Origin of the sequence: Ensifer sp. LC11 (genome assembly GCF_001695835.1) — a bacterium.
GTDB lineage: Bacteria > Pseudomonadota > Alphaproteobacteria > Rhizobiales > Rhizobiaceae > Ensifer.
Map to the genome: position 1 here is coordinate 1 of NZ_MBSO01000009.1, position 56027 is coordinate 56027.

General features: G+C 62.3%; 57 protein-coding genes and 1 riboswitch (1 of these 58 running past the window's edge). Of the genes, 35 read left to right on the forward strand and 22 right to left on the reverse strand.

Features of this window, described 5'->3' with window-relative positions; genetic code table 11:
- Positions 1–608 (forward strand): alpha/beta hydrolase (locus BBX50_RS06515; RefSeq protein WP_139108836.1); only part of this gene is annotated, 608 nt, incomplete at its 5' end.
- 73 nt (positions 609–681) lie between these two features.
- Complete coding sequence (locus tag BBX50_RS06520) at positions 682–1647, forward strand: MBL fold metallo-hydrolase (protein WP_065774510.1); 966 nt, start codon at positions 682–684, stop codon at positions 1645–1647.
- Between the two features lie 77 nt (positions 1648–1724).
- Here the strand turns inward: BBX50_RS06520 and BBX50_RS06525 are convergent, their stop codons facing one another.
- From BBX50_RS06525 to BBX50_RS06535, 3 genes are read right to left on the reverse strand one after another with little or no spacing between them, the layout of a single operon-like run.
- Entirely contained in the window at positions 1725–2837 is a 1113-nt protein-coding gene (locus BBX50_RS06525) for an NADH:flavin oxidoreductase (RefSeq protein WP_065774511.1), read from the reverse strand.
- 1 nt (position 2838) lies between these two features.
- Positions 2839–3261, reverse strand: coding sequence for a RidA family protein (locus BBX50_RS06530; RefSeq protein ID WP_065774512.1), 423 nt, complete (start codon positions 3259–3261; stop codon positions 2839–2841).
- A 1-nt stretch (position 3262) separates the two neighbouring features.
- Positions 3263–3655 (reverse strand): RidA family protein, encoded by a 393-nt coding sequence (locus tag BBX50_RS06535; RefSeq protein ID WP_065774513.1) that lies wholly within the window; start codon positions 3653–3655, stop codon positions 3263–3265.
- Between the two features lie 130 nt (positions 3656–3785).
- Here BBX50_RS06535 and BBX50_RS06540 point away from each other — a divergent pair, with 130 nt between their 5' ends.
- Positions 3786–4739, forward strand: a complete 954-nt coding sequence (locus BBX50_RS06540) for a LysR substrate-binding domain-containing protein (RefSeq protein WP_083213575.1) — start codon at positions 3786–3788, stop codon at positions 4737–4739.
- A gap of 210 nt (positions 4740–4949) precedes the next feature.
- Positions 4950–7556 (forward strand): SH3 domain-containing protein, encoded by a 2607-nt coding sequence (locus BBX50_RS06545; RefSeq protein ID WP_065774515.1) that lies wholly within the window; start codon positions 4950–4952, stop codon positions 7554–7556.
- Between the two features lie 278 nt (positions 7557–7834).
- Here the strand turns inward: BBX50_RS06545 and BBX50_RS06550 are convergent, their stop codons facing one another.
- A complete protein-coding gene (locus tag BBX50_RS06550; RefSeq protein WP_065774516.1) occupies positions 7835–8131 on the reverse strand; it encodes a hypothetical protein in 297 nt (98 codons plus the stop codon).
- Between the two features lie 565 nt (positions 8132–8696).
- Between BBX50_RS06550 and BBX50_RS06555 the strand changes: the two genes are divergently transcribed.
- Positions 8697–10472, forward strand: coding sequence for an SLC13 family permease (locus BBX50_RS06555; protein WP_065774517.1), 1776 nt, complete (start codon positions 8697–8699; stop codon positions 10470–10472).
- Between the two features lie 70 nt (positions 10473–10542).
- On the opposite strand, the gene BBX50_RS06560 is transcribed toward BBX50_RS06555, so the two are convergent.
- The 3 genes from BBX50_RS06560 to aspT all read right to left on the reverse strand — a co-directional run bounded on the left by BBX50_RS06560 (position 10543) and on the right by aspT (position 15853).
- Complete coding sequence (locus BBX50_RS06560) at positions 10543–12222, reverse strand: TrkA C-terminal domain-containing protein (protein ID WP_083213571.1); 1680 nt, start codon at positions 12220–12222, stop codon at positions 10543–10545.
- Between the two features lie 231 nt (positions 12223–12453).
- Entirely contained in the window at positions 12454–14106 is a 1653-nt protein-coding gene (locus BBX50_RS06565; protein ID WP_065774518.1) for a bifunctional aspartate transaminase/aspartate 4-decarboxylase, read from the reverse strand.
- A gap of 58 nt (positions 14107–14164) precedes the next feature.
- Positions 14165–15853 carry an aspartate-alanine antiporter gene (gene aspT / locus BBX50_RS06570; protein ID WP_244513105.1) on the reverse strand — a complete coding sequence of 563 codons (1689 nt, stop codon included), beginning with the start codon at positions 15851–15853 and terminating at the stop codon, positions 14165–14167.
- Positions 15854–16347: 494 nt separating this feature from the next.
- On the opposite strand from aspT, the gene BBX50_RS06575 reads away from it, so the two are divergent.
- The 9 genes from BBX50_RS06575 (at position 16348) to BBX50_RS06615 (ending at position 25847) form a co-directional block, all read left to right on the forward strand.
- A complete protein-coding gene (locus tag BBX50_RS06575) occupies positions 16348–16824 on the forward strand; it encodes a RidA family protein (protein ID WP_065774519.1) in 477 nt (158 codons plus the stop codon).
- Positions 16825–17042: 218 nt separating this feature from the next.
- A riboswitch (cobalamin riboswitch) is annotated at positions 17043–17259 on the forward strand.
- Between the two features lie 104 nt (positions 17260–17363).
- Positions 17364–17777 carry a DUF1636 domain-containing protein gene (locus BBX50_RS06580; RefSeq protein WP_065774520.1) on the forward strand — a complete coding sequence of 138 codons (414 nt, stop codon included), beginning with the start codon at positions 17364–17366 and terminating at the stop codon, positions 17775–17777.
- A gap of 22 nt (positions 17778–17799) precedes the next feature.
- Positions 17800–18591: an ABC transporter ATP-binding protein gene (locus BBX50_RS06585; RefSeq protein ID WP_065774521.1), complete on the forward strand. Its 792-nt coding sequence runs from the start codon at positions 17800–17802 to the stop codon at positions 18589–18591.
- Positions 18592–18601: 10 nt separating this feature from the next.
- The gene (locus BBX50_RS06590) at positions 18602–19555 is read left to right on the forward strand and encodes an ABC transporter substrate-binding protein (protein WP_065774522.1); all 954 of its coding nucleotides are present in this window, start codon (positions 18602–18604) and stop codon (positions 19553–19555) included.
- A gap of 3 nt (positions 19556–19558) precedes the next feature.
- Positions 19559–20626 carry an iron ABC transporter permease gene (locus tag BBX50_RS06595; RefSeq protein ID WP_083213570.1) on the forward strand — a complete coding sequence of 356 codons (1068 nt, stop codon included), beginning with the start codon at positions 19559–19561 and terminating at the stop codon, positions 20624–20626.
- A 107-nt stretch (positions 20627–20733) separates the two neighbouring features.
- Complete coding sequence (locus BBX50_RS06600) at positions 20734–21294, forward strand: DUF924 family protein (protein WP_065774523.1); 561 nt, start codon at positions 20734–20736, stop codon at positions 21292–21294.
- A gap of 201 nt (positions 21295–21495) precedes the next feature.
- The gene (locus tag BBX50_RS06605) at positions 21496–24204 is read left to right on the forward strand and encodes a mechanosensitive ion channel family protein (RefSeq protein ID WP_139108541.1); all 2709 of its coding nucleotides are present in this window, start codon (positions 21496–21498) and stop codon (positions 24202–24204) included.
- A 166-nt stretch (positions 24205–24370) separates the two neighbouring features.
- Positions 24371–24649: a hypothetical protein gene (locus tag BBX50_RS06610; protein ID WP_065774524.1), complete on the forward strand. Its 279-nt coding sequence runs from the start codon at positions 24371–24373 to the stop codon at positions 24647–24649.
- A 436-nt stretch (positions 24650–25085) separates the two neighbouring features.
- Positions 25086–25847 (forward strand): MBL fold metallo-hydrolase, encoded by a 762-nt coding sequence (locus BBX50_RS06615; protein ID WP_065774525.1) that lies wholly within the window; start codon positions 25086–25088, stop codon positions 25845–25847.
- A gap of 239 nt (positions 25848–26086) precedes the next feature.
- On the opposite strand, the gene BBX50_RS06620 is transcribed toward BBX50_RS06615, so the two are convergent.
- Positions 26087–26596 (reverse strand): nuclear transport factor 2 family protein, encoded by a 510-nt coding sequence (locus BBX50_RS06620; protein ID WP_244513106.1) that lies wholly within the window; start codon positions 26594–26596, stop codon positions 26087–26089.
- Here BBX50_RS06620 and BBX50_RS06625 point away from each other — a divergent pair.
- On the forward strand, positions 26595–27578 hold the full coding sequence (locus BBX50_RS06625) for a LysR family transcriptional regulator (RefSeq protein WP_083213568.1): 984 nt from the start codon (positions 26595–26597) through the stop codon (positions 27576–27578). The genes BBX50_RS06620 and BBX50_RS06625 overlap by 2 nt on opposite strands.
- Before the next feature lie 103 nt (positions 27579–27681).
- Positions 27682–27789 (forward strand): LysR family transcriptional regulator, encoded by a 108-nt coding sequence (locus BBX50_RS30710; protein WP_244513107.1) that lies wholly within the window; start codon positions 27682–27684, stop codon positions 27787–27789.
- Positions 27790–27798: 9 nt separating this feature from the next.
- On the opposite strand, the gene BBX50_RS06630 is transcribed toward BBX50_RS30710, so the two are convergent.
- Both BBX50_RS06630 and BBX50_RS06635 read right to left on the reverse strand, forming a co-directional pair.
- Complete coding sequence (locus BBX50_RS06630; RefSeq protein ID WP_065774526.1) at positions 27799–29208, reverse strand: adenylate/guanylate cyclase domain-containing protein; 1410 nt, start codon at positions 29206–29208, stop codon at positions 27799–27801.
- Positions 29209–29374: 166 nt separating this feature from the next.
- Positions 29375–29791 carry a nuclear transport factor 2 family protein gene (locus BBX50_RS06635; RefSeq protein WP_065774527.1) on the reverse strand — a complete coding sequence of 139 codons (417 nt, stop codon included), beginning with the start codon at positions 29789–29791 and terminating at the stop codon, positions 29375–29377.
- Positions 29792–30010: 219 nt separating this feature from the next.
- Here BBX50_RS06635 and BBX50_RS06640 point away from each other — a divergent pair, with 219 nt between their 5' ends.
- The 6 genes from BBX50_RS06640 (at position 30011) to BBX50_RS06665 (ending at position 36691) form a co-directional block, all read left to right on the forward strand.
- Positions 30011–30421 (forward strand): GFA family protein, encoded by a 411-nt coding sequence (locus BBX50_RS06640; protein ID WP_065774528.1) that lies wholly within the window; start codon positions 30011–30013, stop codon positions 30419–30421.
- Positions 30422–30754: 333 nt separating this feature from the next.
- Positions 30755–32176 carry a hypothetical protein gene (locus BBX50_RS06645; protein ID WP_065774529.1) on the forward strand — a complete coding sequence of 474 codons (1422 nt, stop codon included), beginning with the start codon at positions 30755–30757 and terminating at the stop codon, positions 32174–32176.
- Between the two features lie 159 nt (positions 32177–32335).
- On the forward strand, positions 32336–33409 hold the full coding sequence (locus BBX50_RS06650; protein ID WP_065774530.1) for a cyclic nucleotide-gated ion channel: 1074 nt from the start codon (positions 32336–32338) through the stop codon (positions 33407–33409).
- 177 nt (positions 33410–33586) lie between these two features.
- Positions 33587–34432, forward strand: a complete 846-nt coding sequence (locus BBX50_RS06655) for a response regulator (RefSeq protein WP_065774531.1) — start codon at positions 33587–33589, stop codon at positions 34430–34432.
- Positions 34433–34708: 276 nt separating this feature from the next.
- A complete protein-coding gene (locus BBX50_RS06660; protein ID WP_244513108.1) occupies positions 34709–36001 on the forward strand; it encodes a diguanylate cyclase in 1293 nt (430 codons plus the stop codon).
- 207 nt (positions 36002–36208) lie between these two features.
- Positions 36209–36691, forward strand: coding sequence for a VOC family protein (locus BBX50_RS06665; protein ID WP_065774532.1), 483 nt, complete (start codon positions 36209–36211; stop codon positions 36689–36691).
- Between the two features lie 57 nt (positions 36692–36748).
- On the opposite strand, the gene BBX50_RS06670 is transcribed toward BBX50_RS06665, so the two are convergent.
- The 3 genes from BBX50_RS06670 to BBX50_RS06680 form a co-directional block, all read right to left on the reverse strand.
- On the reverse strand, positions 36749–37348 hold the full coding sequence (locus tag BBX50_RS06670; protein WP_065774533.1) for a YdeI/OmpD-associated family protein: 600 nt from the start codon (positions 37346–37348) through the stop codon (positions 36749–36751).
- A gap of 108 nt (positions 37349–37456) precedes the next feature.
- A complete protein-coding gene (locus tag BBX50_RS06675) occupies positions 37457–38521 on the reverse strand; it encodes a phosphatase PAP2 family protein (RefSeq protein WP_161490852.1) in 1065 nt (354 codons plus the stop codon).
- A gap of 186 nt (positions 38522–38707) precedes the next feature.
- The gene (locus tag BBX50_RS06680; protein WP_065774535.1) at positions 38708–39712 is read right to left on the reverse strand and encodes a GlxA family transcriptional regulator; all 1005 of its coding nucleotides are present in this window, start codon (positions 39710–39712) and stop codon (positions 38708–38710) included.
- Between the two features lie 10 nt (positions 39713–39722).
- On the opposite strand from BBX50_RS06680, the gene BBX50_RS06685 reads away from it, so the two are divergent.
- Together BBX50_RS06685 and BBX50_RS06690 are read left to right on the forward strand one after the other, a co-directional pair.
- Positions 39723–39989, forward strand: coding sequence for a hypothetical protein (locus tag BBX50_RS06685; RefSeq protein WP_065774536.1), 267 nt, complete (start codon positions 39723–39725; stop codon positions 39987–39989).
- Positions 39990–40244: 255 nt separating this feature from the next.
- The gene (locus BBX50_RS06690) at positions 40245–40388 is read left to right on the forward strand and encodes a hypothetical protein (RefSeq protein ID WP_244513109.1); all 144 of its coding nucleotides are present in this window, start codon (positions 40245–40247) and stop codon (positions 40386–40388) included.
- 127 nt (positions 40389–40515) lie between these two features.
- On the opposite strand, the gene BBX50_RS06695 is transcribed toward BBX50_RS06690, so the two are convergent.
- Positions 40516–40719: a DUF1127 domain-containing protein gene (locus tag BBX50_RS06695; protein WP_065774538.1), complete on the reverse strand. Its 204-nt coding sequence runs from the start codon at positions 40717–40719 to the stop codon at positions 40516–40518.
- A 99-nt stretch (positions 40720–40818) separates the two neighbouring features.
- Positions 40819–41097: a hypothetical protein gene (locus BBX50_RS30220; RefSeq protein ID WP_065774539.1), complete on the reverse strand. Its 279-nt coding sequence runs from the start codon at positions 41095–41097 to the stop codon at positions 40819–40821.
- 112 nt (positions 41098–41209) lie between these two features.
- Between BBX50_RS30220 and BBX50_RS06705 the strand changes: the two genes are divergently transcribed.
- The 3 genes from BBX50_RS06705 to BBX50_RS06715 all read left to right on the forward strand — a co-directional run bounded on the left by BBX50_RS06705 (position 41210) and on the right by BBX50_RS06715 (position 43402).
- A complete protein-coding gene (locus tag BBX50_RS06705; protein WP_065774540.1) occupies positions 41210–42100 on the forward strand; it encodes a LysR substrate-binding domain-containing protein in 891 nt (296 codons plus the stop codon).
- A gap of 81 nt (positions 42101–42181) precedes the next feature.
- The gene (locus BBX50_RS06710) at positions 42182–42829 is read left to right on the forward strand and encodes a VIT1/CCC1 transporter family protein (RefSeq protein WP_065774541.1); all 648 of its coding nucleotides are present in this window, start codon (positions 42182–42184) and stop codon (positions 42827–42829) included.
- Positions 42830–43168: 339 nt separating this feature from the next.
- A complete protein-coding gene (locus tag BBX50_RS06715) occupies positions 43169–43402 on the forward strand; it encodes a hypothetical protein (RefSeq protein ID WP_065774542.1) in 234 nt (77 codons plus the stop codon).
- Positions 43403–43605: 203 nt separating this feature from the next.
- Here the strand turns inward: BBX50_RS06715 and BBX50_RS06720 are convergent, their stop codons facing one another.
- Positions 43606–45462 (reverse strand): ATP-binding protein, encoded by a 1857-nt coding sequence (locus BBX50_RS06720; RefSeq protein ID WP_065774543.1) that lies wholly within the window; start codon positions 45460–45462, stop codon positions 43606–43608.
- Between the two features lie 236 nt (positions 45463–45698).
- Positions 45699–46343: a GntR family transcriptional regulator gene (locus BBX50_RS06725; RefSeq protein ID WP_065774544.1), complete on the reverse strand. Its 645-nt coding sequence runs from the start codon at positions 46341–46343 to the stop codon at positions 45699–45701.
- A gap of 313 nt (positions 46344–46656) precedes the next feature.
- Here BBX50_RS06725 and BBX50_RS06730 point away from each other — a divergent pair, with 313 nt between their 5' ends.
- The 7 genes from BBX50_RS06730 to BBX50_RS06760 all read left to right on the forward strand — a co-directional run bounded on the left by BBX50_RS06730 (position 46657) and on the right by BBX50_RS06760 (position 52182).
- Positions 46657–48081 carry a M20 family metallopeptidase gene (locus BBX50_RS06730; RefSeq protein ID WP_065774545.1) on the forward strand — a complete coding sequence of 475 codons (1425 nt, stop codon included), beginning with the start codon at positions 46657–46659 and terminating at the stop codon, positions 48079–48081.
- Between the two features lie 33 nt (positions 48082–48114).
- Positions 48115–48834, forward strand: coding sequence for an ABC transporter permease subunit (locus tag BBX50_RS06735; protein ID WP_065774546.1), 720 nt, complete (start codon positions 48115–48117; stop codon positions 48832–48834).
- A complete protein-coding gene (locus BBX50_RS06740) occupies positions 48834–49556 on the forward strand; it encodes an ABC transporter permease subunit (RefSeq protein WP_065774547.1) in 723 nt (240 codons plus the stop codon). Before BBX50_RS06735 ends, BBX50_RS06740 begins: the two co-directional genes overlap by 1 nt.
- Positions 49553–50335: an ATP-binding cassette domain-containing protein gene (locus BBX50_RS06745; protein WP_065774548.1), complete on the forward strand. Its 783-nt coding sequence runs from the start codon at positions 49553–49555 to the stop codon at positions 50333–50335. Before BBX50_RS06740 ends, BBX50_RS06745 begins: the two co-directional genes overlap by 4 nt.
- 66 nt (positions 50336–50401) lie before the next feature.
- Positions 50402–51259 (forward strand): transporter substrate-binding domain-containing protein, encoded by an 858-nt coding sequence (locus BBX50_RS06750; RefSeq protein ID WP_065774549.1) that lies wholly within the window; start codon positions 50402–50404, stop codon positions 51257–51259.
- A gap of 110 nt (positions 51260–51369) precedes the next feature.
- Positions 51370–51681 carry a metalloregulator ArsR/SmtB family transcription factor gene (locus BBX50_RS06755; RefSeq protein ID WP_065774550.1) on the forward strand — a complete coding sequence of 104 codons (312 nt, stop codon included), beginning with the start codon at positions 51370–51372 and terminating at the stop codon, positions 51679–51681.
- Positions 51682–51714: 33 nt separating this feature from the next.
- Positions 51715–52182 carry an SRPBCC family protein gene (locus tag BBX50_RS06760; protein ID WP_065774551.1) on the forward strand — a complete coding sequence of 156 codons (468 nt, stop codon included), beginning with the start codon at positions 51715–51717 and terminating at the stop codon, positions 52180–52182.
- A gap of 31 nt (positions 52183–52213) precedes the next feature.
- Here the strand turns inward: BBX50_RS06760 and BBX50_RS06765 are convergent, their stop codons facing one another.
- Positions 52214–52897 (reverse strand): hypothetical protein, encoded by a 684-nt coding sequence (locus tag BBX50_RS06765; protein WP_065774552.1) that lies wholly within the window; start codon positions 52895–52897, stop codon positions 52214–52216.
- Between the two features lie 285 nt (positions 52898–53182).
- On the opposite strand from BBX50_RS06765, the gene BBX50_RS06770 reads away from it, so the two are divergent.
- On the forward strand, positions 53183–53668 hold the full coding sequence (locus BBX50_RS06770) for a BA14K family protein (RefSeq protein WP_065774646.1): 486 nt from the start codon (positions 53183–53185) through the stop codon (positions 53666–53668).
- 234 nt (positions 53669–53902) lie between these two features.
- Here BBX50_RS06770 and BBX50_RS06775 read toward each other — a convergent pair whose 3' ends face one another.
- The 4 genes from BBX50_RS06775 to BBX50_RS06790 form a co-directional block, all read right to left on the reverse strand.
- Complete coding sequence (locus BBX50_RS06775; protein ID WP_065774553.1) at positions 53903–54208, reverse strand: hypothetical protein; 306 nt, start codon at positions 54206–54208, stop codon at positions 53903–53905.
- Between the two features lie 289 nt (positions 54209–54497).
- Positions 54498–55049: a hypothetical protein gene (locus BBX50_RS06780; RefSeq protein ID WP_065774554.1), complete on the reverse strand. Its 552-nt coding sequence runs from the start codon at positions 55047–55049 to the stop codon at positions 54498–54500.
- Between the two features lie 114 nt (positions 55050–55163).
- Positions 55164–55445 carry a hypothetical protein gene (locus BBX50_RS06785; RefSeq protein WP_065774555.1) on the reverse strand — a complete coding sequence of 94 codons (282 nt, stop codon included), beginning with the start codon at positions 55443–55445 and terminating at the stop codon, positions 55164–55166.
- 515 nt (positions 55446–55960) lie between these two features.
- A protein-coding gene (locus BBX50_RS06790; RefSeq protein ID WP_065774556.1) for an ASKHA domain-containing protein crosses the window boundary here: on the reverse strand, positions 55961–56027 show its 3' portion. The gene runs 2006 nt beyond the window's last position; the window shows 67 of its 2073 coding nt (coding positions 2007–2073); the start codon falls outside the window, past its right edge — the gene reads right to left on this strand; its stop codon occupies positions 55961–55963.

The following is a 56027-nucleotide window of genomic DNA, read 5'->3' on the forward strand; positions in this document are numbered from 1 at the left end:
ATGCCGACGATCTGGCCGATCTCATCCATGCGCTCGATCTGAACGGCATCTTCCTTGCCGGCTTTTCCACCGGCGGCGGCGAGATCAGCCGCTATATCGGCCGCCATGGCACCGGCCGCATCGCCAAGGCCGGGCTGATCTCGGCGGTGCCGCCGTTGATGGTCAAGACCGACAGCAACCCCGGCGGCCTGCCGAAGGAGGTGTTCGACGGTCTGCAGGCGGCCAGCCTCAAGGATCGCTCGAAGCTCTACCGCGACATCGCCTCGGGTCCGTTCTTCGGCTTCAACCGGCCGGGTGCGGTCGCCTCGCAGGGCATGATCGACAGCTTCTGGCTGCAGGGCATGACGGGCGGTCACAAGAACACCTATGACTCGATCGTCGCCTTCTCCCAGACCGACTTCACCGAGGATCTGAAGAAGTTCGACGTGCCGACGCTGATCATCCATGGCGACGACGACCAGATCGTGCCGATCGACGCGGCGGCGCGCGCCGCGAAGACGCTGGTGCCGCATGCGGACCTCAAGGTCTATGCCGGCGCACCGCATGGCATCACCGACACCCACAAGGACCAGCTCAACGCCGACCTGCTGGCTTTCGCCAGAGCCTGATGCCTGCTCATGCCGGTGCCGCCGCAGGGGGCACCGGTGCACCCTTCAAACGCTTCAGCCAAGGACCAAAACCATGACCTCTTCCCGCATTTCCACCGGGACATCCGGCCCCGATCGTCGTGAATTCCTTGCTGGTTCCAGCGCGCTTGCTGCCTCCGCCCTCCTGCCGAAAGGTGCCTATGCCGCTGACCTCCATCGCTTTCGGCACGGCGGCTTCGATATTTCCGTCGTCAGCGATGGCTTCATCATGCTGCCGGTGAGCGTGGTGTTGCCGGACGCGACGCCGGAAGAACGTCCCCAGATCATGCGCCGTCTCGGCGGCACGCCCGAACACGCGCCGTTCCACACCAATATCCCTGTCATACGCACAGGCGGCGATCTGATCGTGGTCGACGACGGCTCGGGCAACCATTTCCAGGAAAGCGCCGGCAAACTTCACGCCAATCTCTTGGCGGCGGGCATCGACCCGAGCGAGGTGACGAAGGTGGTGCTGACACATGCCCATCCCGATCATGCCGGTGGTACCCTCGGCACCGATGGCAAGCTGACCTTTCCGAACGCGCAATATTTCGTCTCGGAGGCGGAATGGCAGTTCTGGACCGATCCGAACTTTGAAAAGATCATGCCGCAGGTGCTGCATGCTTTTGCCAAGGGGGCGCAGCGCGATCTTTTCGCGGTCAAGGACCGGCTGACCCTGGTCAAGCCTGGTGATGAGATCGTCAGCGGCATGGAGGTACTCGACACGCGGGGCCATACGCCCGGACACATCTCTCTCCAGCTTTCCGGCGGCGACGGGGCGGGACATGAGGGCCTGGTGATATCAGGCGATGCGGTGACCAGCAATGTCGTCTTCTTCGAGCATCCCGAATGGCATTTCGGTTTCGACACGGATGCGGAACTGGCCTTGAAGAACCGCAAGGCCCTGATCGACAGGGCGGCATCGGAGAGGCTGGCGCTGCTTGGTTATCACTGGGCCTATCCGGGGATCGGGCGGGCCGAGCGAAACGGAGCGGCTTACCGCTTCGTCGCGGCGCTGTGACCGCGACGGCCGGCTCCAACGAACGAGAGCGATGGAGTTGAAAGGCGCGCCTCCCGGGCGCGCCCTTTGGTCCTTTGTCAGAGAGCGAGTTCGCTGTCCTTGATGTCGCTGATCGGCGCAAGGAACGGCAGTTCGAACGGGCGCAAGCCGCTGCGTTCGGCGGCAAGCCGCGGCAAGTCGGGGTTGACGAGCGCGCCGCGGCCAAGCGCGATCATGTCCGCACCGGCTTCCACCACCTCCTCGGCCCGAGCGAGATCGTGCAGGCTACCGTTGGCGATGAGGAACAGGCGTGGCGCGTGCCGGCGGGCAAGGGCCACGAGCGAGGCGTCGCCGCCCGCGAAGGCGGGCTGCCAGGCTTCGAACTCGGTCACATGGACAAAATCCGCAGGACTTTCAGCCAGGGCCTCGAACACACGTGCAGCACCTTCTTCGCGCTCCGCCCATTTGTGCGTGAAGTCGTTGACCTTGCCTTGGGAGACGCGCAGACCCAGTGGAACGTCAGGGCCGATCGCCGCGCGCACCGCCTTCAGCACCTCGAGCGACAGGCCGAGGCGCTGGACGATATCGCCGCCCCAGCGATCGGCGCGCCGGTTGGAGACGTCGGTGAAGAACTGATCGAGCAGATAGCCGTTGGCGCCGTGGATCTCGATGCCGTCAAAGCCCGAGACCTCGATCGCAAAGCGCGCGGCATTAGCGAAACCCTCGATCGCCACGGCGATTTCGGTCTCGTTGATTTCCCGCGGCAGGGCATAGGGGCCTTCGCCGTGATAGCCGGTCAGCTGGCTGCCTTTCGGGCGGATGGCGGAAGGGCCCACCGTCTCCGCACGGTATGGGTTGCCTTGCGCGAGCGCGCCACCGTGCATCAGCTGCGCGAAGATGCGGCCGCCGGCGGAATGGACCGCGTCGGTGATCTGCCGCCAGGCCTCCGCTTGCCGCCGGTCCGTTAAGCCGGGTTGGTCTTTGTAGGTCTGGGAGTAGGCCTTGTCGGTGTAGATGCCTTCCGTGGCGATCAGGCTGAACCCACCGCGGGCGAAACGCTCGTAGTAGGCAAGCATGCGGTCGCCCGGCACGCCGTCCGCTGAAGCGCTGATGCGGGTCATCGGCGCCACCGACAGGCGGTTGGCAAAATCAAGCCCCTTGAGACTTGTGCCGGTGAACAGGTGAGAAGGGATTGTCAGTGGGGCGTTCATGTCAGCGGCCTCCGTCAAGCGCGATCGCTTCGATTTCGATCAGTGCATCCGGTGAATAGAGCGACGGGATTTCCACCATGCTCTCGGCCGGATAGGGGGCCGACAGCCATTTGCGCCGCAGGTCGACGAGCTTGCTCGCGTTCTCGATCGACCGCAGGAAGATGGTGGTCTTGACGACCTTGTCGAGACCGGAGCCGGCGGCCTTCAGTGCCCGCTCGAGATTGCGGAACGCCTGTTCGGCCTGACGGTCGAAATCGCCGATGCCGACGATTTCGCCGTCGTCGCCGATGGCCGCTTGCCCCGAGACGAACACGAAGCCGTTTGCCTTGATCGCCTGAGAGAGCAGAAAGGGAGCGTAGGGATCGGGTTCGGTGACAACCTGCGCCAGTGCCGGCGATGGCCGTCTGCTTGCGGACGCGTCCATATCAGCGGCCCCCGTCAAGCGCGATCGCTTCGATTTCGATCAGCGCGTCGGGCGAATAGAGCGAGGAAACCTCGATGATGCTGTCGGCCGGGTAGGGTGCGGAAAACCACTTGCGGCGCAGTTCGATGATCTTTCCAAAATTCTCCATCGAGCGCAGGAAGATCGTAACCTTGACGATGCTGTCGAGGCCGGATCCGGCGGCCTTGAGCGCCCGGTCGAGGTTGCGGAAGGCCTGTTCGGCCTGGCGGTCGAAGTCGCCTTTGCCGACGAGCTCGCCATCGTCGCCGATCGCGGCCTGGCCGGAGACAAAGACGAAGCCGTTGGCCTTGATCGCCTGGGAGAGCAGAAACGGCGCATAAGGGTCCGGCTTGGTGACGACCTGTTCGAGAGACATGGAATGTCCTTTCATGCTTGAGATTTTCTCAGCTTGGCGCTGTTGCCTTGGCTGTTGAACTCAATATGTTGCGGAGAACCCGCGCTGACAAAGAACGATTTCTCAGCCGATAGATGAATTGTACTCATGCATAGAGGGTGTGATGAGGAAGTTGCCGCCGCTCGGCGCACTCAGGGTTTTCGAGGCTGCGGCCCGCCGGCTGAGCTTCAAACTGGCGGCCGAGGAGCTGAATGTTTCGGCGACCGCGATCAGCCACCAGATCCGGCAGCTGGAGGAGATGCTCGAAGTCAAACTCTTCGAGCGCGGGACGCGCCAGGTAAGCCTGACTGCCGCCGGAATGGCGCTGTTTCCGGTGCTGCGCGATGGTCTCGACCGCTTCGAGCAGGCGATTGCCGATGTGCGCCGTCAACAGGTGGGCAAGGTCGCGCGTCTCACCTCAACCGTCGCCTTCGTGGCCAAGCGCCTTGCGCCGCTTGCCGGCTCGTTTCGCGAGGCCTATCCGGACTGGACGCTGAGGCTCGACGCCTCCAATCGGACGGTTGACCTGGAGGCGGATGCGGACGCGGCGATCCGTCTTGGTGGCGGACACTATCCGGGCCTCGTCACGGAGCCGCTGTTTGCGGATCGTTTCGCGCCGGTCTGCGCGCCGCGCCTGGCGCCGGCGCGTGTTGCCGATCTCAAGCACGTGACGCTCATCCATTACGATTGGGGAACGCTACGTCGCCACGATGCCCGCGCGCCGGTGTGGCGGCAATGGCTGGCGCGCGCCGGTGCTAAGGATGTTGAGGCGGGCGCGGGCTTATCCTTTACCGATGAGATCCACGCCGTGCAGGCGGTGGTGGCCGGGCAGGGGATCGGTCTGCTGAGCCTCACACTGGTTGCAGAGGAGCTTGCCTCCGGCATTCTCGTCCAACCTTTCGAACTGACGCTGGAGAGCGACCGCTACGATCTCGTCTACAGTCCGCGCATGGCCGAACGGCCGGCAACGAAGGTGCTGCGCGCCTGGGTGACGGAGCAGTTTTGTGGCCCCGACCGTCGCGACCGACACCGCGGCGCCGCCGCCAGCACGCCAATCGCCGATTAGAGACCAAAAACAAGCACTTCAAAGTGCGGCGGCGACCTTTGCGCATCTTGCAAGACGCGCTGTTCTCGCGATAACCGCCGAGACCGGTTGCTTATCGCGCGAGGGTGATGCGGGTTCCCGTTGAACGGCCGGCGGCTGGACGAACTCTTCGTCGCGGCGTAACCTGCCCGCGCTCCTCAAAGTAGAGCTGCATTCAATGAAGAGGCAGCCATGCGCAGAGTGATCTCCTATCTGACGATTGCGTCCTTTTTCTCCACGTCCGCCTTTGCCGATCCGGCCACCCTGACAGCAAATGTCAATTTCAGAACGGGTCCGGACACCGGGTTCGCCTCGTTGCGGGTCATTCCGCAAGGCGAGGAGGTCGACATCAAGGAGTGCGATACCGCCGCAACGTGGTGCGCCGTGACCTATTCGGGCGCAAATGGCTTTGTCGCCGGCAGATACCTGCAGCAGTCCGATGCAGCGACGCCTGCCTGGCCAAAGGTGTACACCTCGGATGCCGGGGCGACCTTGACGCTCTATCAGCCGCAGATTTCCGACTGGGCTGATTTCAAGCAGCTCGACGGCTTGATTGCGGCGGAGCTGAAGATGTCAGCCGACGCCAAGCCCGCCTATGGCATCATCGCCGTCACCGCCAAGACCGTGGCTGATGATGAAAGCGGCAACGTGACGCTGAGTGACGTGAAGGTCACGCGCGTTGATTTCTCGACGCTTGGACGCGAGGAACTGTCGGATCTCGCGCTCGAGGTTGGCAAGATCCTGCCGTCAGATCCGATCGTCGTCTCGCAGGAGCGGTTGACGGCAAGCCTGGCGGACTACAAACGGTTGGCCGACGTCCCTGACATCAAGGCTGACCCGCCGCCGATCTTCAAGAGCGAGACGCCGGCGATCCTTGTCCAGACCAATGGTGCGGCGGTCACCGCCCCGGTCAAGGGTGTGCAGGGTCTTTCCTTCGTCACCAACACGAACTGGGACCTTTTCAAGGTCGATGCGGACAACACCTACTATCTGCGCGACGAGAACAGCTGGCTGAAATCGACCACGCTCGAAAGCGGGTGGGTCGTGGCCGATACGCTTCCAGGCCCTTTGTCGAGCTTGCCCGACGAGGAAAGCTGGAAGGATGCGAAAGCGGCGGTACCGCCGACGGCCTTCGTCGACAATGTCGTGCCGAAGGTATTTTATTCGGACCAGCCCGCAGAGCTGATGATTTTCGACGGAAAACCGGTGCTCGAACCGATCAGGGGCACGGAGCTCGAATGGGCGTCGAACACGAAAAGCGGCGTGTTTTATCACAAGCCCGGCAAGACCTGGTACACGCTCCTGTCGGGGCGGTGGTTCTCGTCGGGCTCACTTGACGGCCCCTGGACCTTCGCCACCCCCAATCTGCCAGAGGATTTCCTGAAGCTGCCAAGCGACGCGCCCTATTCGGTCGCGCGTGCTTCCATACCCGGCACGTCGGAAAGTGCCGAGGCGCGGCTGCGGGCCAGCATCCCGCGAATGGCGCGGGTCGCGACCGATGGCTCCGTCAAGGTGGAACCGAGCTACAGCGGCGAACCGAAATTCGTGCCGATCGAAGGCACGTCGATGTTCTATGCGGTCAATTCGAATGAGCGGGTGATCAAGGTCGCTGACAAGTATTTCGTGCTCAAGGACGGGATCTGGTTCGTCGGCGATACGCCGACGGGACCCTTTGCCGTCGCGCGCGCTGTCGCGCAGGAGATCTATACAATTCCTCCGTCGTCGCCGGTCTACAACGTCACCTATGTCCGGGTCTATGACACCGAGGACGATGCCGTCTGGTACGGCTATACGCTCGGCTATCTCTACATGTACCTCGCCTGGGACACCGTGGTCTGGGGCTCAGGCTGGTATTACCCGCCCTATTGGGACTATGACGATGGCGGCGACTGGCCGCCCTATTATCCGCCGCCGATCAGCTATGGCGTCGGCGCGTTCTACAATCCCGCCTATGGGACCTTCGGGCGCTATGGCTATGCCTATGGCCCGAACCGGGGGCTTGTCGTCGGTGCCGGCTACAATCCGAAGACCGGTACCTATTTCCGCGGCGGTGCGGTGGCGGGGCCGGCTGGCGCGAGGGGCTTCGTCGCGGCGTACAATCCGAGCACGGGCAATGCGGCCGTTGCCCGGGGCGGGCAGGGCGTTTATGGTTCCTGGGGAAGTGTTTCCGTCAAACATGGCGGCGAATTCGCCAAGATCAGTGGCGGCTCTACCGGGACGGCCGGCGGGCTTCGCTGGAAGAACACCGGGGGCAATAGCGGCTTTGTCGTCGGCAGCAAGGGCGGCGATGTCTATGCCGGGCGAAACGGCGACGTCTATCGTCGTGAAAACGGGCAGTGGCAGAAGCATACGCCCGATGGATGGCAGCCTGTGCAGCGCCCCGAGGGGAAGAATCTGAGGACTGCCGCTGAGGGAGCGATAGCCAATCGTCCGCAGGCAACGCAGCGCAGGCAGGGTGACGCGGTCAACAGGCCGGCTGCGGGCCGCAGCCGGCAACAGGTTCGCGAGCGCGCGCCGGATTATCTCGCGATCGACCGGATTGGGCGCGAGTTCGGCAACCGGAATGAGTTGAGCCGCAGCTATGGCCGGCGTTTTCCGGACGCGGGCGGAGGCTTCCAGAACTTCGATCGTGGCGGCTATGGCGGCGGCTTCAGCGGCGGGGGGCATCGTGGCGGCGGAAGCTTCCACGGCGGTGGCGGCAATCGTGGCGGCGGCGGCTTCAGTGGCGGCGGTGGTCGCGGTGGTGGAGGAGGTTTTCGCGGCGGCGGCGGACGCGGCGGTGGCGGACGCGGGCGATAAAATGCCATTGCGAAACGGCGCTGAGGCAGGACGTGCAACCGCACCGATCGGCGGACGCAGAGCCAAGACGGCAATCAGCGGTTTGACCTGGCTCCTGACCGCGTCGGGCGCCAGATGGGGGCAGGACACGGCTGAAAACACATCGCCGGAGCTTTGGTTTGTTTCGGCCGTGGCTTCACATCCGGGCTGCCGATAGGATCATTTCACCCAAGGCGTGAACGGATCCAACGCTGCGCCATCATGCTGCGCCAAGGGGCTTCATGGAATGGCATGCGCTGTCAGTCGTCGAAGAAGAAGTCTGGCGCCCAGCGGCGGCTGGTCAGGCGCAGGGACCGGTCGGGCTCGATGATATAGGTCTCGTAGACCTTGCGGCCGTAGGAGTCGATGAACTGGTGCGGCACGATGCTGCCGACTGGCGCCTTTTTCAGCTTGGTGCGCGGCTGCCCGCCATAGGTGATGCTGCCGGGGATCGGCTCGAGGTTCGGCGAGTAGCCGTAGCTTAGGTGAGGGTCGGGGGTGGCCGTGCAACCGCTGAGAAGCAGAACGACGGAGAGGGCGGCAAGGGCGTGTTTCATGTCGGCGATCCTCGGCTGCGGTTACGCTTGCTCTTCGGCGCTGCAGCCGGATTTCCCCTCTTCGGGTCGGCTCGCAGAACGCGGTGCAACACTTTGATCTATTGTACAATTTCCTGATGCAAATCCAAGAGCGGGCGATTGTGTTGCCAGGCATTGTGGCTGCGGTCGCGAAAACCCGCTGGCAGGCCGACGGGCAAGGCCGTCCGTCGGCACGCTGGCAGGTGGCGACGTTGCAAATCTTCCATCCCCCTTTTCTCGAATATGGACTGCCGGCGGTATGGTCCAGATTGGCGCGCGCCTGTGGCTCCGGGCACCCATTTCGTCGTCGTACCCATTTTTGTCGCTTAGCCGAATTCCGATCGACGGAAAGATGCGCTACCTCTCTACGGCGACGCGCGTCTGTTTGGGCGCGCAAAGGTCGCTGTAGCGCTGTGAATTGCTGCATGTTCCCGTTGCCTGATCGGCGACGACCAAGGACCATGCAGTCGTGAACGTTCCGGCGGATCGCGCGTTGTGCTCTTGAGGCTCCGCGCCTTTCCGTTCCCTCGACTTGACCGGGTATCGCATGACCGCCGAACAGTCTCTCGCGTTTCTTGTTATCGGCGCCATGATGGCCTTCTTCATCTGGGGGCGATTTCGCTACGACGTGATCGCCTGTTCGGCGCTGATGCTGGCGGTGGCGGTCGGCATCGTGCCCTATGATCATGCCTTTGATGGTTTCAGCGACGATATCGTCATCATCGTCGGCAGTGCCTTGATCGTCAGCGCCGGTGTGGCGCGCTCCGGCATCGTCGATGCGGCGATCCAGCGGTTCCTGCCCAACATCTCCTCGGTTCGCGCGCAGCTGGCGCTCCTGGTCATCACCGTCACCGTGCTTTCCGCCTTCATCAAGAATATCGGCGCGCTGGCGATCATGCTGCCAGTCGCGTTCCAGTTTGCCCGGCGGTCCAATGTCCAGCCGTCGGTCTTCCTGATGCCAATGGCCTTCGGCTCGCTGATCGGCGGGCTGATGACGCAGGTCGGCACCTCGCCGAACATCGTCGTCTCGCGCGTGCGGCAGGAGCTCACCGGCGAGAGCTTCACCATGTTCGACTTCACGCCTGTTGGCGCGACCTTGGCGCTGGTCGGCTGCATCTTCCTGCTCTTTGCCTACAAGCTGGTGCCGCAACGCTCCAGCAGCCAAGTCTCGGTACATTCGGCGATCGAGATTACCGACTACACGTCCGAGGCCGTCGTGGCTGCCGGCTCTCCCGCGATCGGCAAGTCGCTCAGCACCCTGGTCAAGCTCGGCGATGGCGGTGCCGTCGTCATCGCCATTTTTCGCCGCGGCCTGCATCTGGCGCCGCTGCCCGACATCACGCTTGAAGCCGACGACATCCTGCTGCTTGAAGGCGGGCCGGGGGCGCTCGATCGCATTGTCTCGCAGGCCAGGCTCAAGATCGCCGGGGATCGCTCGCCGGGTAGCCGCGAGAAGGCCGCCGCCGAAATCGAGGCGGTGGAGGCGGTCGTCGGCAGCGGCTCACCGCTTGAGGGCATGTCGGCGCAGCGTCTGGCGCTCTTCAACACCCACAACATCAACCTGCTCGCCGTCAGCCGCCAGGGCGAAAGGCTGAAGCAGCGGCTGGGCAGCATAAGGCTCCGGGCCGGCGATATCATCGTTCTGCAAGGCGCCCGCCGCGAATTGACGTCCTTCCTGCAGGATTTCGGCTGCCTGCCGCTTGCCCAGCGCGAGATCCTGCTCGGCACCACGCGCAAGGCGCCGCTGCCGCTCATCGTTCTCGCCGTCGCCATGGGCTCGACGGCGGTCGGTCTCGTGCCGGTGCCGATCGCCTTCTTCGCGGCGGCCCTTGCCATGGTCGTCTTTCGCATCATTCCGCTGCGCGACGTCTATCGCTCCATCGACGGCCCGATCCTCGTCATGCTGGCGGCACTGATCCCGGTCAGCGATTCCCTGCGAACGACGGGAGGTACGGATGTCATCGCCCAATGGCTCGGCACGGTTGCCGCGGGCCTGCCGCCGGCCGGTGCGCTCACCATCATTCTGCTCGCGGCGATGGCGGTGACGCCGTTTCTCAACAATGCCGCGACCGTCCTGGTCATGGCGCCGATCGCCGCAAGCTTCGCCGGTGCGCTCGGCTACAAGCCGGAAGCCTTCCTGATGGCGGTCGCCATCGGGGCCGGCAGCGATTTCCTGACGCCGATCGGCCACCAGTGCAACACGCTGGTGATGGGGCCGGGCGGCTACCGCTTCAGCGACTATCCGCGCCTCGGCCTGCCGCTGTCGCTGGTGATCGTCATCGTCAGCATTCCGACGCTGATGCTGGTCTGGCCGTTGCATTAGTTGCTTGACGTAGCGGCAGTCCGCAGGGTGGCGCAACGTCTGCGCCGCGCCGACGGCGGTCACCGAATGTCTACCCAAGAACCGTGACGAGCACTGCGCCCCATAGCGCCAGCAGCACATTGCCGATGGCATAGCCCAGTCCGTAGCCAAGGGTCGGCACCTTGCTTCCAGCCGCTTCCTGCACGGCCGCCAGCGCCGGTGCCGAAGTGCCGGCGCCGCAGCAGGTGCCGGCGAGCACGCCCTCGTTCATGCGAAAGACGAAGCGGCCGAGCGCAAGTGCGGCGACATGCGAGATCACGCAGATCAGCGCGCTGGCGATCACCAGCGCCGGGCCGGACTGGACGAGACCCGCGACGAAGCTCGGGCCGGCCGAGATGCCGACGCAGGCGATGAAGGCGCAAAGCCCGACGCTGTCGAAGAACCAGAGGGTGGCCTCCGGCACGAAACCGAAGGTACGTCTCACGGAACGCAGCCAGCCAGCCACCAGCCCCGCAATCAGCACGCCGACGGCGACGCCGAGGCCGATTTCGAGCGCGCCGAGCTTCAGAGCCGGAATGCCGATCAGGCCGCCGAGGAAGATGAAGACGCCGACGAAGACCATGTCGGTCGCAGTCGTCTCGCGGTCGGCATAACCAAGCAGCGCGGCAGCATCCTCGACATGGCGCCTGGCACCGGCGATCGACATCACGTCGCCGCGGCGGACCGTCAGCCCTGGAAAGATCGGGATCGGCTGGCCGGCGCGCAGGATGCCGCGCAGGAAGACCGACCGCGCCTCGGGCTGCTGGTTGAGCTGCCACAGGCGCTTGCCGGCGACCTCCTTGTTGGTCACGACCACGTCGAGGATTTCGACCGGAATATCGAGAAGCTCGCGATCGTCGATCTCGGTGCCGATCCGGCTCGCATATTCGACGAGAAACCCGCGCAGCCCGGCAACGGCGATAACGTCACCTGCTTGCAGCCGCTCCTTTGGCTTGGGGGTAATGATCTCGCTGCCCCGCCGGATCTGCTCGATATAGGCCTTTTGCTTCTCGGGAACGCGCGCTTCCGCCTCCTCGACTGTGAGGCCCACCAGATTGTCGGCAATGGCGAAGGCGCGGGCCTCGATTTCGCGGCGGGCGCTGTTGCCGGCGTCGTGCGGGGTAATGTTGAGCTCCGCTTCGAGCTCGGCGCAGGCGTCCTTCAGGCTGCGGCCGAACATGCGCGGCGCCAGCTGCGACTGCACAAGGATGGCGCTGACGACACCGACAAGATAGGCGACGGCAAAGCCGGTCGCCACGGCGGATTCGAACTGGTTGGCCGCTTCCGGCGTCGGTGCCGTCTTACGGAAGGTGTCGATGGCAACGCCGACAGTCGCCGATTCCGTTGCGCCACCTGCAAGCACGCCGGCCGCAGTGCCGAGATCGAAGCCGAAGAAGATCGAGAGAACGATCGCAACACCGAGTGCAACGACGCAGAGCGTCACGGTAACCGCGATCTGCGGCAGGGCGTCCGCGTTCAGGCTCTGGAAGAATTGCGGGCCGGTGCGATAGCCGATGGCAAAGAGGAAGAGCAGGAAGAACGCCTGCTTGACGTCGTTGGAGAGAACCGCGCCGGTCTGGCCGATCAGCACGCCCGCCAGCAGGCAGCCGGTCACAGCCCCGATCGTCACGCCGGCAATGGTGATCTTGCCGATCGCGTAGCCGATGCCGAGTGCCAGAAACAGGGCAAGTTCGGGATGCGCCCGCAAGATGCTGAAGATGGTGTCGATCACGCGGCAGGGCCTCCCGTTTGCCGACCGAAGAGGGCGCCTTCAGCCGGATGATGCGCTGGTCGCCACAGCGCCGCGCGCCTTGTGACATGCGCAAAGGTCGCTGTTGCACTTTCAAAAATGCTGGCAAGGACTTTCGTGATTGCCGGAAATGCGGGGATGCGTGTGAGCCGGGGAAGCGCTGGCCAGGCGCAGGTGAAAGGCGGCCGGCAGGTTGCCGGCCGCCTTGCTCTGCTAGCTGATCTTCAAGCCCTTGGCCGCCTGGTAGGTCTGGACGTAGCCGCGCGCGACCGAGCGCACCGCGCGGCCGATCTGCGAATAGGCGTCGTCATTCAGGTTGGCGAAGGAGACGCGCGCCGACCAGCTCGGCGCGTCGAAGCCCGAACCGTTCAAGAGCACGATGCCGTGGTCCTCGGCAAGCCGGAACGGGATGTCGAGCGGGTGGATGTTGTCCTTCACCCAGGTGACCACGTCCTGGCCGACATATTTGCGCAGCCAGAACTCGAAATCGATGATGCCGTAATAGTGGTCGAAATAGACGCCCGGATTGGACTCGACGCCCATGCCCTCGACCAAGTTCCAGAAGCGCTTCGTGCAGATGGCGATGCAGGCCTTCTGGTAGAGCTTTTCGACATCCATCAGCTCGACAAGGCTGAAGAGCGACATCATCACCTGCTGCGGCAGCGACAGACCGGCTGTGTGGTTCAGCGCCACGTCACGGCTGTCGGCGACGATGCGGTCGATGAACTTCACGTCGCGCGGCTTCGGGGTCATCGCCTTGTAGCGTTTTTCGAGCAGCTTCTGGATCGGTTCCGGATGCGCCTTGATCTTCTCGTCGAAGATGTTGTCCTCGGCCACCGCGATGACACCGAGCCGCCAGCCGGTGCAGCCGAAGTATTTCGAGTAGGAGTAGACGCCGATGGTGTTGCGCGGCAGATGGCCGAGCAGCGACTGGAAGCCCGGAACGAAGGTGCCGTAGACGTCGTCGGTGAGGATGATCAGGTCCGGGCGCTTGTTGTTGACGAGGTCGACAAGCCGCTTGATCGAATCCGGATCCATCGCCACGGCAGACGGGTTGCCGGGGTTGACCAGGAACAGCGCCTTCACTTGCGGGTTTTCCAGCGCCTTGATGTCATCGTCGGTGAACTGGAAGCGGTCTTCCTGCTCGGCGCTGACATTGATGGTCTTCAGCGTGTAATCCTCAAGCTGCGGCATTTCGAGGTAGGGCGTGAAGATCGGCGTGCCGAGCGCGATCGTGTCGCCGGCATTCAGGATGCGCGCGTTCTTCAAGGCCTTGAAGATGTAGCACATGGCGGCGGTGCCGCCCTCGACGGGATAGAGGTCGAACTTCACCTTCGGCCGGTGGCCGGCGCACATCGCCCACATCAGATATTCGTGGGTAATGATCTCGTTGTGATGCAGGGCGCGATCGGGAACCGGATAGTTGTCGCCGATGATCGAGTCCGTCAGCTCGTGCACGAATCCATCAGGATCGAAGCCGAAGGTCTTGATGGCGTAATTGACCGCGTCGGAGAGGGTTTTTGCCGGCGGAATGCCCTCATCCTCCTCGTCCCAATCACCTGTGTCCTGCAGCAGCTTCTTCGTCCACTTCTGGAACCGGGCATGGGCGCCGTCCTGCGGCGGCATGCCGGCGACGCCGGCCTTCGGGTCGTAGTAGGCACGCTTGGCTTCCGTCAGCGCAAACTGGCCGAGCAGGAAGAAGGCCTCGCGGGCGCGCGTCGCCGTCCAGTTGGGGTTGCCGCGGCCGGCATTGAGGAATGCCTTGGCGGCCTTCTGCGAGCTCGTCCTGGCGAGCTTGATCAGTTCGTCCTTGATTTCGAACGGGCTGAGATCGGAAATGCTGTCGTAGAATTTTCTGTCCAACATGATCCACACTCCCTGTGATCTATGAACTATGAACGATGCCTCAATTCGTCGGCCCGCCTCAGGCGAGCATGATGACGATGACGAGGCCGAAGATGGTAAGCAGCGTGTTGCCGATGGCGTAGGGCATGCCGTAGCCAAGTGCGGGCACCTTGCTCTTGGCCGCCTCCTGGATCATGCCGAGCGCCGCCGTCGTCGTCCTGACGCCGGCGCAGGCGCCGAACAGGATCGCCGGGTGAAAGCGGAAGACATAGTGGCCGAGGAGCACCGAGGCGATCATCGGAACGGAGGTTGCAACGACCCCCCAGATGAAAAGGGAGATGCCGACCTCCTGCAGGCCTGCGACGAAGCCCGGGCCGGCACCGATGCCGACGACGGCGATGAAGATGTTGAGGCCGAGCGTGTTCATCAGCCAGAGCGCCGGCGACGGGATCCGGCCGAAGGCGGGGTAGGTGGTGCGCAGCCAGCCAAGCACGAGGCCCGCCAGCAGCGCGCCGCCTGACGTAGAAAGGCCAATCGGGATGCCGCCGATCGTCAGTGTCAGCGCGCCGATCATCGCGCCGATGAAGAGACCCCAGCCGAGGAAGGCGATGTCGGTCGTCTCAACGGGGCGATCGGCAAAACCCAGCGCCTTGATCGCCGCTTCGACGTGCCTCCTGGCGCCGCCGATGGTGACGATATCGCCGCGCTCGACGGTGGTGCCCGGCAGCACCGGGATCTCGACCAGCGAGCGAACGATCTTGCGGGCATAGACGCCGCGCGCCCAATCCTGCGTGCTGACTTCGGCAAGCGTCTTGCCGGCCAGTGCCTTGCTGGTCACGTAGACGTCGAGGACCTCGGCTTCCGCGTTCAGGAGTTCCTTGTCCTCGACCTCGGTCAGCTTGCTGTCGAGGTTTTCGACGAGCACGGCCCGCCGGCCGGAGAAGGCGACGACGTCACCCGGCAGCAAGACCGTGTTGCCATCCGCTTCGATGATCTGATCGCCTCTGCGCAGGCGTTCGACGAAGACGCGGATGCCGGGAAGCAGGTTCTTGACCGGGGTTCCGGTCAGCCCGCTCGCTTCGTCGATGCGATAGGCCCGAAGGCCGAAATCGTGGTAGGCGCGGGTGATGCCGGGTTCACCGCTCTCGGTGCCACCGCCAAGCTTTGCCTCATATTCCCTGCAGGCCGCCGGAAGATCAATGCCGAGAAGTCTTGGCCCGAGCTGGGCGAGAATGATCGCCGAGCCGATCGTGCCCCAGATGTAAGTCACCGCATAGGCGATCGGGATCTGGTCGGCGAAGGTCTTGGCCTGCTCGGGCGTCAATCCGAGTGAGTTGATCTGGTCCGTTGCCACGCCGATCGCAGCCGAGATCGTCTGGGAGCCGGCATACATGCCGGCGCCGTAGCCGAGCGGCAGCCCGGCGATCAGCGCGCAGAGATAGGGAACGATCAGGCACAGCACCAGGACAGAGAGCGCAAAGGCGATCTGCTTCGGACCATCGGTGCTAAGCCCCCGCACGAATTGCGGGCCGACGCCGTAACCGACGGCAAAGAGGAAGATCAGGAACAGGGTGGATTTCAGGTCACCGGAAACCTGGATGCCCAGCTGGCCGATGAGAACGCCAGCCAGAAGCGTGGCCGTGACATTGCCAAGGTTGAAGCCTGCGACCTTGATGGGGCCGATCAGAAAACCTATGCCGAGGGCGAGGAAGACGGCGACGGGCGGATGGTTCCGAAGCGTCTCGACGAAAAAATCGATCGGGTTCACTGCTGTCCCCTTCAAAAAGTTGAGTTGCCGCCACTTCAATTCGGGTGTGCGCGGTTAAGTTGAGCTTGCTTTCGAGGCTTGTCGATGCCCAATCCTAATCTCGCCAATTGTCGCGTCGGCCGTGGATTTTCTCAACTGTCATGGGGTTACGCGAGCGTAACGTACGTTACATTTCAGCGCCTCTACTTGGAATGACGGTCCGCGGTAGCGGCGGTGCTCCAGCCGCGATCGATGTGCAAGGACGACGGACCGCCCGGATCCCGTCGGCATTTTAACTCTGACGTTGTAATTTGTTACGCCATCTCATGGCGTCCGGGGGCATGACGCCTTTTCTTCGTCATGCTTGGGAAGTGGCTGGACGCGCACGGATCGGCGCGCTTTCTTGTTTGCGATAGGGTGAGCAGAACTTTGAGAGGGTGAGGGCATCTCGGACCGAAGGCGGCATCATCTCGCCGACCAGCCGGTGCGACGGACGACAACGAGGAGGGGGAGCAATGATTGATGAGGTCATCCGACGGTTGGAGGCGCTTGGCCTTCGGCTGCCGACGCCGCCAAGGCCGCTCGGCGCCTACCGCGCCGTGATCGAGGCGGGTGAAATGCTGCACGTCTCGATGCAGGGGCCGCTGCTTGACGGTCGCTTCGCGTTTACGGGCCTGCTTGGGCGCGATGTGACGATCGACGACGGCCGCAAGGCGGCGGAGCTTTCGGTGCTCAACGCGCTCGCGCAGATCCACGAGCATCTCGGCCGCTTCGAACGCATCCGCCAGATCGTGCGGCTGGAGGGGCATGTCGCGTGTACGGAGGATTTCGTCCAGCACCCGCAGGTGCTCGACGGCGCCTCCGAACTCCTTGCGGCAGCCTTCGGCGACAGGGCCGGGCATGTCCGCTCCGTCTGCGGCGTGCGCAACCTGCCGGGCAATGTCCCGGTTGCGGTGACGCTGACGGCTGAACTTTTTCCGCCGGAGTTCTGAAAGAGGCGGGCGTTCCCGGCAACGGCGCTCCCCGGCAACAAGGGGGCGACCGTTTTTCGAGGTGGGATGCGGCCGCATGCTGCCGCGACCTTGCGCTCGGGAAGATTTTTCGGCTTGCACTATGTAATGTTATTTTATAACAGAAGCGCATGACGAAACGCCGCATGTTGATAGAACCCGAAGGAGATGCCCGCGCGGTTGTCTCGCCTCGCGATTCATGCGAGGAAGAGGGTGATGGTGCTGCGTCCGCGGAAATGCGGAGGCGGCTGAAAAGGGAACACGGAACGGACGACCCTGACGGGACCGAGACCGTGGCTGCCCCCGCAACTGTGAGCGGAAAGCGCATTCACACCATGTCACTGGCCAAAGGCCGGGAAGACGTGGATGCGCCGCGACCCGCGAGCCAGGAGACCTGCCATCGAACCGATCAACCACAACGGACGGGGTGTTCCGATGGAAAAGAACTGGCTTCCAAGCGACGGTTTTCCGTCATTCTGCCGCTTCGCCATCTCCTGCCGTCAGTCCGGCGGAGTAAGAAGATGGCTGAGCCGAATTCCCGACAGCACAAGATAACGGTCTGCACCGATTGCCGCTTCACGGGCGGACCCTGCACGCCCGGTACCGAGCTGATCAAGCGCCTCAACCGCAGCATTGCCACGCTTGGCGAGCCGCTCGACCGGGATTTCTCGATTGCCGGCACCGTGTGCATGGCAGCCTGCACGCGGCCCTGCACCATCGCTTTCCAGGCAACCGGCAAGGCGACCTATCTCTTCGGCGACATCTCGCCGGAAGAGGACATCGACGATCTCGTCAGCTTTGCCACCACCTATGCCGAGCGCGGCGACGGCATGACGCGCGCCGCCGAGCGTCCGCGCGGGCTCAAGGGCAAGACGCTCGCCCGCATTCCCGCGGCGATGCTCGTCTCCGAAGACGTTGCGGGCCACTTCCAATGACGGTGCGGGGAGGGATGAGACCATGACCTGCACCGCAACAGGCGCGGCCCTTCGGGTCGAGGGACTGCATTGGGGCCCACGGCCGGGGCTGACCCTGGTTGAAGACATCGACTTTTCGATCGCGGCCGGCAGCCGGCTCGCCATCCTCGGGCCGAACGGCGCCGGCAAGACCTCTCTTCTGCGCTGCCTCTACCGGGCGGTGCAGCCGAATGCGGGCCGTATCGCCGTCGACGGGGTCGATCTCTGGTCGATCACCGCGCGCGAAGCGGCGAAAACGATCGCCGTCGTGCTGCAGGAAATGCCCGGCGATTTTCCCTTCAGCGTGCGCGACGTCGTCATGATGGGGCGCATTCCCCGAAGAGAGGGCCTGAACGGCTGGACGGAACTCGACCGCGAGCGTGTGCTGCATGCGCTGTCGCATCTTGATCTCGCCCATCTCGCCGGCCGGCAGTTCGCGACGCTTTCGGGTGGCGAAAAGCAACGGGTGCTGATCGCCCGGGCGCTCGCCCAGGAGCCGCGCATCATCATCCTCGATGAGCCCACCAACCATCTCGACATCCGCCACCAGCTCGAAATCCTGGAGCTGTTGCAGACGCTGAAGCTGACGATCGTTTCGACGCTGCACGACATCAACCTTGCCGCCGAGTTCGCGACCGATGTGGCGATCATCACGGAGGGCCGGCTGACGGCGTTCGGGTCGCCGGACGAGGTGTTGAGCCCACGCGAACTCTCCGCCGCCTTCGGCGTCACGGCCACCGTTCATTCGACTGCCGCAGCCGGCAGCGCCCGTTTCTCCTTCTCACTTCCCCGATAGGACCCATTTCATGAAGATCAATATTGCCTCCTCTGCTTTCCTGCTCCTGCTTGCGGCCGCAACGCCGGCGCTTGGCCATCCGGTCACCGTCAAGAGCTGCAACCGCGAGGTGACCTTCGATGCGGTGCCGAAGCGGGCGATCGCCAACGACGTCAATCTCGTGGAAATGATGCTGGCGCTGAGGCTCCAGGACCGCATGGTCGGCTATACCGGTGTTTCCGGCTGGAAGACGCTGGACGAAAAGCTGCGCGAGGGTGTCAAGGAACTGCCGGAGCTCTCGGAGAAATATCCGACCAAGGAAGTGCTGCTCAACGCCGATGCCGATTTCTTCTTCGCCGGCTGGAACTACGGCATGAAAGTCGGCGGCGAGGTGACGCCCGAGACGCTCGCGCCGTTCAAGATCAACGTCTACGAACTGACCGAATCCTGCATCCACGTGATGGCCAAGGAAAAGCCTACGATGGACGACATGTTCGTCGACCTCCTCAACCTCGGCCGTATCTTCGGCGTCGAGGATCGCGCCGAAGCCCTGGTCGACGGCTATCGCCGCCAACTCCAGGACATCACCAAGGCCTCTGCCGGCCAGGAGAAGCTGACCCGCGTCTTCGTCTATGATTCCGGCGAGGAGAAGCCGTTCACCTCAGGCCGCTTCGGCATTCCGACGGCGATGATCGAGGCTGCCGGCGGCGCCAACATCATGGACGACGTGGAAAAGAGCTGGGTGGAAGTGTCCTGGGAGCCGGTGATCGAGCGCAACCCGGAGGTCGTGGTGATCGTCAACTACGGCGAGGTGAAGGCGGAAGACAAGATCGCCTTCATGAAGAACAACGCCGCCTTCAAGAATGTCGACGCCGTCAAGAACGACCGTTTCGTCGTGCTCGAATACGTCGAGGCGACGCCGGGGCCGCGCAACGTCGATGCGATCGCCCGGCTTGCCAAGGCCTTTCACGGCGAAGGCCTGTAAACGATGCTGGCTGAGGATGCGTCGCCTGGTTCCGTCACCGTTTCACGCCTAGGGTCGGTGCGGGGGCTGAAAGTCGGTGCCGGCCTGCTGGCGGCCCTGCTGCTGCTCACCTTCACCATCACCGCCGGCGTGTCACTCGGCTCGGCGCCGATCCCGGTTGCGACGGTCTGGTCGATCGTCGTGAGCAAGATCGCGCCCGGCAGTATCGAGGCCTTCTGGTCGGCCGGGCGCGAAAGCATCGTCTGGGACGTGCGGCTGCCGCGCGTCATCCTGGCAGGGCTCGTTGGCGCCGGCCTGGCGCTGACCGGCGCCGTGCTGCAGTCGGTGACGCGCAATCCGCTCGCCGATCCGCATCTGCTCGGCGTTTCCTCCGGCGGCGCGCTCGGCGCCATCATCGCGCTGCTCCACACCGGCCTGATCCTCGGGCTTGCAACGGTGCCGCTTTTCGCCTTTGTCGGGGCGCTTGCGGCGACGATGCTCGTCGCCTTCGTTTCCCGCGCGCTCGGCTCGAGCGCCGATCGCCTCGTACTGGCCGGCGTCGCCGTTGCCTTCGTCTTAACATCCATCGGCAACCTCATGATTTTCCTCGGGGATCCAAGAGCGACGCATACCGTGATCTTCTGGATGCTCGGCGGTCTCGGGCTGGCGCAATGGTCGCAGCTCCTCTATCCGGGGCTGGTGCTTTTCGCCTCGCTCGGCTGGCTCAGCATCCGGGCGCGCGAGATCAATGCGCTCGCCATGGGCGACGAGACGGCCATGACGCTCGGCGTCCCCGTGCGCCGCTTCCGCCTGACGCTGTTCGTCGTCACGGCGCTTCTGACCGGGGTGATGGTGGCCTTTTCGGGCGCGATCGGCTTCATCGGGCTGATGGTGCCGCATTTCGTGCGGCTTCTGGCTGGCAGCGACAATGTCCGGGTAATTCCGCTCTCGGCCTTCTTCGGGGCGCTGGCGCTGATCCTTGCCGATCTCGTGGCGCGCGTCATCATGGCGCCCGAGGACATGCCGATCGGCGTCGTCACCGGGCTCGTCGGCGGCATCGCCTTCGTTGCCATCCTGAAGCGACGCGCGTAAAGCGCGCATGAACAGGAACGCGCGCATGGACATGGACCGATCCGGACCTATGTCTTAGCCGGACACGGGAGCCGAACAGATCGGCACTTGAGCCGCATGAGGAGCCAATGGCGAACGAAGCTGAAATCTGCACGCCGGAAGACGTTCTGAACTTCTGGTTCGGCGAACTTACCTACGACGACTGGTTCGGGACGAGCCACGAGGTCGACCAGACCTGCATTCGCCGCTTCCACGCGTCGCACCTGGCGCTTGCCCGCGGTGTCGGGGAGATCTGGCGCGCAACGCCGGAAAACCGGCTGGCGGCGATCCTGCTGCTCGACCAGATGCCGCGCAACATGTTTCGCGGCACGCCGCTCGCCTTTGCCACCGATTGCCTGGCGCTCCACGAGGCCAAGCTCGCCGTCGGCGCTGGCGCCGACATGGCGATCAGGCCCGAATGGCGCGCCTTCGTCTATCTGCCCTTTGAGCACTCGGAAAACCTGACCGACCAGACGATGTCGGTGAAGCTTTTTACCGAGCTCGGCGATCCCTCCTATCTCGACTACGCCATCCGCCATCGCGAGGTGATCGAGACGTTCGGCCGCTTTCCGCATCGCAATGCCTTTCTGGCGCGCCCCTCGACGGAGGCCGAACTGACCTATCTGGCGACGCCCGGCGCCGGCTTTTAACGGAAAAGCGGGCGCCGGCGGGCATTTATCGCTGTTCTTTGCATCTTTCCGCCGTCTTTCGTATTCACATCAAAATGTGATGACAGCCGGAGCGATTCCGGGCCACGGTCTCAACCTGCAAGGATCATGAAATTGCGTTCTGTCGGAAAATTGCCCGCCATTCTCCTCTGCCTGCTGGCGCTTGCCGCCACCGGCCCGGTCATGGCCCAGAAGGCGGCGCAGCCGGCACAGGCAACGACGCAGGCCGGGCAGAAATCGGCGCAATCTCCGCAGTCGGCCCAGACCGCTACACAGCCTGCGACCGGCAAGCCGGCGCAGGAGGCCGCTCAGCCCGCAGACAACGCGGCGACACCCGGTGCCGCAGAGCCTGCAGCGACCGCCACCCAGCAGCCGGCAGTAAATGCGGCCCAGCCGGCTGCGGATGCGGTGCCGGCGGATGCCACGCCGCCGGCCCAGAGCCAGGCGGCCGAACAGCTTGCCAAGGCCGGCGAGGAGCTGAGGGCGCTGACCGAGCGCGTCGAGAAGGCGAAAGACGACGACATCGTGCTTGCCGACATCAAGGTTCAGGTCGATGCGCTGGCCAAGCAGATCATCGGCGTTTCGGTCTCGACCCGCCCGCGTCTTGACGAGATCAAGGCCCGGCTCACCGAACTTGGCGACCCGCCGGGCGAGGGGCAGCCGCCCGAAGCCGATATCGTGACGGCTGAGCGCAAACGGCTGATGGCCGAGCGCGGCGCCATCAACGCGCTGACCGGCGAGGCAGAGGGCCTCTCGATACAGGCGACGAAGCTTTCAAACACCATCACGGCGACGCGACGGGCGCTGTTTTCCAATACGCTGCTGAAGAACACCGAAGTCTCGGGCGACATGTTCAATGATGCCCTGTCGGCGACGGCAGATGAGACCCGTGTGCTGACGCGCAGCGTCACCAGCTGGCTGAGCTTTGCCTGGAACTACAAGCGGATACCGCTACTGACGGCGCTGTTCCTGTCGCTGCTGGCGGCGCTCGTGTTCCTCGCCGGCAGCCGCAGGCTCTTTCGCCCGCTGATCCAGCATGACATCACCGACGAGGAGCCGAGCTACTTCCGCCGCCTTTCGGTTGCCTTCTGGTCGACGATGATCCCGACGATCGCCTCGGCCGCCTTTGCGATCTCGAGCTTCCTGTTCCTGCGTGGCTTCAACGTTCTGCGCTCCGACATCGCGCCGATCATCGCCATTACGCTCGGCGTGGCGGTGGTGGTGTTCTTTATCACAAGGCTTGCCCAGGCGGTGCTGTCGCCGCGCGATTCACGCTGGCGGCTCGTCAGGGTGTCCGACCGCGGCGCAAGGATGCTGATGGTCGCGATCTTCGCCATGGCGCTGGTCAACGGTCTTGATTACCTCTTCGGCGGCGTCAGCGAGGCGCTCGGCTCGCCGGTGGTCCTCACCGTCGTCAAGAGCTACATCGCCTCCATCGTCATCGGCCTCATCATCATGGCGTCGGCCTGGATAAAGCCGACGCTCAGGAAGGATGAATCCTTCGACGCCCATGGCCGCGCCTGGCCGCGGGTGGTGTCGTTCGCGTTGCTGGCGACCGGTGCCTTGCTGATCATTGCCGCCGTATCGGGCTATGTCGGTCTTGCCCGCTTCATCGCCACGCAGATGATCATCACCGGCGCGATCGTGGTGACGATGTATATCGGCATTCTCACCGGCCGGGCGGTGGCAAAGCAGAACGCCTTCGCGGAGACGGCGGTCGGGCGTTATCTCGAGCGGCGCTACGATCTGGAACAGGTGGCGCTCGACCAAGTCGGGCTTGCCGCGGGCTTGAGCATCTATGTGCTGGTGGTGCTGTTCTTCATCCCGCTGGTCCTTCTGCTGTGGGGATTCCAGATCGCCGACATCGAGTCCTGGGCCTACCGCGCCGTGACCGAGATCAAGATCGGCTCGATCACCATTTCGCTGGTCGGAATTCTTGCGGGCATCCTGTTCTTTGCGCTCGGCTATGTCGTCACCCGTTTCGTGCAGCGCTGGATCGACGGCAACATCATGGCGCGCAGCCGCGTCGACGCCGGCGTGCGCAACTCGATCCGCACCGGCATCGGCTATATCGGCGTCGGTCTTGCCGGCCTCATCGGCCTGTCGGCGGCGGGCATCGATCTCTCCAACCTAGCTCTCGTCGCCGGTGCCCTCTCGCTCGGCGTCGGTTTCGGCCTGCAGAACATCGTCTCGAACTTCGTCTCGGGGCTGATCCTGCTTGTCGAACGGCCGTTCAAGGTGGGTGACTGGATCGTCAGCGGCACGACCGAAGGCTTCGTCAAGCGCATCTCGGTGCGCGCGACCGAGATCGAGACTTTCCAGCACCAGTCGATCATGATGCCGAACTCGCTGTTGATCAACGCGTCGGTCGGCAACTGGACGCACCGCAACAAGCTCGGCCGCTCCGAGATTGCCGTCACCGTCACCTATGCCAGCGAGCCGCGTCGGATCATGGACCTGCTTTCCGAAATCGCCGCCGCCCATCCGATGGTGCTGAAAAACCCGTCGCCGAGCGTCGGCTTTACCGCCTTTGGCGACGAGCGCATGACCTTCGAGCTCAGGATCTATGTCGCCGACGTCCTGACCGGTGGCGGCGTGCGCAACGACCTGCGGGTCTCCATCTACGAGCGCTTCCGGGACGAGGGCATCGGCGCGCCGTTCCCGGTGAAGATCGAGGACGTGCCGGTCGAGGACCAGACCGGCATCGAAAGCCACGAGCCGGAGAAGGTGGGCGAGCCGAAGGGTGCCACCTCGGCCGAGGCAAGGGCCTCTGCCAAGGCGACCGCTTCGGACAGGAAGATCGCGTCCGCAGCACCGCTCGATGACGACCGAGAGGCGGAAGACGCCGGCAATCGTCGGGCCGCCAGCCGCCGCGCGAATCCAAACCGCTGATAAACGGAGCATTCAGCGCCCATTCAGCCGACCTGCCATAAAAAGCATGCAATTCTTCTGGTGACCGATTACGTTGTCATCGGCTGAAGAGGTGGCCGGCGCAGCGTCGCGAAACCGACGGGGCGGCCGGGCCGGCAGAGGGCGGCGCGTCTGGCGCCGATGGGCGATGAAGAAATTTGTGATTGCTTTGCTTTCCGGCGTGCTGGTGACCGGCGTCCTTACGGCAGCGGCAGCGTCTGCCGCGACCGTCACGAACAAGGACGGCGAGACCGCCGTCCTGATCGTCGTCGAAGGCGAGAGCCGCGTGGAAGTGGCGATCGCAGCCGGAGCGACCGAAATGATCTGCCCCAGCGGCTGTTTCGTCACCGCGCCGAGCGGTGACCGCATCGGCCTGCAGGGTGACGAGAACGTCGAGATCGTCAACGGCAACGTCGTCGTCAAGTAACCCTCCATCGATCGGCAATGGTGCAACCGGCTTTGCGCCGTTGCCGAGCAGCAATCCCCAAGCGTACCACCCATCCGCTCGCTGAAGCGGCGAGCCGCCTGGAGCATCCGGCTCTCAGGTGAAGGCACAGCCAGCGCAAAGGCCGCCCCAGCATCGAAGTCCTGCGGTGCCAGGTATCCGAAGCCGTGGTGACGATTACCGCGACGCATTCCTGCGGCCGCGCCTTTGCCTGCCATCGGACGGCGCGGGGGCAGCCGTGGGACTGCGGTTGGCGGTGAAAGCCACCCTTCGTCTGGCGATAGCGCGCGCGATTTCTAAATCTGGATCTTTCCGACCGTTGCCGGCGCCAGGCTGCATTTCAGGGCTTGCTTTCATCGCGGCATGCGCAACGATCAACACAACGTTCAATGCCGCTTTCCGATAAGGGAGGACTCCCATGAAACTCCAGCTTATCCGCAACGCAACCCTGAAGCTCGACTATGCCGGGCACACCGTGCTGGTCGATCCCTTCCTCGGGCCGAAACACAGTCTGCCGTCCTTTGCCGGACGTTCGCCCAACCCGCTGGTCGAGCTTCTCGTTGACATCGATACAATCCTCGCCGGCGTCGAACTGGTGATCATTTCGCACCTGCACGAGGATCACTTTGACGACACCGCCAAAGAGCGGGTGCCGAAGGGCCTGCCGATCTTCTGCCAGCCGGGCGACGAGCAGGCGATCCGCGCCGCCGGCTTTCGCGACGTGACGCCGCTCTCGGACAACGCGAGCTGGCAGGGTCTGACGCTGACCCGGCGCGATGGCAGCCACGGGCTCGGCCCGGTGGTCCAGGACATGGGGCCGGTCATCGGCTTCAGCCTCGAGGCCAAGGGCGAGCCGACGGTCTATTGGGCCGGCGACACGGTCTTCTATCCGCCGGTGGAAAAGACGATCGGCGACATGAGGCCGGATATCGTCGTCACCCACTCCTGTGGGGCAAAGTGGAACGGTGACCTTATCGTCATGGACGCCGAGCAGACGATCAAGGTCTGCGAGACCGCAAAGAACAGCCTCGTCGTCGCCACCCACATGGAAGCGCTCGACCACGCCACGGTCAGCCGGAGCGAACTGCGCGCCGCCGCCGACGCCCATGGCATACCCTTGACGAAGTTGGTGATCCCTGACGACGGCGAGGTGCTGACGCTGATACCGCCTGTTGTCTAGGGTGAAAGCCCGATCGAAGGCCGCAGTTTTGGGTGGAAAGCGGACATTCCCATCCATCGCTTTAAGTCGCCGCAACTGAGCGGCGGACCTACAGCGCCGCGCGTCTTATCAGACGCGCGAAGGTCGCTGTAGCACTTTGATTTGCTGCATGTCTTCGTCCTCAAATCGAGGTCGATTTAAGGAGACATGCAGTAGCACTCGTTTTCGGCTTGGCGGGACGGGGGGCGATGGCAGAGCTTTCAGGCCAGAGTCTCGGCGGCGAACACCTTCTGGACGATCTGCCAGCGCCCGTTGAGGTAAAAGCATGACAGCAGGTCGGTCACCTCGCGGGGCGGGATCCGCAGGCGGAGCTTGAGCAGCGCCATGTCATGGGTAATGGCGATGGAGAGGATTTGGTCTGCGCGCAGGCTGCCGGCATGCTGCGGTGAGACTAGGCTCCGGACCGCATCGAGCCAGGCGGCAACAGGGGTAACCACCACGCTGTTGCCATCGCCGCGCCGGGTGACCAAGGCGGCGGGGTCGAAAATGGTTGCGAACTTGTCAGCGTCCATCGCATAGGCGGCATCGAAGTAGGTTTTCGCTAAGCCGACCAATCCATCTATGTTTCCTGTCGAGGGCGTGTACTGCGGCGTCATGGTGGTTCCCTTCAAATCTAGCGTCCAGCAGACTATAAAGATGGAGGCGGCAATGTTTAATCTGCGTGCACTAATCAACCTTATAAGCTGAGCTAAGCAATCGAAGGCGATCATGAAATCTTCCCTTTTGTCTGCCGGAGACTTCAACCAGCTCCGCGCCTTCGTGGCCGTCGCCGGTTCGCTGAACTTCAGCCGGGCGGCCGAAAGCCTCGGTGTGTCATCCTCGGCGCTCAGCCAGATGGTCCGAGCGCTCGAGGAGCGGGTCGGGGTCAGCTTGTTCAACCGCACCACCCGCAGCGTCTCCCTGACCGAGGCGGGGGCCAAGCTGTTCGAACGGGTACAGCCCGCCGTCGAGGAGCTGGCGGGGGCGCTGGGCGAGACCCGCGAGCGCCGCGCCCATCCCGCCGGGACTGTGCGGATGCACTGCTTCCGGGCGGCGGCGGACCTCTATCTGACGCCGATCCTCCGTGCTTTCAGCGACGCCTATCCGCAGGTAGTGCTCGACGTCACACTCGACGACGCCGTCGTGAACATCGTGGCCGAGGGCTATGACGTCGCCATCCGCCTCGGCGAGGTGATCGACAAGGACCTCATTGCGGTGAAACTCGGTCCGGACCTACGCCAGACCGCGGTCGCCTCGCCCGACTATCTCGCCCGGCACGGGACGCCGGCCCATCCGCGCGACCTTCTCGCCCATCGCTGCATCGGCTGGCGATGGCCGGGCCAGAAGACGCCATACAAATGGGAGTTCATGGAAAACGGCAAGTGGTTCGAGGTCGCCATCGACGGGCCCCTGATCTCCAACATGAAGGACTTCGGGGTGCAGGCGGCGGTCGACGGAGTCGGCGTCGCATTCGCCAGCCAGCAGCTGATCGCGCCTCACGTCGCTGAAGGCCGCCTTGTCGCGCTGCTCGAGACCTGGTCCGCTCCCTTCCCCGGCTACTACCTCTGCTATCCGGCCCAACGGCAGATGGCGCCGCCGCTTCGCGCCGTGATCGACACTATCCGTGGCGGCCGGCGCGAAAGGAACGGCGTCGAGACGGCGGCGGCGATCGGCGCGGCCATGGCGGCGCTGGCGCCAGCGTCTTTGGGCTGATCGACGCTGGTTCGCGGAGGGCGCCCATGGCCACCTTCTCGCAGGTGGCCGAGGCCAGGGGATCAACGCGGCCGCACGCCGCATAGGACTGCTCAAAACCACGGTGAGCCGCCGGATAGCGCGGCCGGAGGCCGAGCTGGGCGCGCGTCTGTTCCAGCGCTCGACCCGCCAACTGCGGCTGGCGGGCCTCTCATGTCCCGTCGGCAGTTAGTCAGCGGGCTCAAGGGATCGAAAAGATGCTGATCTCGTTGGTGATGCCGCGCAGTGCTACATTGTGTGACTGCGGGTTGAGGCCGCGGTTGGTCAAAAGGCTCGATGCGCGCGGGTCCTCGAGCACGGCACTGGTGGCGAAGATTTCGCGCGAGGTGGCGAGATGCTGGACGCGCGAGGCGATGTTGACCGTCTGGCCGAAATAATCCTGGCGTTCGTTGAGGTTGACGGCGATGCACGGACCTTCGTGAATGCCGATCTTCAAGAGCAGGTCTTCCGCACCGCGCGCCTCGTTCAGATCGCGCATCGCGTCGCGCATGCGCATGGCGGCGGCAACCGCCCGATCCGGGGTCGGGAAGGTCGCCATGACCGCATCGCCGATCGTTTTCACCACCGCGCCGGCTTCGGCCGCGACGATCTCGTTGACGACGCTGAAATGGGTTTTTACCAGATCGAAGGCGGCGAGATCGCCGACCCGCTCATAAAGCTCGGTCGAGCCGCGCAGATCGGTGAACAGGAAGGTGAGGCTGGTGATCTTCAGCCGCTGGTCCACGTCGATCGTGTCAGCGCGGTAAATGTCGCGGAAGGTCTGGTTGGAAAGCAGCCGCTTGGCGGTGAGAAACGGCCGCCTCCGACCGAGAATTTCGTGCAGCGTGTCGTTGGCGACGCAGACGGAGGGCAGGGTACGCACATCCGTGTGGTTTTCCACCTGGATGCGTAAGGGCCCCGGCTGCATGGTCAGCGCGTCGTCGTGGCGGTGGCCGCGGTCAAAGACCAGAGACAGGGTGCGCCGCTCCTTGGTCGGCTCGCCCTTGACGTCGATGAACTGCGCCGCGTGGGTCACCGGCTCGAAGACGATGATGAATTCCGCCGGCAATTGCAGCGAGATGACAGCCTTTTCGCCGGGCGGCAGTTCCAGCGCCTCCAGCACGAAATCATCGATCCGGGCCTCGTAGTCCTCTTCCGGCAGCTCGATGCCAGAGCCCCAATAGACCTGCCGGAAATATTCAAACGGCGGCAGCTCGTGCGGGTTGTGGGCCTCGATGTGCCTGACGCGCGGGCTCACGGTGAAGGTGACCTCCACCATCTCGTCCAGCGTCGGCTCATAGCCGGCGGCGCAAAGCGAGCAGGTATAGGTATCGCTCTGCACGGTCTTCAGCGAGGTATTGGAATCAAGCACACCGCCGCAGCCGGGGCAAAGCACATTCCACGACATCTCGAAGAGGCCGAGCCGTGAGGCATGCAGGAAGGCGGCGATGACCTTTTCTTCGTCGAGCCGATGCTCGGCGGCAAAGGCGAGCGCATTGATGCGGCCGAGCTTGCGGTCCGGCGCTTCCCGGACAAATTGCTCCAATACGCCGGTGATTTCAGGCTGCACGGCTTGGCGCAGCATGTCGAAGAGAGGCTGGGCTTCACTCATGATTGCATCCTACACCGAAAATCGCCGGTGGGGCAGGGGGTTGTCTGCGCCGATCTGACGGGCAAAGAGCGGCCCGGCCGCCGGTCACGCCACCGCGACGCGTCTGGCGATGCGGCAGAAAATCGACGCGCCGCTCCTCGCGGCCGTTTGCGCGCGCCTGCGCGTGCTATGCCGCCTTGCGGTCGCGACCGAAGGGATCGCCTAGTACCGATTCCGTATGCAGCGAAGCCAGCCACCCACCATCTTTGCGGACCCAGGTGGTGGCATCGGCCGCCTTGATCGTCAAAGGCTCGCCCTCGACCTCCATCTCTTCCGTCACCGTGTAGGCGATGACGGCGACGTCGTCGTTCGGGAAGAGGACGCTGACGTCGTCGAGGCGGAACGATTTGAGTTTCCACGATTCTTCGGCCTGTTCGGACATCCGGCGATAGTCGTCGGGGGTCAGCACCGCCGCCCCTTGCGCCCCCACGACGATCGACCGCTCCGGCAGCATCGCCACCGACGCCTCGGTATCCTTCTCCAGAATGGTTCGCCAGAATTCCTGCTCGAGATCGATGATCTCCTGTTCATCGGCATGGGCCATGGTTCATAACCTCCATTTGGAATACCAGCAGAAGACGTGGGACGGCCAAAGGTTCCGACGAAACTGCACCGGCGGACAATGTGCACTTTGGGCGCCCTGTGGCGCGACCGTGTGCCGAAGGAAGCGCGCCACGGGTATTGGTCACGGAACCCGCAGCGGAACCCAACGCCCGCGTTCGTCGTTTTGCCGATTCAGCATGTGCAAGCGAGGATGGGAGCGATGTCGATCTTGACGGGAAAATGCCTTTGCGGCCGGGTGCAGGTTTCGGTCCGCGGTGAACCGCTGCGGGTTGGCATTTGCCACTGCATGGATTGCCGCAAGGAAAGCGGCTCTGCCTTTACCTTCTATGGCATCTGGCCCGCTGGCCAGTTCGAGCGTCGGGGCGAAACTGCGGAGTTTCAGGGGCGGTGCTTCTGCCCGGGGTGCGGCTCGCGGGTGTTTTCGGTCGATGAGCGGGAAGCGGAAGTGAAGCTCGGCATCCTCTCCGAGGCCCCGACGTCGCTTGCGCCGAGCTACGAACTCTGGGTCAAGCGGCGCGAGCCATGGCTCATACCCGTGGAAGGCGCGGAACAATTTGAGGAGGATCGGGTGCGAGAGGCTGGCGGCGTACCGGACGACACGCGCTATTAGAGGGACGCGTCTGCCCGGAAAGGAACTCCGGCATGGTCCAGCAACGCTGGATGGTGGAAGGGTGTCAAAGAAAACGCCCGGCGCGCTGCAGGGTGGTCTGAAAATGGTTGTGTTCCGGTGTATATGTGTTTTTATGTTGTTATCCTAATTCAATCTATAGTATAAAATCGCAGGAAACGATGTCGATACTCCCGCTTGGCGGGGCGCTGCGGTGAGCTCTTTCTGTGAGGACTGCGAGTGACTTGAGCGACGCGACGAGCGTCGGCTCCGAGGGGGGCTGCGTGTTGCGCAAGTTCCGCCGTCCAGGTGGGGTGAGCTTGCGGGGAGGGGCGATTGTCGAATTCCGATAACTTGAAGGACGAGCTCTCCCGAGCTCGCGAAGCCATCCTGCAGGCGATCAAGCTGGCCGAGAAATCGGTCCAGAAGGTCGCGATCGGCGTGGCGGCAATCATCGTGCTGATCGCGCTCTCCCACAGCCTGACAGGCAATGAGACGTCGACCGCCACCGGTCTGTTTCTGAGGGCGTTGGCAACGTCAGGCGCTGCAGTCTTTGCTGCATCGTGCGCCGGCTATGCAATCGGCTTCCTGTTCGGCATTCCCAAGTTGCTGCAAAGGGGCACAGACAAGATAGCTGGTGCACGCGACGATATCGATCGCTCATCGAAGAAGCTCTTCTACACCAACACAAGTTTGGAGGAGATTTCCGATTGGCTGACGAAAATCATAATCGGCCTCGGCCTCGTACAGTTCGACAAGCTCATCTACTACATAAAATATGCCTCGGACGTGCTGGCTGCATTTGCCTTTGGCAACGGGACCGACGCGTGCCCGCCGCGCCAACAGCCCTGCACGGACCCGGCGGCTGCGTTCTTTTTTTCTTTGATTGTCGGCTGTCTTATCCTGGCGCTTATCCTCGGGTACCTGCAGACCCGGACGCGTCTAACTTTGATGTTCCTTGGGGTTGAAGGGGTCAATATGCACGCCGCTGCCGAATTCGAGAAAGCGGCGATGACCCCGTTGGTCGTTCCCAATGAGCCAACGGCGACGCGGCAGCGCCAACCAGGCACGCTGTCGCAACCTTCGGATGAAGATAAGAAGCTGGCGCAGTTTTCGATCGAAAACCTCAGGTCGCCGATGCAGATCGCGGGCTGGGCGTCGGCGTTGGTGCGCACAGGAGGGAGCCCGCAAATCAGTGAGGATGCCTTGCGCACGGCGTTGCAGAGCGATCCGACCAATCCCGAAATTCTCATGCGGCTTGCGGAAGTCCGCAAGCTGACCAGCAATTATCCGGGTTACGTCTCCACCGCGGTCGATCTCGTTCACAGTCCGCGGGCGAACAAATCCGAAATCAGCGCGTTGGTCATGGACGCGCTGCTCGACGCACTCTACCTCAAGGCGCCATTCGGCTACGAAAAGGCAATTGTCCTGGCCAATTATCTCTTGGACACAGGTCCGGAAATGCGGCTGGCCGATCGCCCGATCGTCCTGTTGTGGCGCGCCACCGCTTACGCCCAGAAGTACGAACACCTCACGTCGCAAGGATCGGCCGATGCAGCGGGCGCTAGACGAAATGCGCTTGCGGAGGCACGCAAGTTGGTCGACTTGGTCCCGGATCGCAACGCGGAAACCCGTCGCTTGTTGAGAGAGATGTACGACCCGGAGACCTACGGGGGCCTGCAGACGGACAACGACTTTGAAGTCTTCAAAGGTGATCCCGACTTCGAGCGGGTAATCGTGCAGGGCAAACTGGACTAGCTTACTGGTTCACATCCGAGTGCTTACATCCTTGCCGATGGGATGTTCTATTTAAGCGTCGATTCATCAATGGAATTGTGCTTAAGATCAGGGTGTTACTGCGCCGCTTGCATGTCCCGAAGGACATCGCGGCAGGGCGCGGGACGGTTGGGGGCGTGAATGAAGGCACGGCCTTTCCTGAAAATCTCGGCGCCGCTGAACGGGCTTTTGGCGGCGGCTGGGCTCGTTGCGGTCGCGGCGCTGACGGCGCGGGATATCGGTGCTGCGGTGAAGCTGTCGCTGGAGCTTCTGCTCGCCGGCATCTGGGCCGTCTATGTGCTGCAACTGGTTGATACGCTGATCCGGCAGCCGGCCAAGGACGATCGCGTCCGCACGCCCGAACTCGTCATCGATCTTCTTGCGGTGGTGGTTCCGCTTGCAGGGTTCCTCCTTGCCGGCCCGCGCGACCAGAGCCTCTACTGCGGCATCTGGCTGTTGAAGCCGCTGCGCCATTCCACCTTCTTCCGGCTGCTTGGCCGGGTAGTGATGCGCGCCGCGCCCAATCTCGTCGGCGTCACCTCGGTCTTCGGCATCGTTCTCTTCGGCGCATCGCTGATTGCCTATCTGCTCGAGCGCGACATCCAGCCGGACAAGTTCGGCAGCATTCCCCAGGCGATGTGGTGGGCGGTGGTGACGCTCTCGACCACCGGCTATGGCGACGTGATCCCGCAAAGCTTTGCCGCCCGGGTGCTGGCGGGTCTCGTGATGATGTGCGGCATCGGCATCTTCGCGCTCTGGGCCGGCATTCTTGCCACCGGCTTCTTCGAGGAGGTGCGCCGCCAGGATTTCGTGCGCAACTGGCAGCTGGTGGCGGCGGTGCCGCTGTTTGAGAAGCTCGGCTCGGCCGCCTTCGTCGAGATCGTCAGGGCGCTCCGGCCGCGCGTGGTGCCGGCGGGCGCCGTCATCTGTCGCAAGGGCGAGCCGGGCGACCAGATGTTCTTCATCGTCGAGGGACGCGTCTCGATCGCGACCCCTTCGCCGGTGCCGATCGAACTCGGCCCTGGAAGCTTCTTCGGCGAAATGGCGCTGATCACGGGCGAGCCGCGCTCGGCGACCGTCAGCGCGGCCACGGACGTCTCGCTGCTGTCGCTCTTTTCGGAGGACTTCCAGATGCTGTCGAGCAGCAATCCGGAGATTGCCGAGGTCATCCGCAAGACGGCGGAGGCGCGGCGTGGCCAGGCGCCGACACATTGAGGGCGCAGCGGCCGACCGTCTGCTTCAGCGCCTCATGCCGGCACAGGGTGTCGTTATTTCGCCGGTCGCTCATTAACATCAGCGAAAGCCTTTCTCCTCTAGCATGGCCCCCGTTGCAGCACTGTGGCTGACGAGCGCGCGGGGCTGTCGGGGGACACTCTTACTGATGGGCTTTCAATGTCATTTTTCGGCGTTTCCGGGATGTATTATTCCGGTGAATCTCTGGCCGAGCACCGGATCGTGCTTGCCGAGGACTCCAACCTTTTTTCATCGATGGTCTCGAAGCGGCTGAAAGAGCTGTTCGATATCGATGTGATCGTCTGCCGGGACTATGACGACCTGCAGTTTGCCGTCGAGAATGCAACCTTTCCCGCCTCGCTCGCGATTTCCAACATCAACCTTCCGGGCGCGGAAAACGGCGAAGCGCTCAACTATCTGATCGAGATGAGCGTGCCGACGGTCGTCTTCACCGGCTCGTTCCAGGAATCAACGCGCGAGAAGATCCTCGCCAAGGAGATCGTCGACTATGTCATCAAGGACAGCGTCTTTGCCGTCGACATGCTGGCGGAATCGGTCTGCCGCTTCCTCACCAACCACAAGCACCATGTGCTGATCGTCGATGACAGCCCGACGGCGCGCGCGCTCTTGACGACGCAGCTGAAGCGCTACAACTTCCGCACCAGCTCGGCCGAAAACGGCGCGGCGGCTCTGGAGATCCTCAAGAACAATCCGGATATCGGCCTCGTCATCACCGACTACAACATGCCCGATATCGACGGCTTCGAGCTGACACGGCGCATTCGCGGCTCCTATGGCCCGCACCAGTTGCGCATCATCGGCGTTTCGTCCTCCACCAACCGGCTGCTCTCGGCGCGGTTCCTCAAGGCCGGCGGCAACGACTTCGTCGTTCGTCCCTTCGTCAACGAGGAGTTCTACTGCCGCGTCAACCAGAACCTCGACACGCTGACGAAGATCCGCACGCTCAGCGAAAAGGTTGGGGTTCCGGCGAAGGCTTCGGCCTGATCCGAGAACAAACCCGTAATTATTTGGGGTCGGATGCGCGAATTCCCGCGCTCAGGTTGCTGCATTAACGAAATTGCAATCCGATCGGTCTTCAATCCGCCGCAACAGGAGCGGGGAACCCGGTCACACCAGATCGCGCCGGCCGAAGGGCCGGTGCGGTCGTGACGGGTTTAATCATATTCGGAGCCAGCGTTACCCTAGCGGGAAGCACGCCTGCGGCTCGAGAGGGGTTGCAGAGACGTGAGATTGCGCCGCACGCCGGGCCGGGTGAATTCTGTGCAAAAGCACAGCGACAAGCGCATGCTGCTCGTCGAAGATTCCCGGATGTTCGCGACGGCGCTGAAATACGGCCTTGAATCGGTACACGGCATTCGTGTCACCCATTGCAACTCGCTTGCGGCACTGCGCGAAGCGCTTGGCGAGGCGCCGGGAAGCTTCTCTCTGGCAGTTCTCGATCTCAACCTGCCTGACGCGCCCAATTGCGAGGCGCTCGATTTCATCCTTTCCCATCAGGTGCCGGCCGTCGTCTTCACCGCCGCCTTCAACGACCATACGCGCGAAGAAATCCTTGGGCGCGGCGTGCTCGATTGCGTCATCAAGCACCAGCCGGAATCGATCAACCTGCTGATCGGCGCCGTCGACAGGGCGCTCACCAATGGCAAGACGACCGTGCTGCTGGCCGATTCCGACGACGCCTCGCGCAGCGAGCTTGCCGGCATCCTCCGGCGAAAGCGGATCTCCGTCCTGGAGGTGGAGTCGGCTGCCGATGCGCTGCAGGTGCTCGACAGCGGCGAGGCGGTCGATCTGGTTATCACCGACCTCGACCTTGCGGACATGACCGGTGCCGCGCTGCTTGCCGAGGTGGAACGCCGGCAGGGCGATGGCGCACTTCCGGTGATCGCGCTTTCCGACAGCGGCGACCGGCGGGCGGGCGCCCGGTTCCTCGAAGCCGGCGGCACGGATTTCATCCAGAAACCGTTCCTCGAAGCGGAGTTCAACGGCCGGATCGCGCAAGCCGCCGGTGTCCAGAAGCGTTTGCAGACGCTGCAGCGGCAGGCGGCGAGCGACTATCTCACCGATCTCTACAACCGCCGTCACTTCTTCGTTGCCGGGCCGCGGCTTGTCGACCAGTGCCTGAGACGCGGCGAACCGACGGCGATCGCCGTGCTCGACATCGACCATTTCAAGCGGCTCAACGATACCTATGGCCACGAGATCGGCGACATCGTGCTGAAGCACGTGGCCAAGCGCCTCTCGGTGCTGGTGGGCGAGGAGCATCTGCTCGCCCGTCTCGGCGGCGAGGAGTTCGGCATCCTCTTCAACGGTTGCGACGTCCGGCGCGCTTTTGCCTTCTGCGATGCGCTTAGAGTGGAGCTGGCAAAGTCACGCATCGTCGCCGACGACGAGGAGCTGACGATCACCGTCTCGATCGGTCTTGCGACCATCGTAAGCTCAGAAGCCTTCGAAAACTACCTGCACGCCGCCGACCAGTTTCTCTATATGGCGAAACATGCGGGTCGGAACCGGGTCATTTCCGAGTTGGCGCTGCTGGACGCGCTGGCATCTTAGGTGATCTCTCTTGAGGCGCGACGACGGCCTGCCGATCACCAATATCCAAGGTGAATTCAGCTTCGCCCTCAAATATGACAAGGCGAGGCGCTTGCGCGGCCGGGCGGCAGCGGCATGAGAAAGATCGCCCGCATTGTCGGTTTGCGACAAAGTCGAACGTCCTTGGGTCGCTGGGCATCGTCCAGCACGAAAAGGAGGAGCCGACAGATGACGAATGTTGTTTCAAATCTCTGGTTTGCGAAGGAGGCGCGCGCAGCCGTCGACTTCTATGTCTCGCTTGTTCCCAATTCGGCGATCACCCGCATCACCACGTTGCCGGCGGAGAGCCCGAGCGGCCCGCCCGGCAGCGTGCAGGTCATCGAGTTCACGCTTGGCAAGCAAGAGTTCATGGCGCTCGAAGCCGGGCCGCTCGATCCGTTCAACCATGCCTTCTCGATCATGATCCAATGCGACACCCAGGAAGAGATCGACCGGCTTTGGAGCGCAATCAGCGACAATGGCGGGGAGGTCGAGCAATGCGGCTGGATCCGGGATCGCTGGGGCCTTTGCTGGCAGATCGCCCCCAGGGTGCTCGGCGACATGATCGCCCATTCCGACCGCGAGCGTGCCAAACGCGCGACGGAGGCGATGCTCGGGATGATCAAGCTCGATATTGCCGCGCTCGAACGGGCTTTTCACGGTGAGGGATAGGCATCGCCGGCGTCTGCTTTGGCCGCTGCCGCGGCGCAGGAAGGACGGGAAGCCGCTTCACTTTTTCCCCTGCGGATAGATCGTCTCGCCGCGTTTCAGCATGTCGACGAAGGTCTCGATCTTCTTTTTGCGACCCGCCTCGGTCTTCATGTTGTGGGTGCGGAAGGCAAGCGCAAAGCGGTTCTGGGCGCTGAGCCTGGCGAGCATTTCGCGGGCCTCGGGTACGGCGTCGATGGCCGCCTGCAGATCGTCCGGGATTTTCATGTCCTTGCCGCTGCCATAGGCCCGGTCCCAGCGGCCATCAGCCTTGGCAGCCTCCACCTGGCGCAGCCCGTGCTCGGTCATGCGGCCTTCCGCAATCAGTCGCGCGACATTGTCGACGTTGATCTGGCTCCAGATGCTCTTCTTGCCGCGCGGCGTGTAGCGCTGCAGAAAGCTCTTCTCGTCGAACGCCTTGCGCAAGCCGTCGATCCAGCCCCAGCAGAGCACCACGTCGATCGCTTCCTTCGGCGTGATCGAGGCAAGGCCGGAGCCGGTCTTGTGGGTCTTGATCCAGACCTCGTCTTCGGCCTGATGGTGGACGGCGAGCCAGTCGTAGAAACTCTTGAAATCCTTGAATTCATGGACCTTGGCAGGATTGATCTCGACCGGCGCCATATGTCTTGCTCCTGCTTTGCTGAAGTGTCCGCCATTCAACCCAAATGCGCGTTGTGCGCAAGGGGGCGCCGCCGCCTCAGCCAGAGCCGTGGCGACATCGCGAAGCGGTCATGATCGCGAGCGGACGAGCACGGAACCAACGGGCGCGGGGCGGGCAAGGGACTTCTGACGCGAGGAGCCCGTCGCGAATGTAACGAAACCGATGGCAGCCAGAGCGACCACGACCCCGGCGATGACGTCGACGACGTAGTGGTTTGCCCCCGGTATCGCCGAGAAACCCATGGCGAGGTTCAGAGCGAGCGCGGGATAGCGCAGGATACGCATGGGCCACAGCGCCCATGCGCAGAGTGCCGCGACCGCAGCGTGCACTGACGGAAAGGTCAGAATGCCCGCGCTGTCTTCCAGTCGCCAGATGAAATCGGGATCGTTTCGCACCGCGTGGAACTGCTCAAGGAAGAAGTATCCATAGGTCGGGTCGATGTTCTGCAGGCTGCTCGCGTCGAACTGGTAGTAGGAATAGGTTCCAAGCGCCGGGAAGAAGATGGAGATGGCGCTTGATAGAAAGCACAGGAGCCCGTAGGTGGCGACCATCTGATAGGCTCTGCCGTGATGGCCGGCCAACGCCAGCAGGGCCGGGCAGAGCAAGAGCTGGTAGCCGAAAGATCGATAGGCCTTGTTCAGCGCCTCGGAGAGAAGCGGGTGCTGATCGATCCATCCCATCATCGCGGTCCAATTGACCCCAAGCCACTTGTCCCACCTGGAGAGCTGATTGTCCGCCAAGGGGAAATTCAGCCACGTGGACAAGTAGGTTGAAATCGTGATCGGGACGACCAGGAGCAGGCCGCATCCGCAGCATTCGATCATTGATCGAAGCGTGAGAAAATTGAAACACGTGGCAAGAGCGCTCGCCAGAAAGAACACCAGTGCGGCAATCGGAACGATGTCCAGCCCACCTTCAACGCTCACCTGAAAGCCGGTGAGGGATGTCATGAAAAAGATCAGGCCGTAGGAAACGATCGTTCCCGCAATCAGGAAAATACGAGCTTGAGAAAAGTCATTCATATTGAAAACTCCACGCAATAGACGGGGAGCTTTAACGTGCACTGGTTGTATTTCCGTAAAAAAAACCCGTAAGTTGCTGCGTGCGCGCCTGCAACTGACGTTCGGCGCCATCGTCGCCCCGGCCGCCATCGATCGGCCGTCGGCCGGCGGGCCACTACGGCAGCCGGTGCAAGACCTTCTATCGCAGCGCTGGCTTCCTCTGGCGACCGGGAACGCTCAAAGCTTGAGCGATCGGCAAAACGAAAGGAGGGCGGAAAACTCCACCCTCCATTCGCTTGTCTGTCGCTGGCTATGCCTCTACCGCGCCATCTGCAGCGTCAGCTTGCGGTCGGCGCGCTCCTGCTGCGGCGAGCGGTTGTAGAGTTCGCGATAACACTTGGAGAAGTGCGAGGCGGAGACGAAGCCGCAGGCAACGGCCACTTCGACCACCGGCATCGACGACTGGATCAAGAGGTGCCGGGCGCGGTCGAGGCGGATCTCCAGATAGTAGCGGGCGGGTGACCGGCCCATTTCCTGCCGGAACAGCCGCTCGATCTGGCGGCGCGAAAGATCCGCGCCCTCGGCGATTTCCAGAAGCGACAGCGGCTCGGCTAGATTGGCCTCCATCAGCTCGATGATAGACAGCACCTTGGCATTCTGCACGCCGAGGCGGGCCCGAAGCGGCAGACGCTGGCGGTCATGCGGTCCGCGCACGCGGTCGGTCAGTGCCTGTTCGCAGACGCGGTTGACGAGGTTCTCGCCGAAATCCTGGTCGATCAGGTTCAGCATCATGTCGAGCGAGGCGGTGCCACCGGCGCAGGTGTAGATGTTGCTGTCGATCTCGTAGAGGTCGGCATAGACCTCGGCCTGCGGGAACGCCTCGGAAAAGCCCGGCAGGTTTTCCCAGTGGATGGCGCAGCGCTTGCCCGTCAGCAGGCCGGCGGACGCCAGCACATGGGCGCCCGTACAGAGGCTGCCGACGGCGACGCCGCGGTTATAGACCTCGCGCAGCCAGGCATTGACCGACTTGTTGTTGAAGTCCTCGACATAGATGCCGGAACAGACCAGCACCATCGACGGGCGGTTCTCGCCGCCGAGAAACTTGCGCTCGTCGGCAAGCGACGAATTGACCTCGAGCGCGATGCCGCTCGACGACAGGACCTTTTCGCCGTCCGACGAGGCGAGGCGCCAGGTATAGGCCTCGTAGCCGAGCATGCGGTTGGCGATGCGGAGCGTTTCGATCGCCGCCGAAAAGGGCAGCATGGAAAAGTTCGGCACCAGGAAGAAAACGAGAGAACGCTTTTTGGTCAGTGGCTTGTTCATGAGGCTTCCCATGCTTGGCGATGCGGCTATATTCGTCGCTTGGAAGATACTCTTCGGCTTGTCTGTTTGCGACATTGGCATGGAAAGCAGCGACCGCAAAGAGATTTCGCATTGCGACATCGCGCGGCAAAAGGCGATTTCGCCGGGCTTTCAGGTCTTTGTAAGGAAAGCGACAGTTTTCACCGCGCCGCTGACGTTATCTGACAAGAACCGCCATAGATACGCAACAATCACAAACTGCGCTCCAAGGTTGTGTTTGCCGATTGCGACCTTCTGAGCGGTCTGAGGCGGTGTCGGTCTGAGACAAGTGACGCTGGACGCCAGGGGCGGCGCCGGGCTGGCGGGGAACACAATCGGTTCCAGGAAAACCGGGGGCAGCCTTGCGGATATCCCACACGTCTTGCGGCCAACGTTTTCCGTATTACATGCAAGTCTGTCGGCACTTCAGAAAGGTGATCTTCGCGTGAAGTAGGACGGAGCAACAGACAATCGCCGCTTGGTCTCGCTGTGCAAGATCCTGTGGGGCGTGTCAATGATGACGGCAGCAACCGCTGTCGGAGCTTACATTGGCTGGGAGAGGCACGGCGTCGTGGGAGCGCTGGCACTCGGATTTGTGGGACTGGTCGCCGGCGGCTTCCTCAGTCAGCCGTCGCTGCTCCTGCAACTGGTGACCTAAGCTTGTTCTCCGCAAGGATGGCGGGCGGAAGTGGTCGCTGCAAAGAGCAAGGGCACCGCCTCCTCGGCGATGCCCTTCACTGTTCCGGCTGCTTCGACCTGCCTTTGGGGGCAGGCCGTAGCACCATTCATTGCTCGGTCTTGTGCACCGCATCGTCTACCGACGGGAAGCCGATGTCCTTCAGCGTGTCATAGGACAGGTCTTCCAGCGCCCGTTCCTGACGGTAGCGCTTCCACGCTGCCCAGGCACGAACCTGCAGGTTGAAGAGACCCGGAAGGGACGAGTGGGAGGATGCCCGTTCCGAGGCCGATGAAAACTGAGTATTGGACATTTCATGGCTCCTTCTGAGTGTCTCAGCAGGTCGCGACCATGATGGTAGTTATGACGCAACCTGATCTATCATTCCAACGAATATGTTTGATATCATTCATCAAACATGGTGATTGATTAGCGGGTCTGCAAACATCACGTCGTCGCGAACCCGCTTTGGCAGTTTCGCAAGTTCGCGCCGGGCTTCCACCCGATTTCGTGCGATCTGCTTTTCGCGTCGCTGCCGGACTACGCCGTCGAGTACGGCGATCATTTGGGTAAGGGCGTTGAGGACCATGTCGTTGCTCCTTCGATGCGGACTTTGTACCACTGCCTGCGACAGGGAGTTGTTACACAGGGAACTCCCGGGAGCGGCGACTGCGAGCTGGGCGGCGGACATGGGCTTCTCCTTCCTTCGTCGTCCTTGAGCTTGACTATCGGTCATTGCTGATGTTCAATCAAACGAAATGAAGTGAACTAATCTTTCAGTTTTTTTGAATGAGGATGTCGCCATGAACATGCTGATGCGCCATGCGCTTCCGCTTCTCGAAATGGATGTACTGAAGACATTCATCGCCATTGCCGAGACCGGCAACTTCACCACGGCCGCCGAGACCGTCTATCGCACGCCGTCCGCCGTCTCGATGCAGATCAAGAAGCTCGAGGAGATGCTCGGATGCACGCTCTTCCTGCGTGACGCGCGCTCGGTCACCTTGACGCCGAAGGGGGAGATGCTGCTCGGCTTTGCCCGCCGGCTGCTGTCGCTCAACAATGAAACGGTATCGCGCTTCCTGCTGCCGGATATGAACGGCGTCGTGCGCGTCGGGGCGCCGGAGGATGTCGGCGAGCGCATCCTGCCTGAGGTTTTGAAGCGCTTCGGCGATTCCTATCCGAACGTGACCGTCGACGTGTCGATCGGCATGAGCAACGCCATGCGCAAGAAGGTCGACGAGCATCGGCTCGACATCGCCATCTTCAACAGCCTGACCGAGGGAACGCCGAAAAACGGCGAAATCCTGATGCAGGAGAAGCTCGTCTGGGCCGGCGCCAAATGCGGCAATGCCCATCTGAAGGATCCTCTGCCGGTCTCGATGTGGGAGGATGGCTGCGTCTGGCGGGCGGATGCGGTGGAAAAGCTCGCGCGCGCGGGCCGCAAGTTCCGCATCGCTTTCCTCAGCGCCTATACCACCGGCCAGCGTGCCGCCGTGCTTGCCGGCCTCGCGATCGCGCCGCTGCCGCGTTATCTCGTCCAGGGAGAAATGGTGCAGCTTGGCGAGCGCGACGGCCTGCCGGATCTCGGTCACTACAATATCGGCCTGCAGGTGATCACCGATGCGCCGGCGCCGGTGCTGGCCGTCGCCGACCATGTGCGCGACGCCTTCGCCGACCTGCAGGCGCAATAGGGGGGACTGCTTGGCGTTGCGCTGCCCCCGATCGCAGCCGGCCACGGTTTTCTCCGCGCCCGTATCGCGGAAGGAGCGGCCTTGAGCGGTCAATCGCGTGCAGTCCTCGACCCCATCGATCGCCTGTCGGAGATCATCTTCGGCCTGCTGATGGCGTTGTCCTTCACCGGAACGATGAGCACGGTCACGGGTGGCGAAGGTGGGGTCAATGCGGTGCTTGCCGCCGCCTTCGGCTGCAACATCGCCTGGGGCATCGTCGACGGCGTCATGTATATGCTGACGACCGTGGTCGAGCGGACGCGCCGCCGTGGCTTCATCGATGCGCTCAGGCGCGAGCCGCTTGAGCGCGCGCGAGAGATGTTTCTGGAAAACCTGCCGGATGACGTGCGCCGTGTTTCCTCGCCCAAGGAGACCGAGGCCTTGCTTTTGCGGGTGAGGGCGCTTGGCTCCGATCCCCGGCACAGGGCTATCACCGGCCGCGATTTCAAGGCGGCGTTCGCCATCTTCCTGCTGGTCGTCACCTCGACCTTGCCGCCCAGCATCCCGTTTCTTCTGACCGATGATGTTGCCCTGGCGATGCGCGCTTCAAACGGCATCGCGCTCGTCATGCTCTTCGTCATCGGCGCACGGCTCGGCCGCTACATGGGCCGCAGCCCCTGGCCGATGGCTTTCGCCATGGCAGCGATCGGCGCCGTTCTGGTAGCCGTCACGATCGCGCTCGGCGGATAAGATTGAGAGACTGGAACGACCCGCAGGTTAGGCCACAAGACCCCTGTCGGAGCACAGCAGACTCTCTTGTTTTCTATCAATCTATAGGGTTGCCTTCTCACCAGGACAGCCACATGAAGCTTGCTCACATAGCCCGCGACGCCGAAGCGCTCGCCGCGTTTTGCGTGAACGTCTTGAAATACGAGCACTCGTTCCTGGTCTGCTTCTGGTGCCGCATTTTCGAAAGCGGACGCGATGCTCCAATCCATCGTCACCCATTGACGTCGGCATTTTTCTTCACAATAGGGTCAAGCCGACGAATGTGGCGAGCGCCAGCCACGCAATAACAGGAGTGTAGTCGTGAGCGAACCGACCGTAGCAGATGCAACAAACCGCATTTATGAATCGCTTCAGGCGGACAATGCCGACATTGACGTGCATATTGCGACCCTCAAGGCAGCGTTGACGCGGGCGGGTTTGAAAGAAGCCGTATTCGACCCGGCTAGGCTCGTGCAGAACAACCGTTCTGGCAGGAAGCTCATGCAGGCATACTTTCGGCAACGCGGCGTGACGGTGAAATTCGCGGCTGAGTGAAGCCTTCGCATGACGTCAAACGGGCCGCAGCATGGCGCCGATCGGCGCCGTGCTGGTGGAGGTGACGATCCTGTTTGGTGGCTAGCTTCCGCGTTGGGCGCTTCGCCCGGCTAATCAATTTATCCTCTTCGCCCGTCCATGAAGGCAGATTGAGGGGCTGGAGCTACCTTGCAAAGTGGTGCGTCCAAGGACCCCAGCCGGTTCTACGACGACTTCTCCTCCGCAGACGGTCTATGCGCCACACTGAACCGCAGCACCTCTTCGAAGACCAGATTTCGCGCCTTTGCGTCGGCAATCAACGATGAGGCGGGCATAACATACAGATGAAGCGGAATACTGTCCGATGATCCGATAACGAAATCATCATAGACAACTCGCTCGCTCAATGAGAACACGTCTTTAAAGCCAGTTCTCTTCATGTCCTTGTAAAATTCGTCGTCAATCTCAACAATAGAGAATGCAAAGACTTCCCGTACAGTGTCGATCCGGTCAACGAGTTCAGACGCATACAAGCGGCATTGAAGGAGCGCCTTATTGTTCTCAAATATATCTGCTCCGGGCTTCTTGAATTCGATGATGACCAGCTTATTGGGATGGCCTTCACTGTTCTTAGAAAAAAACGCCGCAACGTCAGGCTTGCGCTGCTGTTTAGATTCTGTCTCCGCGCCAACTTCACGGACGATCTTCGCCAAGGTCTCATCACTGTAAATGCTACTGTACGACAGGAATTTATCGTCCACGATCCAAACGTTATTCTCGCGGATATCGCTTCCGTCGCTGTTCTTGCGCAGGATGGCATTATGGAGGACGTCTTCTGCCGATTCACGGGGCATTTTGGAAAGTGAATCGATCAGCAACGCGCGATGAATGATGAAGCGCGCCAAGTCGTCACTGGCGAGGTGGGAGATATCATCGAAATTGACTTTTCGGCCTTCTTCCATCGCCTCGACGAGTTGGTCTTCGCGTCTCGCTTGCTGCGCTCTGTAGGTCTTTACGATCTCGTCCGCGTCCAGCATGGCGGCGTTCCCGTTCGTTGCGTCAATCGTGATGAACGGGTAGTATTTCTTCAGCTTGTTAATGTTGGCGAGTTTGAACGCGCCTATATCACCTTCCGCCGCCTCGTTGATCATGGCCAGGCATTCGTCGTGGATCCGCGGGATGAGTTTTTCGCGGCTAAGTGGCGATACTAGATCGGTATCTGCATCAGTCTTAGGTAACTCCAGCTTCTGGCGTTCGATATTGGAGCTTCGATTCAGATAAGTCGAAGTTATAGAAATCAGATAGCGGCAGACGTCGAACCGCTTGCTAATCTGGTATTCCTCTACGCAAAGTTCGTCGGCGCACAGCATTGCGATGATGCCTTTTCGAGGTGCATCTTCCCGAAAAAGATAACAATCGAAAATCTCACCGTTGACCTCGAAGGTTTTCGTCCTCAATGCCTCGATTTGCTCGCCTGAAAATACGAAATCCTCGGCGAACGGCTGCTTGGAGTTGTGGGTGAACTTGATCGATATGATCTGGCCGGCCTGTTTCTTCACGAACAGCAGGAGCCGCAAGTCGTCGCACATCGAGTTGACGAGCTTAGCGACCTGCGTGTTAATCTTCTCCTTCAGATCGGAGATGGTGATCGTCGTTTCCTGAGACCCCGATGTGGTTGTTCGCTTGACGTCTTCCAGTGTGAAGTCAGGTGTGTAACGAAATTCGACTAAATGTGTCGAAAGCTGGCTTCGGATGTCGACCCGATTGGCATACTTGAGAAACGCAAGGCGACCAACACCCTTACCGCCGATATCGTCTTTGTGGCCGGTGCAAATCTCGTCAAAGTAGTTGAGATTGTCCTGCGTGAAACCTTCTCCGTCGTCGGAGATAGTAATCTTGTCGAGGACTTTACGCTCTTCGTCGCCGAACAGTCCGGATTGCTTCTCAAACCAGAGATCAACTGAAATGGACTTTGCGCCGGCGTGGATAGAATTTGTTACACCTTCGCGGATGACGTCCCGCGCAGTGACGCCACCCTTGTAATGTTCAGCGATAAACTTCTTGAGATTGATCCGTGCCATAGAGACTGTCTAGTGAAACGAGGAAAGGCAAACAAGCGCGCTGCCAATGCTGCAAGATAAAATTATTAAGTTTCAGAGGTATGTGATCATGCCAAGAGCGCACGAACCTTGGCGGGAAGTCAAGACCCGCGCCGACTGCCGATAGGGGTGACACCTTCACCTGGCCGGCGCAATATTGCCATTCGTGGGATGGCGAAGAGATTGCCTGACAGGCGAAGCGCCGAAAGGCCAGAGTTTCACGCCCTGATCGGCGCCTGGCGGATATGGATTTCGATCAGGCGCTTCAGCTCGGCCAGGTCCCTGGCTTCCAGCGCATCGACCATCAGGTGATGCTCGCGGGCCGATTGTTCGATGCGGGCGCGCGTGCGCCATTGCGAGACCGGGGCCGAGGCTGTCCGCTGGCGGATTTCGGCGATGATGTTCACGAGTTCGGTGTTGCCCGCCAGCATGAGCAGGGCGCGGTGGAAGGCGAGGTTCGCGTCGTAGTGCTCCATGATCGAGCCGCGAAACGACATCTCGTCGAAGGCCCTGGCGAGGTCCCGCAACGCCCTGACGGATTCCGGCGTCACGTTCGCCACAATCCGGTCGGCGATGCCGGTCTCGAGGATCACGCGGATGTCGCTGATTTCCTGCGTGCGCTGGTCGTCGAGCTCGTAGACCTGGTAGCCGCGGTTGGGATTGTGCTGCACCAGGCGCTTTTGCGACAGGCGATCGAGTGCGCGTCGAACCTCGGGCCGGGTGCAATCATAGCGGCGTTCCAGGTCGATCTGCTTGAGCCAGGTGCCGGCGGGAAGGGTTCCGGTCAGGATGTCGTGCAGCAAAAGCTCGGTCACGTCCTTCTTGTCCGTGGACGCTTCCGTTTCCATCAGATCGTCGCTCATCGCCGGTCCTGTTTTTCTCGTGTCCACTGTCCGATCCCTTCCAGGAATTGGTTCCATTTTTGGAGAAACTATGATGACGCCCGCGACAATTCAATGCGGGCGGGGGGATTTTCTCGGCCAGTTTCAACGCCTTGGGGCCGAGACCGCGTCACCGTGACGGCCGGCTCAAAGCCGCCGCCGATTGCCGTGATCGACCGCTGAGGCGCTCTCCACGCCAACCGAAATAATTCATCGCGCCTCTCTTGTGTATCCAAAAATGATTCCGTAAATTGGCGCCAATAATGGATACTATTATTGGGGGCGCCGGTAAACCATGAAGAATTCGCATGCCGTCTGGGAACTGCTCGAGACCAAGCGCGAAGCATTCTTTGCGCTCAGCGACCGGGTCTGGGATACGCCGGAAACCAACTATGAGGAGTTTTCTTCGTCCGCCGAACATGCGGCACTGCTCGAAGCCGAGGGCTTTCGCGTGTCGCGTGGCATCGCCGGCATGCCGACGGCGGTCATGGGCGAGGCAGGTGAGGGCGGGCCTGTTATCGCCATCCTCGGCGAGTTCGATGCGCTGCCGGGCTTGAGCCAGGCGGCCGGCATTGCCGAGGAGCGGCCGCTCACCGAAGGCGGCAACGGCCATGGCTGCGGCCACAACCTGCTCGGCGCCGGCTCGATGATGGCGGCCACCGCCGTCAAGGACTATCTCGCTGCCAACGGCATCGAGGGGCGGGTCCGCTATTACGGCTGCCCGGCGGAAGAGGGCGGTTCGTCCAAGGGCTTCATGGTGCGCGCCGGCGTGTTCGACGATGTCGATATCGCGATCTCCTGGCACCCGGCACCCTTTGCCGGTGTCAACAACCCGATCTCGCTTGCCTGCAACGAACTCGACTTCCGCTTCAGCGGTCGGGCGTCGCACGCTTCGGCGGCTCCCCACCTGGGCCGCAGTGCGCTCGACGCGCTTGAACTGATGAATGTCGGCGTCAACTATCTGCGCGAGCACATGCCGTCGTCGGCGCGGATCCACTATGCGGTCACTGACACGGGCGGCAACGCGCCGAACGTCGTGCAGGCACGCGCGAAGGCGCGCTATCTCGTTCGCGCCCGCAGCCTGCCGGAGCTTCTGGACCTCGTCGAACGGGTCCGCAGCGTCTCCAAGGGCGCGGCGCTGATGACCGGCACCTCGGTCAGCGACGAGATCGTCAGCGGCGACGCCAATCTGATCGGCAACACGCCGCTCGAAGCGCTGATGCATCGCCAGCTCGAGCATCTGGGGCCGCCTCGGTTCGATGAGGACGACCGCAGGATGGCTGCAAGGTTCCAGGAGACCTTCACAAATGAGGATATCGCGTCTGCCTTCGAGCGCTTCGGCCTGAAGCTGCGCCGCGGTGTTTCCCTCTGCGACACGATCTTCCCGCCCGAGAACGGCGCCGGCACGCTTGTCGGCTCCACCGATGTCGGAACGGTCAGCTGGGTGGTGCCGACCGTGCAGATGCGCGGCGCCACTTACGCCATCGGCACGCCCGGCCACTCCTGGCAGCTGGTTGCGCAAGGCAAGCTTCCGGCCGCCCATAAGGGCATGGAACATGCGGCCAAGGTGATGGCGAGCACGGCGATCGAGCTGATCCTCGATCCGGCGCTGATTGCCGCGGCCAAGGCCGACCATGCCGCGAGGCTGGAGGGCACGCCGTTCGTCAATCCCATTCCTGACAATGTTGACCCACCGATCCCCGGCGTGAGCCATGGTTAGGTCATCGATCGACAAGCGAAGGGAGGCGCTGCGATGACTGAGCCCGGTTTCCTTGACATCATCAGCTTCGGGCCGGACGGCTGGGGGCCGGCGCTTGCGGCCGGCGCGTGGATGACGATCCTGATCGCGATATCAGGTTTTGCGATCGGCGGCCTCATCGGCACCTTCGGCGCCTGGGCGAAGATCGCCGGCGGTCCGGTCGTCCGTGCTTGCGCCGAGGCCTACACCACCATCCTTCGCGGCATTCCCGACCTGCTGGTCATCTATCTCTTCTATTTCGGCGGCAGCGCCGTGGTGACGGCGGTCGGCCAGCTGTTCGGCGCGGAGGGCTTCGTCAGCTTTCCCGGCTTCATCGCCGGCGCGCTTGCGGTCGGCATCACCTCCGGCGCCCAGCAGACCGAGGTCTATCGCGGCGCCTTTCGTGCCGTGCATCCGGGGGAACTGGAGGCGGCGACCGCCTGCGGCATGGGGCGGCTCCTCAAGTTCCGCCGCATCACCGCGCCCTTGACGCTGCGTTATGCGCTGCCAGGTCTCGGCAACGTCTGGCAGGTGGTGCTGAAGGAATCCGCACTGGTCTCGGTCACGGGCGTCGTAGAACTCCTGCGCCAGGCGCAGATCGGCGCCGGATCGACCAGCCGTCCCTTCGATTTCTTCTTTATCGCAGCGATGATCTATCTCGCGATTTCCACGGTCTCGGGCCTGATCCTTCAGGTCACTGAGCGCCGCTTCCAGCGCGGCGTCAGGAGGGGCTGATGGATATCAAATTTGCCCTTGAAACCTTCTGGAGCCTGGCGGCGGCGCTGCCGTTGACGCTGGAGCTTGCCGTGACCTCGATCGCGCTCGGCTCGGTTCTCGCTCTCGCTCTCGCGCTTTCCCGCCTCTCGGGCATTCTCGCACTCGATCTCTTTGCTCGCACTTATGTGTTCCTGTTTCGGGGAACGCCGCTGCTCGTGCAGATCTTCCTGATCTATTACGGTCTCAGCCAGTTTCCGGCCGTGCGCCACAGCATCTTCTGGCCGCTGCTGAGAGAACCCTACTGGTGCGCGGTGCTGGCGCTGATGCTGAACACGGCCGCCTATGCCAGCGAAATCATCCGCGGCGGGCTCATTTCGGTGCCGCACGGGCAGGTGGAGGCAGCGCGCGCCTGCGGCATGGGTCGCTTCATGATCTTCCGCCGCATCGTCATGCCGCAAGCGCTGCGCCAGGCGCTGCCCGGTTACGGCAACGAGATGATCTCCATGGTCAAGGCGACCTCGCTCGCCTCGATCATCACGCTGATGGAAATCACCGGCGTCGCCGCCAAGCTCATTTCGGAGAGCTACCGGGTGATCGAGGTCTTCGTCGTCGCCGGGTTCATCTATCTCGCCATCAACTTCGCGCTGACCCGGCTCGTCGCCTTCGCCGAAGCCAGGCTGAACCCGCACCTGCGCGCGCCGCTGGCGATTTCCGCAGAACTCAAGGGAGAAACGCATTGAACATCTCCGCCGCCGTCACCACTCCGGTCGCCATCCGCGTGCACGACCTACACAAGAGCTTCGGGCCCATCGAGGTGCTGAAAGGCGTGTCGCTCGAGGCGCGCGAGGGCGAAGTGATTTCCATTCTTGGATCGTCCGGCTCCGGCAAGTCGACGCTGCTTCGCTGCATCAACATGCTGGAGGTGCCGAATTCGGGCACGATCGAGGTCGCCGGTGAGGCCATCCGGCTGAAAACTTCGAGCGACGGGCGCAGCCGCCCAGCCGACCAGAAACAGGTGGACCGTATCCGCTCCGAACTCGGCATGGTGTTCCAGAGCTTCAATCTCTGGTCCCACAAGACCGTACTCGAAAATGTCATCGAGGCGCCGGTGCATGTGCTGAAGCGCCCGCGCGCCGAGGCGATCGAGGAGGCTGAAGCGCTGCTTGCCAAGGTCGGCATCGCCGACAAGCGCAACCACTACCCCTCGCATCTTTCGGGCGGCCAGCAGCAGCGTGCCGCAATCGCCCGCGCGCTTGCGATGCGCCCGAAGGCGATGCTCCTCGACGAACCGACCTCGGCGCTCGACCCGGAGCTGGTCGGCGAGGTGCTGCGCGTCATGCGCGGGCTCGCCGAGGAGGGGCGCACCATGCTGGTCGTGACCCATGAAATGGGCTTTGCCCGCGATGTCTCCAGCCGCGTCGTCTTCGTGCACAAGGGAACGATCGAGGAGGAAGGGCCGCCGCACGAGGTCTTCACCCGCTCGAAGTCCGAGCGGTTCCGCCAATTCATCAAGAGTTGAGGCGCCAGCTACGGCCGGCCGCCAACACGCATACCAATCAACATCCACAAAAAGGGGAATGCTGTAATGAAGAAGACCACCGCAATCATCGCCTCGGCGCTTGCCGTTGCCGCGGGGCTGATGTCCGTGCCGGCCAAGGCCGAAGACAAGAAGTGGACGAAGGTGACGATCGCCACCGAAGGCGCCTTTCCGCCCTATAACCTCACCAAGGCAGACGGCACGCTCGACGGCTACGAGATCGAGCTCAGCAAAATTCTCTGTGACCACATGAAGGTCGAATGCACCGTCATCGCCCAGTCCTTCGACGGCATGATCCCGGCGCTCAACGCCGGCAAGTTCGACGCCATCATGGCCGGCATGTCGGCGACCGAGAAGCGCAAGGAAGTCATCGACTTCTCGACGTCCTACGGCAGCACCGGCCAGGCCTTCGCGACGCTGAAGGGTGGCGATCTCGAAACGCTGCCGATGAAGGGCGAACTGTTCTCGCTCGCCTCCAACGAGGCGGGCGCGCGCAAGGCGGTAGACGAACTGAAGCCGCTGATCGAGGGCAAGACCATCGGCGTCCAGACCGCGTCGATCGCGGCGCGCTTCATCGACGAATATCTGAAGGACGTGGTCGAGGTGCGCGAATACAAGACGACCGAGCAGCACGATCTCGACCTCGTCGCCGGCCGCGTCGATTTCGTCATGGCCTCGATGGGTTATTTGAAGACCACGGTCGAAAAGCCCGCCAACAGCGATATGGTCATCACGGGCCCGCGCTTCCAGGGCGGCTTCCTTGGCGCCGGTAGCTCCGTCGGGCTGCGCAAGAGCGACCCGGAACTGAAGGTGCTGTTCGACGACGCCGTCGCCGCGGCCAAGGCCGACGGCACCATCAAGCGCCTTTCTGAAAAGTGGTTCGGCTTCGATCTGACGCCGCAATAAGCCTCGGGCGACACCGCTATCAACTCAAGCGCCGCGTGTTCCACCGAACGCGCGGCGCTCTTGCGCCTGGGGCGAGGTTGACTTTCATAAGTGATCAATTATGATAAGTCATGACTTATGAAGCGAGGGCATTGGTGGCTCTGGCCGATCCGACCCGGCGTGCCATCTTCGAGAAACTGGCGGAAGGTCGCCTTTCAGTGGCGGAGCTGGCACGCGTGATGCCGGTGTCGCAGCCGGCGATCTCACAACATCTGAAAGTGCTGAAGGAGGCGCGCCTGGTCGTTGACCAGCCGGCCGGCGCGCGCAGGATCTATTCGATCGATCCGAGTGGCCTTGGGCCCTTGCGCCAATGGCTGGACCGTTTCTGGGACGAGCAGCTTGCGGCTTTCAAGACGCTCGCCGACGGCGACGAGACGGAGTGATCAAAGGCGGCAACCGTTGAGCGGAGGAAGAGCATGCATAGGATCGAACCGGCCCCGGTGCTGAAATCCGTCACCGTCAGCGCGCCGCCTGAGCGCGCCTTCGAGATCTTCGCGACGCAGATGGGCGACTGGTGGCTGAAGACCCACAGCCTGACGGCAAGCGGACAGAAGACCATTGTCGTCGAGCCCCGCGCCGGCGGGCGCTGGTATGAGATCGGCGTGTCAGGTGAGGAAAGGGAGTGGGGCCGGGTGCTTGCCTACGAGCCGCCGAAGCGCATCCTTTTTGCCTGGCAGCTCAATGCCGACTGGACCTTCGATCCAGAATTCCGGACCGAAGTGGAAGTCACCTTCGAACCGACAGCCGACGGCGGCACGACCGTGCGGCTCGAGCATCGCAACCTCGCGAACTATGGCGCCAAGGCGGAGGAAGCGCGGCGCGCGCTCGATTCCGAAGGCGGCTGGGCCGGGTTGCTCGCGGCGTTTGCGGCGAGGGCGGCGTGAAGCGTGGCCAGATTGCCTGCGCAAGCAGCCCTTACCTAGAGGGGGTTTCCAGTGCGCGGGCGTCTTTTCTGACGTCATAGAGAAACTTCAGGATCGTGATGACCGAAGACGCAATGCCAGCCACGGCAGTTATGTGCTGCCAAGTTACCTGATCGGCCGCGGACTTATCGATCATGCCGATGGCATACATGGCCCAAACCGCGGTGTACAAGGCCGGCGCCAGTACGGCCGAGGCCAGGATAAGCACGATTGCCAAGGCCTTCGCAATCCGGGCGTCGACCGCCGAAACGTCCATTGTCCACGTCACTGCGACGATCACCAATCCGCAAAAAATGGTCGCCATGTTAACGACGGCCTGAAGCGGCGCGCCTAAAACGACATCACCCTGGCCATAGTTGAACAAGTTGAGCGGGAGCAGGATGGCCAGCACCACGGCATAGACGAAGCTTCTTGTTTTCAGCGCAAAGTCAAAAAGCAGGCAATATGCAAAGCCAGCAGCACCGATGATCGGGGCCAGGAGCAGCACGAGATAGAAAGGGTAGGCCGCTCTATCGTAGGCGTCCGGCCTTGGACCTGTTGCCTGTGACAATGGTCCACCTTGGTTCAAATGAGAAAATGCGATGTATCTGGAAATGAAGGTGCCCGCTTCTATCATCCACCAAACGGCCAACAGCGCGGTTGCTAAGGCGAGACAAACCCCGACAGCTCTTCGCATCACACAGTTCCTGCCCCATCCCCGTACTGACAACCATCAGAGATTGCATCGGCAAGCGACGTGAGTCGAGAGGGACTGATCTGCTGGCACCTTTTCGCCGCCTTCTCTCCCGGTTTCCGGTCGTATGGGCAAGCGACGATGGGCGATTCAACGTGCCCGGCACAGGCTGTGGACGCCAAATCAGGTCATGGTTTAGACAAGCTGCTGTGCCAAGCCGCGCACGTTCATCCGACATTCATGGCGGATTGCGGAAAATGGCCCGATGAAAAACAGTTGGATGATGCGATGAAAAGAATAGGTGCAGTACTCGTGGCCGCCGCTACGGCGCTGTCGGCGGTCTCGGCGCAGGCCGTGCCCATGTCCCCCGTTTCCGTTGGGCAGTCGGCTTCCCAGCCGGTCGAGTTGATCCACCACAAGCCAGGCCACTACGGCGGCCCGCGACACAAGCGCGGGTACGACGGCTACCGCTACAACGGCAACCGCTACAATGCGGGCCCACGATACGGCTATTACAATGGCTACGAGGGCTACCGCTACCGTCGCGACGGCTACCGCAGGCACAGCGATGGCTGGTGGTATCCTCTGGCTGCATTCGGAGCAGGCGTGGTTATCGGTGGCGCCATCGCGTCGCCACCCCGCAGGGTCTATTCCAATGCGCCGTCCGCGCATGTCGAATGGTGCTATGACCGCTATCGCTCATACAGAGCCTACGACAATAGTTTCCAGCCCCATTATGGGCCGCGCCAGGAATGCGTGTCGCCGTATTATTGAGCGTCCATTGGACGACGGCCGTCGGGTTGAAACCTCGATGACCGTCGTCGATGCGGCAGCATGGTCTCCGCCGTCACCTTGCTCTCCGGCAATGACCGTGGCGGAAAGCTTCGGAAAGGCGTGCACCTGTCGGGCATCGCCCGCCGTGTCACCTTCCGAGCATCCTGACAATTGATCGATCGCGCGCGAGGAACGGCAGCGTCGGCCGCGGCCAGCCTTCGGACGTCGCTGTTGTTACTTGGTCGGCCGCACGAGCGTGACAACCCGCGGCTTTGATGGCGCGTCGAGCCATTCGATCCACTTGTCCCGTTCCTCGATCGTGTCGAAGAACCGCCAGAGCTTGTAATCCTCTTCCGTGGTCTGCAGCATCTCGCCGATCGAAACGAGCTCCATCGGCAGCTCCACCTCGTTGCCGTCGTAGCGAATGAAATAGATGCCTTCGGCGGCAAGGCGGACAACCTGGCCGGTGCCGTAGGTTCCATCGGGATCGTCGACCGTGAAATACATGCCGGTCAGGGTGTCGAGAATTTTGTTGTTCATCGGTGTCGAATGCCAGTTCACGAAGATGCGGTTGAGGAGACGTTCGCCCGCCGCCGGGATTAAGGCAAGCTGAAATCTCCAGTTTCCACGTCTGCTGAAGAGTGAGGCACTGCCAGTGCGACTACTCAATGATTGCCGGCCATGCCGTACGTTCGTTGCCTTCACTTCACGAGTTCGGGAAGAGGGCTGAGTAGACCAAGCGATAGCGTCCGGCGCTGCTCTGGGATTGCGGCCGCCGTGCTAGACCGAGTGTCTCCATCCTCCCGCGGTATAGAGCAGCCCGGTAGCTTCAATTTAACCCAGGCGCAGATAGCGCTGGATGATTGAACAACGCAATTTGCTCGTGCGGCGAGCCTTCGCCATCCGCGGTCAATATCTTCGCCGCGTGATTATGTGCGAAGCAAAGATGTCGCGCGACCAAGATGACGTAGGCCCCGAAATTGATCCCTATATCGTCCTCATAGGGGCATCCTAGCACTGTATCACCAAACGCTATGCCGTTCACTTTGCCACTGAAAACATTCATCGACATGCGTCCGGCATTTTGCTCGAAGTTTTTGATTTCGGTCGTTGACGTGTGGGCATATGCATTTCTGAACCGCTTTATTAGGTCGGCTACAGAACTCACCCCTGGGCCTGTCAGGTCATGAGCGCCCGAAATTGGCATTCCGACATTCTCGCAATACTTGTTCAGTTCATAAGAATTTATCGAAAGCTCGATTAACGCCGATTCTCTGAAAGGGCTGGCGCTTTCGATCACTCCACTCAAAATGAGCTGCGTGTTACGTTTCAGCATGTGAACGGCTTCGTGGCGTCGGAACCACTTCAGTTGATCTGCCATGCGAGTTTCCTGTTTCTGATTGCTTTGGCTGATCCCGATATTCGAGGTGGGGACTAGACCCAGTATTTGGTTCGCTGATGTCTCAAGTTGCCACTCATGCGGGAGCAGGGTTCGTCACCTTCTTGGGGAATTATCGCGGATCCAATCGTTGGTGCCTTTGAAGTTCCTGTCCTGTTTATGGTTGTTAGTGAGTTCGGACACCATCAACTTGTCGTTCGCATCGAGGAACTGTCGGTAGTGGGCGTGAACCTCGTCGGAGGTATTGTTAAGGTTTACGAGCCAGCACGAGAGCTGGTATTTGTGTCCACCTCTCTCCTTCAAGTCATCGATAAGAGGTTTGTAGTCAGCGGACGTTTCTTCTTTCACTAGATCGTATGTGATGATGAATGGTGGCATTCCGTTCTCCGTTTCTAGTTGCATAAGCAAGAAACGATGAATTACCTTGAGTCGCAAGATCGTTTGCGATCCGTTGGTAGCCGTGCCCCTTAATTCACAACGACCTGGGGATAACGGGGATGATGAGACGGCAACGACTATCGCCGATGTTCGACGACATCACCTCGCCAGCCGAAGACATGGAAGAAATGCCAGATTGGGTAGAGGCAACGCGCCCATGCCGCCATCGGCTTCCGCTGGGCCACATTGGGCAACAACACGAAGGGCCGCAGCGTCACCGATCGATGCGAGACAGGATCTCTGCAGGGTGCCGTAGGTAGGTAGTCCCGCGTCCAGGCAGAAATGCAGGCCAAGCAGTGGCTCGGCCACGTCCGCTCAGCGCTCGGCAGTTACTAGGGAGCTGAGCTTGACGATGGCGGGCGAGGCCGAGATCTATCCCGCCGCCCGGGACTTCGATGCTTTTAACGCAGACAACGACGGACCCAAATATCACGCGTCTTTTCGCCGACGTCGTTCTACTCGCGGCTGCGCCTGCGCCGTCTGCCGCCACCCTCACCATCGTCGCCGCTCACCTTGCGCTCC

Bases quoted from the DNA above. Each gene is read 5' to 3' on its own strand.
- BBX50_RS06785 (WP_065774555.1), bottom strand. From the start codon at position 55,445: ATGCCACCATTCATCATCACATACGATCTAGTGAAAGAAGAAACGTCC.
- BBX50_RS06550 (WP_065774516.1), bottom strand. From the start codon at position 8,131: ATGAAACACGCCCTTGCCGCCCTCTCCGTCGTTCTGCTTCTCAGCGGT.
- BBX50_RS06600 (WP_065774523.1), top strand. From the start codon at position 20,734: ATGGCGAACGAAGCTGAAATCTGCACGCCGGAAGACGTTCTGAACTTC.
- BBX50_RS06690 (WP_244513109.1), top strand. From the start codon at position 40,245: ATGATGACGGCAGCAACCGCTGTCGGAGCTTACATTGGCTGGGAGAGG.
- BBX50_RS30220 (WP_065774539.1), bottom strand. From the start codon at position 41,097: ATGTCCGCCGCCCAGCTCGCAGTCGCCGCTCCCGGGAGTTCCCTGTGT.
- BBX50_RS06575 (WP_065774519.1), top strand. From the start codon at position 16,348: ATGATTGATGAGGTCATCCGACGGTTGGAGGCGCTTGGCCTTCGGCTG.
- BBX50_RS06760 (WP_065774551.1), top strand. From the start codon at position 51,715: ATGCATAGGATCGAACCGGCCCCGGTGCTGAAATCCGTCACCGTCAGC.
- BBX50_RS06680 (WP_065774535.1), bottom strand. From the start codon at position 39,712: ATGAACAAGCCACTGACCAAAAAGCGTTCTCTCGTTTTCTTCCTGGTG.
- BBX50_RS06705 (WP_065774540.1), top strand. From the start codon at position 41,210: ATGAACATGCTGATGCGCCATGCGCTTCCGCTTCTCGAAATGGATGTA.
- BBX50_RS06735 (WP_065774546.1), top strand. From the start codon at position 48,115: ATGACTGAGCCCGGTTTCCTTGACATCATCAGCTTCGGGCCGGACGGC.
- BBX50_RS06720 (WP_065774543.1), bottom strand. From the start codon at position 45,462: ATGGCACGGATCAATCTCAAGAAGTTTATCGCTGAACATTACAAGGGT.
- BBX50_RS06655 (WP_065774531.1), top strand. From the start codon at position 33,587: ATGTCATTTTTCGGCGTTTCCGGGATGTATTATTCCGGTGAATCTCTG.
- BBX50_RS06590 (WP_065774522.1), top strand. From the start codon at position 18,602: ATGAAGATCAATATTGCCTCCTCTGCTTTCCTGCTCCTGCTTGCGGCC.
- BBX50_RS06670 (WP_065774533.1), bottom strand. From the start codon at position 37,348: ATGGCGCCGGTCGAGATCAATCCTGCCAAGGTCCATGAATTCAAGGAT.
- BBX50_RS06725 (WP_065774544.1), bottom strand. From the start codon at position 46,343: ATGAGCGACGATCTGATGGAAACGGAAGCGTCCACGGACAAGAAGGAC.
- BBX50_RS06740 (WP_065774547.1), top strand. From the start codon at position 48,834: ATGGATATCAAATTTGCCCTTGAAACCTTCTGGAGCCTGGCGGCGGCG.
- BBX50_RS06765 (WP_065774552.1), bottom strand. From the start codon at position 52,897: ATGCGAAGAGCTGTCGGGGTTTGTCTCGCCTTAGCAACCGCGCTGTTG.
- BBX50_RS06685 (WP_065774536.1), top strand. From the start codon at position 39,723: ATGCTTGGCGATGCGGCTATATTCGTCGCTTGGAAGATACTCTTCGGC.
- BBX50_RS06520 (WP_065774510.1), top strand. From the start codon at position 682: ATGACCTCTTCCCGCATTTCCACCGGGACATCCGGCCCCGATCGTCGT.
- BBX50_RS06755 (WP_065774550.1), top strand. From the start codon at position 51,370: ATGACTTATGAAGCGAGGGCATTGGTGGCTCTGGCCGATCCGACCCGG.
- BBX50_RS06585 (WP_065774521.1), top strand. From the start codon at position 17,800: ATGACCTGCACCGCAACAGGCGCGGCCCTTCGGGTCGAGGGACTGCAT.
- BBX50_RS06535 (WP_065774513.1), bottom strand. From the start codon at position 3,655: ATGTCTCTCGAACAGGTCGTCACCAAGCCGGACCCTTATGCGCCGTTT.
- BBX50_RS06780 (WP_065774554.1), bottom strand. From the start codon at position 55,049: ATGGCAGATCAACTGAAGTGGTTCCGACGCCACGAAGCCGTTCACATG.
- BBX50_RS06675 (WP_161490852.1), bottom strand. From the start codon at position 38,521: ATGGCGCCGAACGTCAGTTGCAGGCGCGCACGCAGCAACTTACGGGTT.
- BBX50_RS06750 (WP_065774549.1), top strand. From the start codon at position 50,402: ATGAAGAAGACCACCGCAATCATCGCCTCGGCGCTTGCCGTTGCCGCG.
- BBX50_RS06620 (WP_244513106.1), bottom strand. From the start codon at position 26,596: ATGATCGCCTTCGATTGCTTAGCTCAGCTTATAAGGTTGATTAGTGCA.
- BBX50_RS06630 (WP_065774526.1), bottom strand. From the start codon at position 29,208: ATGAGTGAAGCCCAGCCTCTCTTCGACATGCTGCGCCAAGCCGTGCAG.
- BBX50_RS06580 (WP_065774520.1), top strand. From the start codon at position 17,364: ATGGCTGAGCCGAATTCCCGACAGCACAAGATAACGGTCTGCACCGAT.
- BBX50_RS06545 (WP_065774515.1), top strand. From the start codon at position 4,950: ATGCGCAGAGTGATCTCCTATCTGACGATTGCGTCCTTTTTCTCCACG.
- BBX50_RS06730 (WP_065774545.1), top strand. From the start codon at position 46,657: ATGAAGAATTCGCATGCCGTCTGGGAACTGCTCGAGACCAAGCGCGAA.
- BBX50_RS06615 (WP_065774525.1), top strand. From the start codon at position 25,086: ATGAAACTCCAGCTTATCCGCAACGCAACCCTGAAGCTCGACTATGCC.
- BBX50_RS06605 (WP_139108541.1), top strand. From the start codon at position 21,496: ATGGCCCAGAAGGCGGCGCAGCCGGCACAGGCAACGACGCAGGCCGGG.
- BBX50_RS06530 (WP_065774512.1), bottom strand. From the start codon at position 3,261: ATGGACGCGTCCGCAAGCAGACGGCCATCGCCGGCACTGGCGCAGGTT.
- BBX50_RS06625 (WP_083213568.1), top strand. From the start codon at position 26,595: ATGAAATCTTCCCTTTTGTCTGCCGGAGACTTCAACCAGCTCCGCGCC.
- BBX50_RS06635 (WP_065774527.1), bottom strand. From the start codon at position 29,791: ATGGCCCATGCCGATGAACAGGAGATCATCGATCTCGAGCAGGAATTC.
- BBX50_RS06695 (WP_065774538.1), bottom strand. From the start codon at position 40,719: ATGTCCAATACTCAGTTTTCATCGGCCTCGGAACGGGCATCCTCCCAC.
- BBX50_RS06640 (WP_065774528.1), top strand. From the start codon at position 30,011: ATGTCGATCTTGACGGGAAAATGCCTTTGCGGCCGGGTGCAGGTTTCG.
- BBX50_RS06665 (WP_065774532.1), top strand. From the start codon at position 36,209: ATGACGAATGTTGTTTCAAATCTCTGGTTTGCGAAGGAGGCGCGCGCA.
- BBX50_RS06595 (WP_083213570.1), top strand. From the start codon at position 19,559: ATGCTGGCTGAGGATGCGTCGCCTGGTTCCGTCACCGTTTCACGCCTA.
- BBX50_RS06650 (WP_065774530.1), top strand. From the start codon at position 32,336: ATGAAGGCACGGCCTTTCCTGAAAATCTCGGCGCCGCTGAACGGGCTT.
- BBX50_RS06775 (WP_065774553.1), bottom strand. From the start codon at position 54,208: ATGAACAACAAAATTCTCGACACCCTGACCGGCATGTATTTCACGGTC.
- BBX50_RS06770 (WP_065774646.1), top strand. From the start codon at position 53,183: ATGAAAAGAATAGGTGCAGTACTCGTGGCCGCCGCTACGGCGCTGTCG.
- BBX50_RS06610 (WP_065774524.1), top strand. From the start codon at position 24,371: ATGAAGAAATTTGTGATTGCTTTGCTTTCCGGCGTGCTGGTGACCGGC.
- BBX50_RS06565 (WP_065774518.1), bottom strand. From the start codon at position 14,106: ATGTTGGACAGAAAATTCTACGACAGCATTTCCGATCTCAGCCCGTTC.
- BBX50_RS06555 (WP_065774517.1), top strand. From the start codon at position 8,697: ATGACCGCCGAACAGTCTCTCGCGTTTCTTGTTATCGGCGCCATGATG.
- BBX50_RS06525 (WP_065774511.1), bottom strand. From the start codon at position 2,837: ATGAACGCCCCACTGACAATCCCTTCTCACCTGTTCACCGGCACAAGT.